Origin of the sequence: Pseudomonas sp. NPDC089422 (genome assembly GCF_044749405.1) — a bacterium.
In the GTDB taxonomy this organism is placed as follows: Bacteria; Pseudomonadota; Gammaproteobacteria; order Pseudomonadales; family Pseudomonadaceae; genus Aquipseudomonas.
Map to the genome: position 1 here is coordinate 1 of NZ_JBIVHW010000010.1, position 54,745 is coordinate 54,745.

A 54,745-nucleotide genomic window follows, 5' to 3' on the forward strand; every position below is an offset into this window, starting at 1 on the left:
GCCCAGGGCCGCTACTCGGCCGAGGTCGACGCCGAAGTGGTGCCGCAGCCGCGCAACCGCGTGGCCTTGAAGATCAAGATCAACGAGGGCACCGTCGCCGCCATCCAGCACATCAACATCGTTGGCAACACCGTGTTCAGCGATGAAGAGCTGCAGCAGCTGTTCGAGCTGAAGACCACCAACTGGCTGTCGTTCTTCAAGAACGACGACAAGTACGCCCGCGAAAAGCTCTCCGGTGACCTGGAGCGCCTGCGTTCCTACTACCTGGACCGCGGCTACATCAACATGGACATCGCCTCCACCCAGGTGTCGATCACCCCGGACAAGAAGCACGTCTACATCACCGTCAACGTCAACGAAGGCGAGAAGTACACTGTTCGCGACGTGAAGCTGTCGGGTGACCTGAAGGTGCCGGAAGACCAGGTCAAGTCGCTGCTGCTGGTGCAGCCGGGCCAGGTGTTCTCGCGCAAGGTGATGACCACCACCTCCGAGCTGATCACCCGTCGCCTGGGCAACGAAGGCTACACCTTCGCCAACGTCAACGGCGTGCCACAGCCGAACGACCAGGACCACACCGTCGACATCATGTTCGTGGTCGACCCGGGCAAGCGTGCCTACGTCAACCGCATCAACTACCGCGGCAACACCAAGACCGAAGACGAAGTGCTGCGCCGTGAAATGCGCCAGATGGAAGGCGGCTGGGCGTCGACCTACCTGATCGACCAGTCCAAGACCCGCCTCGAGCGCCTGGGCTTCTTCAAGGAGGTCAACGTCGAGACCCCGGCGGTGCCAGGCACCGACGACCAGGTCGACGTCAACTACAGCGTCGAAGAGCAGGCCTCCGGCTCGATCACCGCCAGCGTCGGTTTCGCCCAGAGCGCCGGCCTGATCCTCGGCGGCTCGATCAGCCAGACCAACTTCCTCGGTACCGGTAACAAGGTGTCCATCGGCCTGACCCGTTCGCAATACCAGACCCGCTACAACTTCGGCTTCGTTGACCCCTACTTCACTGCCGACGGCGTGAGTCTGGGCTACAACGCCTTCTACCGCAGCACCGACTACAGCGACCTTGACGTCGATGTGGCCAGCTATGCAGTGGACAGCGTGGGTGCCGGTGTCAGCCTCGGCTACCCGATCAGCGAAACCTCGCGCCTGACCTACGGCTTGAGCGTTCAGCAGGACAAGATCAAGACTGGTAAGTACACCGTTGACGAGATCTTCGACTTCCTCAAGCAGGAAGGTAGCAACTTCACCAACTTCAAGGCTTCGATCGGCTGGTCCGAGTCGACCCTGAACAAAGGTGTGCTGGCAACCCGTGGTCACTCCCAGAGCCTGACGCTCGAGAGCACCATTCCGGGCAGCGACCTGTCGTTCTACAAGCTCGACTACCGCGGCCAGCTGTTCAAGCCGATTACCAACGACTACACCCTGCGCCTGCACACCGAACTGGGCTATGGTGATGGCTACGGCAGCACCTCGGGCCTGCCGTTCTACGAGAACTACTACGCGGGTGGCTTCAACTCCGTACGTGGCTTCAAGGACAGCAGCCTGGGCCCACGCAGTACGCCTAGTACCGGCAAGAACCCAGGCACTATCGCCGACCCGGATCAGGATCCGCTGCCGTTCGGTGGTAACGTGCTGGTGCAAGGTGGTGCCGAATTGCTGTTCCCGCTGCCGTTCGTCAAGGACCAGCGCTCCCTGCGCACCTCCGTGTTCTGGGATGTGGGTAACGTGTTCGACACCAACTGCGGCAGCAAGCCGGATTGCGAAAAGGTTGGCTTCTCGGGCATGGCCAGTTCGGTCGGTCTGGGTGTGACCTGGATTACTGCTCTGGGCCCGTTGAGCTTCAGCCTGGCGATGCCGGTGAAGAAGCCGAGCGATGCCGATACCCAGGTGTTCCAATTCTCTCTGGGCCAGACCTTCTAAGGTCGGCCCTTGCTTAACGACAACGGTTTTTCCAGGAGTGCATCGTGCGTAAATTGGCTCAACTGGCCGTAGTGGCCGCGGCGCTGGTCGCCACCCCGGCTTTCGCCGAAATGAAGGTCGCCGTGCTGAACTATCAGATGGCCCTGCTCGAATCCGATGCCGCCAAGAAGTACGCGGTCGATGCCGAGAAGAAATTCGGCCCGCAACTGACCAAGCTGAAAAGCCTGGAAAGCAGCGCCAAGGGCATCCAGGACCGCCTGATCAAGGGCGGCGACAAGATGCAGCAGCAGGAGCGTGAGCGCCTGGAGCTCGAATTCAAGCAGAAAGCCCGTGACTTCCAGTTCCAGTCCAAGGAGCTGAACGAGGCCAAGGCCGTTGCTGACCGTGACATGCTCAAGCAGCTCAAGCCGAAACTGGACGGCGCTGTCGAGGAAGTGATCAAGAAGGGCGGCTACGACCTGGTTCTCGAGCGCGGCGCGGTCATCGATGTCAAACCACAGTACGACATCACCCGCCAAGTCATCGAGCGCATGAACCAAGCGCGTTGATATGACCGTGACCATGACGCTCGGCCAGCTGGCCGAGGCCCTCGGGGCCACACTCAAAGGCCCTGAGGCGCTGCAGATTACCGGGTTGGCTACCTTGCAGGAGGCCGGCCCCGGTCAATTGAGCTTCCTCGCCAACCCGCAGTACCGCAAATACCTGGACACCTGCCAGGCCGCTGCGGTGCTGCTCAAGGCTGCGGACGCCGAAGGCTTTTCCGGCAATGCCCTGATCGTGGCTGACCCGTACCTGGCTTATGCGCGCATTTCCCACCTGTTCGACCCCAAACCCAAGGCTGTGGCGGGTATTCATCCCAGCGCCGTGGTGGCGGAGGATGCTCAGGTGGATGCCAGCGCCAGTGTCGGGCCGTTCGCGGTCATCGAAAGCGGTGCGCGCATCGACGCCAACGTCAGCATCGGCGCACATTGCTTCATCGGCGCCCGTTGCGTGGTCGGCGAAGGTGGCTGGCTGGCACCGCGGGTCACGCTGTATCACGACGTGACCATCGGCAAGCGTGTTGTCATCCAGTCGGGCGCCGTGATCGGTGGCGAGGGCTTCGGCTTCGCCAACGAGAAGGGCATCTGGCGCAAGATCGCCCAGATTGGCGGCGTCACCATCGGTGATGACGTGGAAATCGGCGTCAATACTGCCGTCGACCGTGGCGCGCTGTCCGACACCCGGATCGGTGATGGGGTCAAGCTCGACAACCAGATCCAGATCGCCCACAACGTGCAGATCGGTGATCACACGGCCATGGCCGCCTGTGTCGGGATCTCCGGCAGTACGCGCATCGGCAAGCATTGCATGCTGGCAGGTGGCGTGGGCCTGGTGGGGCATATCGATATCTGCGATAACGTATTCGTCTCCGGGATGACCATGGTGACCCGTTCGATCACCGAACCGGGCTCCTATTCATCCGGCACGGCCATGCAGCCACTGGCCGACTGGCGCAAGAGCGCGGCGCGAATTCGCCAGCTCGATGACATGGCCAAGCGGCTCCAGCAGCTGGAAAAACGTGTCGATACCGTGACCTCAGGTGGCCAGCCGACATCAGAAGGCTGATACCATTTCCTGAGCAAGAGTGAACAGTCGCTAGCTGGCTCCTCTTTGGACTGCAAAAGGAGCGTGTGGTCAGCACCTGCGCTCCCTATTCTTATTACAGGCTTCCCCCCGAAATGATGGACATCAACGAGATTCGCGAATACCTGCCTCACCGCTACCCGTTCCTGCTGGTAGATCGCGTGACGGATCTGGACTTCGAGGCCCAGAGCATTCGTGCCTACAAGAATGTCAGCATCAACGAGCCGTTCTTCAATGGCCATTTCCCGGCGCACCCGATCATGCCGGGCGTCCTGATCATCGAAGCCATGGCCCAGGCGGCCGGCATCCTTGGTTTCAAGATGCTCGATGCCAAGCCGGCTGATGGCACCCTGTACTACTTCGTCGGTTCCGACAAGCTGCGTTTCCGCCAACCGGTACTGCCGGGCGACCAGCTGGTATTGGAAGCCAAGTTCCTCAGCCGCAAGAGCATGATCTGGAAGTTCGAGTGCCGTGCCCTGGTTGACGGCAAGCCGGTGTGCTCGGCCGAGATCACTTGTGCGGAACGCTCCCTATGAGTTCGATTGATCCGCGGGCGATCATCGATCCGTCGGCCAAGCTGGCCGACGGCGTCGAGGTCGGCCCGTGGTCGATCGTCGGCCCCGATGTCGAAATTGGCGAGGGCACCGTCATTGGCCCGCACGTGGTGCTCAAGGGGCCGACCCGGATTGGCAAGCACAACCGTATCTACCAGTTTTCCTCGATTGGCGAAGACACCCCTGATCTCAAGTACAAGGGTGAGCCCACGCGCCTGGTGATCGGTGATCACAACGTCATCCGCGAAGGTGTGACCATTCACCGTGGTACGGTCCAGGACCGTGCGGAAACCACGCTCGGTGATCACAACCTGATCATGGCCTATGCCCACATCGGCCACGACAGCGTCATCGGCAACCACTGCATCCTGGTCAACAACACCGCGCTGGCCGGGCATGTGCACGTGGGCGACTGGGCGATCCTGTCCGGTTTCACCCTGGTGCATCAGTACTGCCACATCGGTGCCCACGCGTTTTCCGGCATGGGTACGGCGATCGGCAAGGACGTGCCGGCCTTCGTCACGGTGTTCGGCAGCCCTGCCGAAGCGCGCAGCATGAACTTCGAAGGCATGCGCCGCCGTGGCTTCAGCGACGAGGTCATCCATGCCCTGCGCCGTTCCTACAAGATCGTCTACCGCCAGGGCCTGACCGTGGAAGAGGCGATCAAGGAGCTGGACGAGCTGGCAGCCAAGCACGAGCAGGTCGAGCTGTTCCGCCAGTCGATCGTGAACTCCGCCCGCGGCATTACCCGCTGACATGGCGCAGCTTTGCGTAGCCCTGGTCGCGGGTGAGGCCAGCGGCGATATTCTCGGCTCCGGCCTGATGCGCGCCCTCAAGGCGCGCCATCCCGACGTGCGGTTCATTGGTGTCGGCGGCCCGTTGATGGAAGCCGAAGGCCTGCAGTCCTACTTCCCCATGGAGCGTCTTGCGGTCATGGGGCTGGTCGAAGTTCTGGGGCGGCTGCGTGAGCTGCTCAAGCGGCGCAAGGCACTGATCCAGACCCTGATCGGCGAAAAGCCCGATGTGTTCATCGGCATCGACGCCCCCGATTTCACCCTCAATATCGAACTGAAACTGCGTCAGGCCGGGATCAAGACCGTGCATTACGTCAGCCCGTCGGTCTGGGCGTGGCGGCAGAAGCGTGTGCTGAAGATCCGCGAAGGTTGCGACCTGATGCTCACGCTGCTGCCTTTCGAAGCACGTTTCTACGAAGAACAGGGTGTGCCGGTGCGGTTTGTCGGCCATCCGTTGGCCGATACCATTCCGTTGACGGCAGACCGTCAGGCTGCGCGTAGCGAACTGGGCCTTACTGATGGGCCGGTGGTGGCGTTGATGCCAGGAAGCCGTGGTGGTGAGGTCGGGCGCCTGGGGGCATTGTTCCTCGACGCCGCCCAGCGCCTGCGCGAGTTGGTGCCTGGCGTGCGTTTCGTGTTGCCGTGTGCCAACGCGGCGCGTCGTGCCCAGGTCGAGCAGATGCTCGAAGGCCGCGATCTGCCGTTGACCTTGCTCGATGGCCAGTCGCACCGAGCCTTGGCTGCTTGCGACGCGGTGCTGATCGCTTCCGGCACCGCCACATTGGAGGCGCTGCTGTACAAGCGGCCGATGGTCGTGGCCTACCGCCTGGCACCGTTGACCTACTGGATTCTCAAGCGCCTGGTGAAAAGCCCCTACGTGTCGCTGCCCAACCTGCTGGCCCAGCGAGAGCTGGTGCCTGAGTTGTTGCAGGACGCCGCGACCAGCGAAGCCCTGGCACAGACCCTGGCGCCGCTGGTCACCGACGGTGCCCGGCAGACCGAACGCTTCGACGAGATTCACCGCACCCTGCGCCGCGACGCCTCCAACCAGGCGGCCGATGCGGTGCTGGCCTTGCTCAAGGACCGCTGACATGCAGATTGGACTGGACTTCAACCTGGTCGAGGACCTGGTCGCCGGCGTCGACGAAGTCGGCCGCGGCCCGCTGTGCGGTGCGGTGGTCACGGCGGCGGTGATCCTCGACCCGGCTCGGCCGATTCTGGGCCTGAACGATTCGAAGAAGCTCACCGAAGCCAAGCGCGAAGCGCTGTTCGACGAGATCTGCGAAAAAGCCCTGAGCTTTTGCATCGCCCGCGCCGAAGTCGAGGAGATCGACCGGCTGAACATCCTGCAAGCCACCATGCTGGCCATGCAGCGAGCGGTGGAAGGGCTGCACGTGACCCCGAAGCTGGCACTGATCGACGGTAACCGTTGCCCGAAACTGGCGGTGCCGGCTGCGCCGGTGGTCAAGGGTGATAGCCAGGTGCCAGCAATCGCTGCCGCATCGATCCTGGCCAAGGTGACCCGCGACCGGGAGATGAGTGCATTCGAGCTGATCTACCCGGGTTACGGGATTGGCGGGCATAAAGGCTATCCAACACCTGTGCACCTTGAAGCCCTCGCACGCCTCGGGCCCACGCCCATTCATCGGCGCTCGTTCGGCCCGGTGCGGGCCGCCTGGGAAGCCCGCGAAGGCATTACCGACTCGTTGATCTGATGAACTGGGGCCGCTATGCGGCCCCAAATGTTTTAAGCAATTACGCTACAATCCCGCCCTTGTCGTTCAGCACTGCTACAGGACTTTCCATGTCGGTTCCCTTCGTTCACCTGCGCGTCCACTCCGAATTCTCGCTGGTCGACGGCCTGGTGCGGATCAAGCCGCTGGCCAAGGCGCTGGCGGGGATGAGCATGCCGGCGGTGGCGATCACCGACCAGAGCAACATGTGCTCGCTGGTCAAGTTCTACAAGACTGCCATGGGCGCCGGCATCAAGCCGATCTGCGGTGCCGACCTGTGGCTGGCCGGCGCGGACCCGGAAGCACCGCTGTCGCGTATCTGCTTCCTGGCCATGGACCCCAAGGGCTATCGCAACCTCACCGAGTTGATCTCCCGTGGCTGGACCGATGGCCAGCGCAACGGCCTGGTGATCCTCCAGCGTGAGTGGATCGCCCCCGCCAGCGAAGGGCTGATCGCCCTCTCCGCAGGCAAGGAGGGCGATATCGGCATGGCCCTGATGAATGGTCGTCAAGATGAGGCCGAAGCACTGCTGCGCGACTGGATGGGCATGTTCCCCGAGCGTTTCTACGTCGAGGTGCAGCGCACCAACCGCGCCGGCGACGAGGAATACGTGCACGCTGCCGTGACCCTGGCCGACCAGCTCGGTGCGCCACTGGTGGCCACCAACGACGTGCGCTTCATCAAGCAGGCCGACTTCGACGCCCACGAAACCCGCGTCTGCATCGGTGAGGGCTGGACCCTCGACGATCCGCGGCGCCCGCGTGGCTACAGCGACCAGCAGTACCTGAAATCGGCCGAGGAAATGGCCGAGCTGTTCAGCGACCTGCCCGATGCCATTGCCAACACCGTCGAAATCGCCAAGCGCTGCAACATCCAGGTACAGCTCGGCAAGTACTTCCTGCCCGATTTCCCGACGCCCAATGGCATGGGCATCGATGACTACCTGCGCCACGTCTCCCACGAAGGCCTGGAGGAGCGCCTGGCGGTGCTCTGGCCGAAAGAGACCACGCCGAATTACGAAGAGAAGCGTCAGGTCTACCTGGACCGCCTGAAGTTCGAACTGGACATCATCATCCAGATGGGCTTCCCCGGGTACTTCCTGATCGTTATGGACTTCATCAAGTGGGCCAAGAACAACGACGTGCCGGTGGGCCCGGGGCGGGGCTCGGGTGCGGGCTCGCTGGTGGCCTACGTGCTGAAGATCACCGACCTCGACCCGCTGGCCTACGACCTGCTGTTCGAGCGCTTCCTCAACCCTGAACGTATTTCCATGCCCGACTTCGACGTCGACTTCTGCATGGACGGCCGTGACCGGGTGATCGATTACGTGGCCGAAGCCTATGGCCGTAACGCCGTGAGCCAGATCATCACCTTCGGCACCATGGCCGCCAAGGCGGTGGTGCGCGACGTGGCGCGGGTGCAGGGCAAGTCCTACGGCCTGGCCGACCGCCTGTCGAAGATGATCCCGTTCGAAGTGGGCATGACCCTGGAGAAAGCCTACGAGCAGGAAGAGATCCTGCGCGACTTCCTCAAGGGCGACGAGGATGCCCGCGAGATCTGGGACATGGCGCTCAAGCTCGAAGGTGTCACCCGTGGTACCGGCAAGCACGCCGGTGGCGTGGTGATCGCTCCGACCAAGCTCACCGACTTCTCGCCGATCGCCTGTGACGAAGAGGGCGGCGGCCTGGTGACCCAGTTCGACAAGGACGACGTCGAGGCTGCGGGCCTCGTGAAGTTCGACTTCCTCGGCTTGCGTACCCTGACCATCATCAAGTGGGCGATGGAGATCATCAACCGCGAGCAGGCCAAGCAGAACCTGCCCGACCTCAACATCGACTTCATCCCGCTGGACGACCGCAAGACCTACGAGCTGTTGCAGAAGGCCGAAACCACGGCGGTGTTCCAGCTCGAATCCCGCGGCATGAAAGAGCTGATCAAGAAGCTCAAGCCCGACTGCCTGGAAGACCTCATCGCACTGGTCGCACTGTTCCGCCCGGGCCCGCTGCAGTCGGGCATGGTGGACGACTTCATCAACCGCAAGCATGGCCGTGCCGAGCTGGCCTACCCGCACTCCGACTATCAGTACGAAGGCCTCAAGCCGGTACTGGCGCCGACCTACGGCATCATCCTGTACCAGGAACAGGTGATGCAGATCGCCCAGGTAATGGCGGGCTACACCCTTGGCGGCGCCGACATGCTGCGTCGAGCCATGGGTAAGAAAAAGCCCGAGGAGATGGCCAAGCAACGCGGTGGCTTCATCGAGGGTTGCGTCGCCAACAATATCGATGCGGATCTGGCCGGTAACATCTTCGACCTGGTAGAGAAGTTCGCCGGTTACGGCTTCAACAAGTCCCACTCCGCCGCCTATGGCCTGGTGTCGTACCAGACCGCCTGGCTGAAGACCCACCACCCGGCGCCATTCATGGCCGCAGTACTCTCGGCGGACATGCACAACACCGACAAGGTGGTGGTGCTGGTCGAGGAAGTGCGCAGCATGAAGCTGCGCCTCGATGCGCCGGACGTGAACTTCTCCGACTTCAAGTTCACCGTCAACAACGACGGCCGCATCGTCTACGGCCTGGGTGCGATCAAGGGTGTCGGCGAAGGCCCGGTGGAGGCCATCGTCGAGGCGCGTGCCCAGGGTGGCCCGTTCAAGGACCTGTTCGACTTCTGCGAGCGCATCGACCTCAAGCGGGTCAACAAGCGTACCCTCGATGCGTTGATCCGCAGCGGTGCGCTCGACCGCCTGGGCCCGCATTTCCATGACGAGATCAAGGCCTATCAGGCCAATATCGACCTCAACCGTGCGACCTTGCTGTCGGCCCTGGGCGAGGCCATCAAGGCTGCCGAGCAGGCGGCCCATACCGCTGACAGTGGTCACGTCGACCTGTTCGGCGGCATGTTCGACGCGGCGGATGTCGACGTCTACGTCAACCACCGCAAGGTGCGCGAGCTGACCCTCAAGGAACGTCTGAAAGGCGAGAAGGACACCCTGGGCCTGTATCTCACCGGCCACCCGATCGACGAGTACGAGACCGAGATTCGCCGTTTTGCCCGCCAGCGCATCATCGACCTCAAGCCGTCGCGCGAAACCCAGACCATCGCCGGGATGATCATTGCCCTGCGGGTGATGAAGAACAAGAAGGGCGACAAGATGGGCTTCGTCACCCTGGATGACCGTTCCGGGCGCATCGAGGCCTCGCTGTTTGCCGATGCCTACATGGCGGCACAGTCCTTGCTGCAGACCGATGCCATGGTGGTGGTCGAGGGCGAGGTCAGCAACGACGACTTCTCCGGTGGCCTGCGCCTGCGGGTGAAGCAGGTGATGACCATGGAGGACGCGCGCACAAAGCTGGCCGAGAGCCTGCGCCTGAAAGTGGCACACGAGGCGCTCAAGGGCGATCGCCTGAAGTGGCTGGGCGAGCTGATCACCCGCCACCGCGGTGCCTGCCCGATCACGCTGGAGTACACCGGCAGCGACGCCAAGGCCATGTTGCAGTTCGGCGAGCAGTGGAAGATCGACCCGGCCGATGGCCTGATTCAGGCACTGCGTGACCAGTTCGGGCGTGAGAACGTCTTCCTGCAATATCGTTGAATCGACGAAATTTAATCTCGACCTATATGCGCCTGATCCCTTAAGGTAGGGCGCCAAACGGATCAACCGGCCGGCCGCCTGGCCGTAGACCCAAGACGGATGACTATGAACCCGAATTTTCTCGATTTCGAACAGCCGATTGCCGACCTGCAAGCCAAGATCGAAGGCCTGCGCCTGGTAGGCAACGACAACTCGCTGAACATCAGCGATGAAATTGCCCGTCTGCAAGACAAGAGCAACACCCTGACCGAAAGCATCTTCGGCAACCTGACCAGCTGGCAGATCGCCCGCCTGGCCCGCCATCCACGTCGTCCGTACACCCTGGACTACCTGGATCACATCTTCACCGAGTTCGAAGAGTTGCACGGTGACCGCCACTTCTCCGACGACGCTGCAATCGTCGGTGGTACTGCGCGTCTGGACGGCAAGCCAGTGATGGTCATCGGCCACCAGAAGGGCCGCGAAGTGCGCGAAAAGGTTCGCCGCAACTTCGGCATGCCGCGCCCTGAAGGCTACCGCAAGGCCTGCCGCCTGATGGAAATGGCCGAGCGCTTCAAGATGCCGATCCTGACCTTCATCGACACCCCGGGCGCCTACCCGGGCATCGACGCCGAAGAGCGCAACCAGAGCGAGGCCATCGCCTGGAACCTGCGCGTCATGGCCCGCCTGAAGACCCCGATCATCGCCACCGTGATCGGTGAGGGTGGTTCCGGCGGTGCACTGGCCATCGGCGTGTGCGACCAGCTGAACATGTTGCAGTACTCCACCTATTCGGTGATCTCGCCGGAAGGCTGCGCCTCGATCCTGTGGAAGACTGCCGACAAGGCTGCCGACGCCGCTGAAGCCATGGGCATCACCGCTGAGCGCCTGAAGAGCCTGAACATCGTCGACAAGGTTATCCAGGAGCCGCTGGGCGGCGCCCACCGTGACCCGGCGAAGATGTCCGAAAGCATCCGCGCCGACCTGGTGCAGCAGCTGGACATGCTCGGCAAGCTCGACAACCACGCGCTGCTGGCCCGCCGTTACGACCGCCTGATGAGCTACGGCCTCTGATTCAGATTTGCCCCTGGGGCCGCTTTGCGGCCCTTTCGCGACACAAGGCCGCTCCTACAGGCCACCGCAGTCCCTTGTAGGAGCGGCCTTGTGTCGCGAAAGGGGTGCAAAGCACCCCCGGCAATCTCAAGCCAAGTGAGGCGCATATGATCAACCTCACCCCCTGGCTGAAAGCCCCCGCTTGGTACATCGCCTTCTCCGGCGGCCTCGATTCCACCGTCCTCCTGCACCTGCTGGCCAACCACGCCCGCAGCCACGCATCACCTCCGTTGCGCGCCTTGCACATCCATCACGGCCTGCAATCCGCTGCCGACGCGTGGCCTGCCCATTGCCAGTCCATCTGCGACCAGCTCGGTATCGAACTCCAGGTCATCCACGTCCAGGTCATCCCCGGCGCCAGTCTCGAACAGGCCGCCCGTGACGCCCGCTATGCCGCCCTGGCGAACGTCCTCGGCCGCGGTGACATCCTGTTCACTGCCCAGCACCGCGACGACCAGGCCGAAACCTTGCTCTTCCGTCTGCTACGCGGTGCCGGCCTGCGCGGTCTGGCGGCGATGCCCTCGCAGCGGTCACTAGGGCAGGGCAACCTGGTCAGACCATTGCTGGATGTTTCCCGGCAGCAGCTGCATGACTACGCCCAGGCCCATGGCCTGAGCTGGATCGAAGACCCCTCCAACAGCGACACGGCCTTTGCTCGCAATTACCTGCGCGGCGAGGTGTTCCCGGTGTTGCAGCAACGCTGGCCGCAAGCCAGCCAGAACCTTGCCCGCTGCGCAGAGCATCTGGGCGAGGCGCTCGGTTTGCTCGATGAGATGGCACAAGGTGACCTGGCTCAGGCCGGGGAGGGTGCTTCACCTGCCTGGGCGGGCCTGGACTCGCTCGATCTGGCCGTGCTCGGCGAATGGTCGCCCGCGCGTCAGCGCAATGCCCTGCAATACTGGCTCAGCCGCCGTACCCGTTTGCCCGATACCCGCCATTGGGCCGGCTGGGCGGATCTGCGCGATGCAGCAGGGGATGCACAACCGATCTGGCGCCTTGCCGACGGTCAGCTGGTTCGCAGTCACGGGCGTGTCTGGTGGTTGAGTGGCGACTGGCTGAAACAACCTGTCGGCCCGTTGGCCTGGGGCGATCCCGGGGTTGCATTGGCATTGCCGAATAACGGCAACGTACGTCTTGCTTGCACCCGGTCGATGGATGGCCTACATGTCAGCTACCGGCAGGGCGGCGAGGTGCTGGACATCCCCGGCCGCGGCCGACGCGACCTCAAGCGCCTGCTCAACGAGCTGCAGGTCCCGCACTTCGTGCGCCCGCGCCTGCCGTTGCTGTATTGCGGCGAGCGCCTGCTGGCGGTGGCCAATCTGCCTTCGCTGGCGCAGGCCGATTGCCAGCTTCACTGGCAGCTGCCGACGAACGCGCAAGGTTTGAGCTGAAGGGTACATTCCGGTAGACTACCCTCCCTTCTTGATACAACTTCTGTGGCTTCCCCGGAAACACAGCAGTTGCCGATTACCAAGCAGTTTTTTGCTGGGCTGATTCTGGAAATGACGAGCGAGCTCCATGCCGGGGATACCCCTGGTCTGTACAGACGCGGCAGTTTTTCGAGATGCACTGTGATTGACGCAGGTGATCGGGGGCTTCGGCCTTCCTTCGCTTTCTCCGGCGGCGCTGGCCGCCTTAACGCAGACTTCTAGGGTTTTTCATGACGCGCTACATATTCGTCACGGGCGGTGTTGTTTCTTCATTGGGGAAAGGCATTGCCTCGGCATCCCTGGCGGCCATCCTGGAAGCGCGGGGCCTGAAGGTCACCATGCTCAAGCTGGATCCGTACATCAACGTCGATCCGGGCACCATGAGCCCGTTCCAGCATGGTGAAGTGTTCGTCACCCACGATGGCGCCGAGACCGACCTCGACCTGGGCCACTACGAGCGGTTCATCCGCACCACCATGACCCAGAACAACAACTTCACCACCGGCCGCATCTACGAGCACGTGCTGCGTAAAGAACGCCGTGGTGACTACCTGGGCGCGACCATCCAGGTCATCCCGCACATCACCGACGAAATCAAGCGTCGCATCATCAAGGGCGCCGGCGATGCCGACGTGGCCCTGGTGGAAATCGGCGGTACCGTGGGTGACATCGAGTCGCAGCCGTTCCTCGAGGCGATCCGCCAGCTGCGTGTCGAAGTGGGCTCCAAGCGCGCCATGCTGATGCACCTGACCCTGGTCCCGTACATCGCCACCGCTGGCGAGACCAAGACCAAGCCGACCCAGCACTCGGTCAAGGAACTGCGCTCCATCGGCCTGCAGCCTGACGTGCTGATCTGCCGCTCCGACCACCCGGTCGACGCCTCGTCGCGCCGCAAGATCGCGCTGTTCACCAACGTCGAAGAGCGTGCGGTGATCTCGCTGGAAGACGTTGACACCATCTACAAGATCCCGGGTGTGCTGCACGCCCAGGGTCTGGACGACTTCGTCGTCGAGCGCTTCGGCCTGCAGTGCAACAGCGCTGACCTGTCCGAGTGGGACAAGGTGGTCGATGCCAAGCTCAACCCTGAGCAGGAAGTCACCATTGCCATGGTCGGCAAGTACATGGAGCTGCTGGATGCGTACAAGTCGCTGATCGAAGCGATGAGCCACGCCGGCATCACCAACCGTACCAAGGTCAACTTGCGCTACATCGACTCCGAAGACATCGAGAACCAGGGCACCAGCCTGCTCGAAGGCGCCGACGCCATCCTGGTACCGGGCGGTTTCGGCCTGCGTGGCGTGGAAGGCAAGATCACCGCGGTGCAGTACGCCCGTGAGAACAAGGTCCCGTACCTGGGCATCTGCCTCGGCATGCAGGTGGCCGTGATCGAGTTCGCCCGCAACGTGATGGGCTGGAAAGACGCCAACTCCACCGAGTTCGACCGCAACAGCGGCCACCCGGTGGTCGGCCTGATCACCGAGTGGGCCGATGCCACCGGTGCTGTCGAGACCCGTACCGAAGCGTCCGACCTGGGCGGCACCATGCGCCTGGGCGCGCAGGACTGCCAACTGGCTGCCGGTTCCAAGGTGCACGACTGCTACGGCAAGGACGTGATCACCGAGCGTCACCGTCACCGCTACGAGGTCAACAACAACCTGCTGCCACAGCTGGTTGACGCTGGCCTGGTGGTTTCCGGTCGTTCCGAAGACGGCGCGCTGGTCGAAGTGGTCGAGGCCAAGGACCACCCATGGTTCGTTGCCTGCCAGTTCCACCCGGAGTTCACCTCCACCCCGCGTGACGGTCACCCGCTGTTCAGCGGCTTCGTCAAGGCGGCCCTGGCCCAGAAGAACAAGGCCTGATTATTTCAGGTCTTTGATGAGTTTTCCGACGGTTAAAGCCGCGCAAGGCTCATTTCTCGGGTAAAGTACGCCCCGATCTACCCCTGACCGCTCGGTCAGGGGTTGCTTCTGCCAGGCCTGCCTGCTGCGTCCCCGCCTGGTGCAAGGCAAGAATTCCCTAAAGTTGCGTTGTTTTCGTCAATTCTGGAGTGCTTACAACAATGGCAAAAATCGTCGACATCAAAGGTCGTGAAGTTCTCGATTCGCGTGGCAACCCCACCGTGGAAGCCGATGTACTGCTCGACAACGGCATCATCGGCAGCGCTTGCGCGCCGTCCGGTGCTTCCACCGGCTCGCGCGAAGCGCTGGAGCTGCGTGATGGCGACAAGAGCCGTTACCTGGGCAAGGGCGTGCTGAAGGCCGTCGCCAACATCAACGGCCCGATCCGTGACCTGCTGCTGGGCAAGGATCCTTCCGACCAGAAGGCCCTGGACCGCGCCATGATCGAACTGGACGGTACCGAGAACAAGGCCAAGCTGGGCGCCAACGCCATCCTGGCCGTGTCCCTGGCTGCCGCCAAGGCCGCTGCACAGGACCAGGACCTGCCGCTGTACGCGCACATCGCCAACCTGAACGGCACCCCGGGCCAGTACTCGATGCCGGTGCCGATGATGAACATCATCAACGGCGGCGAGCACGCCGACAACAACGTCGACATCCAGGAGTTCATGGTTCAGCCGGTTGGCGCCAAGACCTTCTCCGACGGCCTGCGCATGGGTACCGAAATCTTCCATCACCTCAAAGCCGTGCTGAAGGCCCGTGGCCTGAACACTGCCGTCGGTGACGAAGGTGGTTTCGCCCCGAACCTGGCTTCCAACGAAGATGCTCTGGCTGCCATCGCCGAAGCGGTCGAGAAAGCGGGCTACAAGCTGGGCACCGACGTGACCCTGGCCCTGGACTGCGCGGCTTCCGAATTCTACGAAGACGGCAAGTACAACCTGTCTGGCGAAGGCAAATCGTTCGACGCCGAAGGTTTCGCCGAATACCTGAAAGGCCTGACCGAGCGCTTCCCGATCATCTCGATCGAAGACGGCCTGGACGAGTCCGACTGGGCTGGCTGGAAGATCCTGACCGACAAGATCGGTGCCAAGGTACAGCTGGTCGGTGACGACCTGTTCGTGACCAACACCAAGATCCTCAAGGAAGGCATTGAGAAGGGCATCGGTAACTCGATCCTGATCAAGTTCAACCAGATCGGCTCGCTGACCGAAACCCTGGAAGCCATCCAGATGGCCAAGGCTGCCGGCTACACCGCAGTGATCTCGCACCGCTCCGGTGAAACCGAAGACTCGACCATTGCCGACCTGGCCGTGGGTACCGCTGCTGGCCAGATCAAGACTGGCTCGCTGTGCCGTTCCGACCGCGTCTCGAAGTACAACCAACTGCTGCGCATCGAAGAGCAACTGGGTGCCAAAGCGGTTTACCGTGGTCGTGCCGAGTTTCGCGGCTAAGCAAGAGATGGTAAAAAGACAGCAGCCGAGGCTGCCGGAACTTTCGTAATGAATTTTCTGGCGCTTCATGCGGGTTTCTGTCAACGAAGCCTGGCCTCGGCCAGGCTTCGTGCTATATGACGCCCGTGTGCGGCGGTCTTTAACCTGGATACCTTGATGCGCAGTCCCTATTGGTTGTTCCTTGTCCTGCTCCTGCTGCTTGGTGGCCTGCAGTACCGCCTTTGGGTGGGTAACGGCAGCCTGGCGCAAGTGGCCGAGCTCAAGCAGCAGATCGACGAACAGCACGCCGAGAACGAACGGCTGCTGGAGCGTAACCGCGTGCTCGATGCCGAGGTGCTGGAGCTGAAGAAAGGTATGGAGACCGTCGAAGAGCGGGCTCGTCATGAACTGGGAATGGTCAAAGAGGGCGAAACCCTCTTCCAGCTGCCGCAAAAATGATTGAAACACTACCGGCCTTCTGGGCCGTGATTCCTGCTGCGGGCGTCGGTGCCCGCATGGCTGCCGACCGCCCCAAGCAATACCTGGAGCTGGCCGGGCAGACCATCCTCGAGCACAGCCTCGACTGTTTTCTTGGCCACCCCTCGCTCAAGGGCGTGGTGGTCAGCATTGCCGAAGACGACCCCTACTGGCCGGGCCTGCGTTGTGCCAGCGACCCGCGCATCCAGCGTGCCCCGGGCGGTGACGAGCGTGCCGACTCGGTGCTCAATGCCTTGTTGCTGTTGCATGCCCAGGGGGCGTCGGACAACGACTGGGTGCTGGTGCACGATGCGGCGCGGCCGAACCTGGCGCGCAGTGACCTGGACAAGTTGCTGTCGGAACTGGCCGATGACCCGGTAGGCGGGCTGCTGGCGGTGCCGGCGCGCGATACCCTCAAGCGCGCCGACGGCAAAGGGCGGGTGGCCGCGACGGTGGATCGCAGCACCATCTGGCAGGCCTATACGCCGCAGATGTTCCGCCTGGGGGCTTTGCATCGGGCCCTGGCCGAGAGCCTGGTTTCCGATGTGGTGGTGACCGATGAGGCGTCGGCCATCGAATGGTCGGGGCAGGCACCGCGACTGATCGAAGGGCGCAGTGACAACATCAAGGTCACCCGGCCGGAAGACCTGGAGTGGCTGCGCCAGCGCTGGGCTGGCAGGCGCTGAGATTGCCGGGACCGCTGCGCAGTCCTTTCGCGACACAAGGCCGCTCCTACAGGGAATTGCGATCTTCTGTAGGAGCGGCCTTGCGTCGCGAAAGGGGCGCAACGCGGCCCCGGCATCCGATCAGGTCACCCGATATTCCGGCAGCCCCGCCAACCCTTCCTTCAGGTAATCCACCAAGCGCCTGACCTTCGGTGACAAGTGCCGCTGCTGCGGATACAACGCCCACACCGCCGTATTCGGGGGCTGATGCCCTTCCAGCAACGATACCAGTGCGCCACTGTTCAAGTGCTCAAGCACGTAATAGTCCGGCAACTGGCACAACCCCATCCCCAACAGCGCCGCATCCAGCACCGCCTGGCCACTGTTGCAGCGCCAGTTGCCCTGCACCCGCTGGCTGATCTCGCGACCCTCCAGCTGCAAGGCCCACAGGTCGGAGCTGCCAATCAGGCAATTGTGCCGGGCCAGTTCCGACAGGCTGTGCGGCCGCCCGTAACGCTCCAGGTACGCCGGTGAAGCGCACAGGTACATGCGCCGCGGCGCAAGGCGTGTTGCCACCAGCCGGGAGTCGGCCAAGCGGCCCAGGCGGATCGCCAGGTCCATGCCTTCGTGCAGCAGGTCCAGGGTGCGGTTGCTCAGTTCGACTTCGACCCGCAATTGCGGATACAGGGCCATGAAACGCGTCACCAGCGGCACGATGAAGCGCTCACCATAGGCCACCGCGCAGGTCATGCGCAGCAGGCCCTTGGGTTCGCTGGCCAGGTCGCCCATGGCGCGCAGTGCTTCCTCGCGGCCGTCCTGCAGGCGTTGGCAATGCTGCAGAAAAGTCTGCCCGGCCTCGCTCAGGGCCACCCGGCGGGTACTGCGGTACAGCAAACGGGTCTGCAAGCGTTCTTCCAGGCGGGCGATCTGCCGGCTGATGTGCGACGACGACACGCCCAGGCGCTCGGCTGCCGCCGTGAACTGACCAGACTCGGCCACGGCGACGAATTCGTCGATGCCTTCCCAGCGGCTGCTCATGGATTATCCCTGTATGGCAATAATGTTTTGGCTTTGCCTGGATTATTCATCAAAAGCGCCTGGATTACACTGCAGGACTGTATCGATCCTTTGTCTGGAGACCCTGTGATGATCAAGTCCCGTGCTGCCGTTGCCTTCGAGGCCAAGAAACCCCTGGAAATCGTCGAAGTCGACGTGGCCATGCCCAAGGCCGGCGAAGTGCTGCTGCGCGTGGTCGCCAGCGGTGTCTGCCACACTGACGCCTACACCCTGTCCGGCGCCGACCCGGAAGGTATCTTCCCGTCGATCCTCGGCCATGAAGGCGGTGCGATCGTCGAAGCGATTGGCGAGGGCGTGACCTCGGTGGCGGTGGGCGATCACGTGATCCCGCTGTACACCCCGGAATGTGGCAAGTGCAAGTTCTGCCTCTCGGGCAAGACCAACCTGTGCCAGGCCATCCGTGCCACCCAGGGCAAGGGCCTGATGCCGGACGGCACCACTCGCTTCTCGTACAAGGGCCAGCAGCTGTTCCACTACATGGGCACCTCGACTTTCTCCGAGTACACCGTGCTGCCGGAAATTTCCGTGGCCAAGATCCAGAAGGAAGCACCGCTGGAGAAGGTCTGCCTGCTCGGCTGCGGCGTCACCACCGGTATCGGCGCGGTACTCAACACTGCCAAGGTCAAGGCGGGTGACACCGTGGCCATCTTCGGCCTCGGCGGCATCGGCCTGTCGGCCGTGATCGGTGCCGTCAAGGCCAAGGCCTCGCGCATCATCGCCATCGACATCAACCCGGCCAAGTTCGAGATCGCCCGCCAACTGGGTGCCACCGACTGCATCAACCCGAAAGACTACGACCGCCCGATCCAGGAAGTGATCGTCGACCTCACCGACGGCGGCGTCGACTTCTCGTTCGAGTGCATCGGCAACGTGCAACTGATGCGCGCGGCCCTGGAATGCTGCCACAAGGGCTGGGGCGAGTCGGTGATCATCGGTGTCGCCGGTGCCGGCCAGGAAATCGCCACCCGTCCGTTCCAGCTGGTGACCGGCCGCGTCTGGCGTGGTTCGGCATTCGGCGGCGTACGTGGCCGCAGCGAGCTGCCAAGCTATGTGGACATGGCCGAGAAGGGCGAGATCCCGCTGGATACCTTCATCACCCACACCATGGGCCTGGAAGACATCAACAAAGCCTTCGACCTGATGCACGAAGGCAAGAGCATCCGTAGCGTGATCCACTTCTGAGGTCAGCCATGAGCCTGGATAACATCTCTTGCCAGAAGAGCTTCGGCGGCTGGCACAAGCGTTACCGGCATCACTCCAAGGTGCTGGGCTGCGACATGGTGTTCGCTGTCTACCTGCCACCGCAGGCCGAGCAGGGTGAAAAGCTGCCGGTGCTGTACTGGCTCAGCGGCCTCACCTGCACCGACGAGAACTTCATGCAGAAGGCTGGTGCCCAGCGCCTGGCCGCCGAGCTCGGGCTGATCATCGTCGCCCCCGACACCAGCCCGCGTGGCGAGCAGGTGCCGGGCGACCCTGACGGCGCCTGGGACTTCGGCCTCGGCGCCGGGTTCTACCTCAACGCCACCCAGCAGCCCTGGGCGCAGCATTACCGCATGCACGACTATGTGGTGCAGGAGTTGCCGGCACTGATCGAGGCGCACTTCCCGGCCTCCGACCAGCGCAGCATCAGCGGCCACTCCATGGGCGGCCATGGCGCACTGGTGTGCGCCTTGCGCAACCCGGGGCGCTATCGCTCGGTGTCGGCGTTCTCGCCGATCAGCAACCCGATGGATTGCCCATGGGGCGAGAAGGCCTTCAGCCGCTACCTGGGTGAAGACCGTGCGCGCTGGCGTGAGTGGGATGCCAGTGTACTGCTGGCGGAAACGCCTGCAGGCGAGTGCCCGCCGTTGCTGGTGGACCAGGGCGACCGTGATGACTTCCTCGAGAAGCAGCTCAAGCCTGAAGCGCTGGAGCAGGCTGCACGCAAAGGGGGGCATGCACTGACCCTGCGCCTGCAGCCTGGCTATGACCACAGCTACTACTTCATCGCCAGCTTCATCGATGAGCACCTGCGCCATCATGCGATGGCATTGGGGCGGGTGTAACAGCCCGGTCCAAAAGCCGCCCAACCTCCTGCAAAGCAGGTAGAATCACGCCCTGACTCAATCAGGGCGTTTTTCTATGCGTATTGGCCACGGCTACGATGTGCACCGTTTCTGCGACGGTGATTTCATTACCCTGGGTGGGGTGCGTATCCCCCACAAATACGGCCTCCTGGCCCATTCCGACGGTGACGTGCTGCTGCACGCCCTGAGCGATGCCTTGCTCGGCGCTGCGGCACTGGGCGATATCGGCAAGCATTTCCCCGACACCGACCCGCAGTTCAAGGGCGCCGACAGCCGCGTGCTGCTGCGTCATGTGGTCGCTATCGTCAAGGCCAAGGGCTGGCAGGTTGGCAACGTCGACGCCACCATCGTTGCCCAGGCACCGAAAATGGCCCCGCATATCGAAACCATGCGCCAGCTGATTGCCGAAGACCTGCAGGTCGAACTCGACCAGGTCAACGTCAAGGCCACCACCACCGAGAAGCTCGGCTTCACCGGCCGAGAGGAGGGCATTGCCGTGCATTCGGTTGCCCTGTTGCTGCCAGCATGACCGAACTGGAGTTGCTGGGCCCGCGCGCTTCGGGCGAATCCCTCGGCACCGCCGTCCTTAAGGCCGTGGCCGAAGACTTCCAGGTCGACGAGGTGTTGGACATTCCGCTGTCCGGCCAGGGCGAGCACCTGTGGCTGTGGGTCGAGAAGCGTGACCTCAACACTGAGGAAGCCGCCCGCCGCCTGGCCCGTGCCGCCGGCGTACCGGTGCGCGCCATCAGCTATGCCGGCCTCAAGGACCGCCAGGCCCTGACCCGCCAGTGGTTCAGCCTGCACCTGCCCGGCAAGGCCGACCCTGACCTGTCGCGTGCCGAAGACGACACCCTGCGCGTGCTCAAGCAGGTGCGCCACCAGCGCAAGCTGCAGCGTGGCGCCCATTCGGCCAACGGCTTCACCTTGCGCCTGACCGCCCTGGCAGCTGACCACCAGGCCCTCGATGCACGCCTGGAGCAGCTCAAGCAGCAGGGCGTGCCGAACTACTTCGGCAGCCAGCGTTTCGGCCACGGCGGCGGCAACGTCCACGATGCCCAGGGCTGGGCAGCGCGCCAGGCCCTGCCAGAACAGCGCAACGTTCGTTCGCGCCTGCTTTCGGCGGCGCGCAGCTACGTGTTCAACCAGGTGCTGGCGGCGCGTGTCGCCGATGGCAGCTGGCAGCGCGCCCAGGTCGGGGATCTGTTGGCGTTCACTGACAGCCGTAGTTTCTTTCCAGCGGGCGAGCAGGAATGTTCCGATCCTCGCCTGGGAATTCTGGACCTGCATCCCACCGGCCCGATGTGGGGGGAAGGCCCTTCGCCCGCAGCCGGCGTGACCTCCGAGGTGGAGACCGCGATCGGCGAACAGCACCTGGCACTTTGCCAATGGCTCGCGTATGCGGGCATGAGTCACGAACGGCGCATCCTGCGGCTCCCTATTGGCGGCCTGACGTGGCATTATCCCGAGCCTGATATCCTGCAACTGGAATTCGTCCTTCCGGCCGGATGCTTCGCCACCGTGGTGGTGCGCGAACTCGTCGATCTGGTGCCGGCAGGGCAGACGGACAGCCCATGCGTATTCTGATTTCGAATGACGACGGTGTTACGGCACCTGGCCTCGCCGCGCTTCACGGTGCGCTGGCGGATTATGCCGAGTGCGTGGTGATCGCCCCGGATCAAGACAAGAGCGGCGCCGGCAGTTCGCTGACGCTGGACCGGCCGCTGCACCCGCAGACCCTGGCCAACGGCTTCATCAGCCTCAACGGCACGCCGACCGATTGCGTGCACCTGGGGCTCAATGGGCTGCTGCCGGAGCCGGTGGACCTGGTGGTTTCAGGTATCAACCTGGGGGCCAACCTGGGCGATGACGTGATCTACTCGGGCACGGTGGCCGCCGCGCTGGAGGGCCGCTTCCTGGGCGGTACCTCGCTGGCGTTCTCGCTGCTGTCGCGGCTGCCCGACAACCTGCCGACGGCGGCCCATATCGCCCGCCGCCTGGTAGAGGCACTGCCGCGCCTGCAACTGCCGCCGCGGACTGTGCTCAACGTCAACATCCCCAATCTGCCGCTGGAGCACATCCGTGGCATCCAGCTCACCCGCCTCGGTCATCGGGCGCGGGCGGCGGCGCCGACCAAGGTGGTCAACCCGCGCGGCAAGGAAGGCTACTGGATCGCCGTGGCCGGAGATGCCGAGGATGGCGGGCCGGGCACCGATTTCCATGCCGTCATGCAAGGCTACGTATCGATTACCCCGTTGCAGCTGGACCGCACGTTCAACGATGCCTTCGAACAGCTCGATGGCTGGCTGGAGGGCCTGCTCTGATGCGTGAACAGGACGATCTGCAGCGCCGAGGCGGTATCGGCATGACCTCGCAGCGCACCCGCGAGCGGCTGATCCAGCGCCTCTACGAGGAAGGCGTGTCGAATGCCAAGGTGCTCGACGTGATTCGCCGGACCCCGCGCCACCTGTTCGTCGACGAGGCGCTGGCGCACCGGGCATACGAAGATACTGCGCTGCCGATCGGGCACAACCAGACCATCTCCCAGCCGTTCATGGTGGCGCACATGAGCGAGCTGCTGCTGGAAGCAGGGCCGTTGGACAAGGTACTGGAGATCGGCACCGGTTCCGGCTACCAGACCGCAATCCTGGCCCAGCTGGTCGAGCGGGTGTTCTCGGTGGAACGGATCAAGGTGCTGCAGGACCGTGCCAAGGAGCGCCTGGTAGAGCTCAACCTGCGCAATGTGGTATTCCGCTGGGGCGACGGCTGCGATGGCTGGCAGGCGCTGGCGCCTTACAATGGCATCATTGTCACCGCGGTGGCAGCGGAGGTGCCGCAGGCGCTGCTCGACCAGCTTGCGCCAGGGGGGCGTATGGTAATTCCGGTAGGCCAGGCCGGTGAGGTGCAGCAACTGATGCTGATCGTGCGCGAAGAGCACGGCTTCTCCCGCCGCGTACTGGGCGCGGTGCGTTTCGTGCCGTTGCTCAACGGTCCACTGGCCTGAGTCGCCAGGAATATTTGCAGCAGCAACGAATTCTTGCGGCGCGGCCCTGTCTATCTGGCGGGGCCTGGGCCCTGCCAATGCCGTCTGGCTTGGTTATAATTGCAACAATATTGCATTTCTTATCGTCTTATCGATTTTCGGCACCATGAGGGGAGCGCGGGTGGGGCACACAGTCATTCGGCAGCGCAAGGATCGGTCGGCTTTCAAGCTTCTGCTGATTGCACTGGCCATGGGCACCTTGCTGACAGGTTGCTCCAGCACGAGCTCCAGCAGTGCGCGCGTGGTCGATCGAAACACGGCTGCGCCCAAGCGACCGGCAGTGACTTCGGGGCAGTACGTCGTCAAGCCTGGCGACACGCTGTTCTCCATCGCGTTCCGCTATGGCTGGGACTACAAGGAGCTGGCGGCGCGCAACGGCATTGCTGCCCCGTACACCATCCGCCCGGGCCAGGCCATCCGTTTCAACAGCGGCTCCACCAGCAGCAGTACCGTGGTCTCCAGCCCATCCTCGTCGAGCAGGACAACGGTCATTCGTCGCCCTGCCGGAACGCCTATCACCCCGTCTGAAAACGGCGGAAAAACGACGCCAACAACGCCCGCCACGCCTGCTCCGGTGGTTACCACGGTGCCCGCCGCAGAGCGTGCGGTGGGGAACTGGACGTGGCCGGCCAATGGCGTGCTGATTGGTAAATTTGCTTCAAACGGTAGTTTGAATAAAGGCGTTGATATCGCCGGTGATTTGGGACAGCCTGTTTTTGCTGCGTCTGATGGTGCGGTGGTCTACGCCGGGAGTGGCTTGAGGGGCTACGGCGAGCTGATCATCATCAAGCACAGCGACACCTACGTCAGTGCCTACGGTCACAACCGCAGGCTGTTGGTTCGGGAGGGGCAGCAGGTCAAGGCAGGGCAGTCGATTGCTGAAATGGGGTCCACGGGCACAGATCGGGTGAAGCTGCATTTCGAGATTCGCCGCCAAGGTAAACCCGTCGATCCGCTCCAGTTCCTGCCACGCCGTTGATCGTTGTACCCCGGCCTGTTCCTTGGATGTAGAGGGGACAGGCTCCTGCGTTGCCAGGGAGACAGGCGCCGCAAGAGTCTGAGTTCGAACTCAGCAAAGGACTATAACAATGGCTCTCAGTAAAGAAGCGCCGGAGTTTGACATCGACGATGACGTCCTCCTCATGGAGACGGGCATCGTTTTGGAAACGGATGTGGTGTCAGACGAACCTGCTGTACCTTCGGTTCGGACCAGAGCGAAGTCGGGCTGTTCGCTCAAGCAACACAAGTACATCGATTACAGCCGGGCGCTCGATGCCACCCAGTTGTATCTCAACGAGATCGGATTCTCGCCTCTGCTTTCGCCGGAAGAGGAAGTCCACTTTGCGCGCCTGTCGCAAAAGGGTGACCCTGCTGGCCGCAAACGCATGATCGAAAGCAACCTGCGCCTGGTTGTGAAAATTGCCCGTCGTTACGTCAACCGTGGCCTGTCACTGCTCGACCTGATCGAGGAGGGCAACCTGGGGTTGATCCGCGCGGTGGAGAAGTTCGACCCGGAGCGCGGTTTCCGCTTCTCGACCTATGCGACCTGGTGGATCCGCCAGACCATCGAGCGGGCGATCATGAACCAGACCCGCACCATTCGCTTGCCGATCCACGTGGTCAAGGAGCTCAACGTCTACCTGCGTGCCGCGCGGGAACTGACCCAGAAGCTCGACCACGAACCGTCGCCTGAAGAAATCGCCACCCTGCTGGAGAAACCGGTCGCCGAGGTCAAGCGCATGCTGGGCCTGAACGAACGGGTGTCTTCCGTTGACGTGTCGCTCGGCCCGGATTCGGACAAGACCCTGCTCGACACCCTGACCGATGATCGCCCGACCGATCCGTGCGAACTGCTGCAGGACGATGACCTGTCGCAGAGCATTGATCAGTGGCTGGGTGAGCTGACCGACAAGCAGCGTGAGGTCGTGGTGCGCCGCTTCGGCCTGCGTGGGCACGAGAGCAGTACCCTGGAAGATGTTGGCCTGGAGATCGGCCTGACCCGCGAACGTGTGCGGCAGATCCAGGTGGAGGGGCTCAAGCGCCTGCGCGAGATCCTCGAGAAGAACGGGCTATCCAGCGAGTCGCTGTTTCAGTAAGCCGGGCTTCACTGTATCTGAAGCGCCCCGATGACCTCGGGGCGTTTTTGTTTCTGGGGTTTTGGTAATCCTGTGCCGGCCTCTTCGCGGGGCAATGACTGGCGTAAATCTGAAGCCGAGCAATGTGTACGGCGCTACCCCTGATGTATGGCGTGTAAGCCTTTTCTTACTCTTTCTGTAAGCCATCAGTGTAACTACCAGTAAATCAATGTCGGTTTCAGATTCTGCTTATTCTTAACTAGTTGAAACCAATACGTTTTTTGGCTGTGTGGAAATGTGTCCTCCGCAATATCTTGAAAGATCTCGCAGTTGCCTGCCTCAGGGAACTCGCTAGTATTCGAACTGTGCACACGGACATGCACAGGCTTTCAGGGAGAAGGCCAGGGACATCGCAAGAAGCGATTTCATCAGGATGATGTTTGGGACAAGCAGGGACTACGGAAAAAAATGTGGGCGGGTCAAACCGCCCCTTTTTTTTGCCCGCAGAAAATGAAAAAAGGCCCGTTGCGGGCCTTTTTCGTATTCGGGCGCTTAGCGCTCCAGATCGTCGATCTTGCCGGTCTTGCCGTCCCACTCTTCAGCGTCGGGCAGGGCGTCCTTTCGCTCAGTGATGTTCGGCCAGATTTCCGCCAGCTCGGCGTTGAGCTCGATGAAGTTTTCCATGCCAGCAGGGATCTCGTCTTCCGAGAAGATCGCCTGGGCCGGGCACTCAGGCTCGCACAGTGCACAGTCGATGCACTCGTCCGGGTGAATCACCAGGAAGTTCGGGCCTTCGTAGAAGCAGTCCACCGGACAGACTTCCACGCAGTCGGTGTATTTGCATTTGATGCAGTTGTCGGTGACGACGAAGGTCATTTCTAGTTCTCTCCTCAGGCGACGGCGGCGGCCCTTCCTCTCAGGGCCGCGCGGTTTACGGGCATGTGGCTGCAGGCCAGGCTAATAACCTGCAGCACCAGCAAACCGCGGCGGATTCTACCAGCTTGTAGTGGGCGCCGTTATAACAGGTTCTTTAGTTGATATAGCATTTCGATAGCTTGACGCGGGGTCATGTCATCCAGGTCCAGCTTGCCCAGCTTCTCGATGGCCGGGTGTGGCAGGCTGGCGAACAGGTCGCTCTGGTGTGGGACTTGCGGCTCGTCCTTGGCCTTTTTGCTCACCGGTGCTTCATGGGGCAGGCTGGTGGTTTCCAGCCTACCCAGGTGCTCGCGTGCGCGCAGGATCACTGGCGCCGGCACGCCCGCCAGCTGCGCCACGGCCAGGCCGTAGCTCTGGCTGGCAGGGCCAGGCAGCACGTGGTGCAGGAAGACGATACGCTCGTTGTGCTCGGTGGCGTTCAGGTGCACGTTGGCCACCAGCGGTTCACTCTCCGGCAGCACGGTCAGCTCGAAGTAGTGGGTGGCAAACAGGGTGTAGGCGCGCAGCTGGGCCAGGCGCTCGGCGGCGGCCCAGGCCAGCGACAGGCCGTCGAAGGTGCTGGTGCCGCGGCCGACTTCGTCCATCAGCACCAGGCTGCGGTCGGTCGCGTTGTGCAGGATATTGGCGGTTTCGCTCATCTCCACCATGAAGGTCGAACGCCCGCCGGCCAGGTCGTCGCTGGAGCCGATACGGGTGAAGATGCGGTCGACCAGCGACAGCTCGCAGCTGGCTGCGGGTACGAAGCTGCCGATGTGCGCCATCAGGACGATCAGGGCGGTCTGGCGCATGTAGGTGGATTTACCGCCCATGTTCGGGCCGGTGATGATCAGCATGCGCGTGCTGTTGTCCAGGCCCAGGTCGTTGGCCACGAACGGCGTGGTCAGCACCTGCTCGACTACCGGGTGACGGCCCTGCTCGATGCGCAGGCACGGCTCGTCGGTGAAGCGCGGGCAGTTCAGGTCGAGGTTCAGCGCACGCTCGGCAAGGTTGCTCAGCACGTCGATCTCGGCCAGCGCGGCGGCGCTGTCCTGCAGGGGGGCCAGGTGGCTGATGAGGGTTTCCAGCAGCGCGTCGTAGAGCATCTTTTCGCGCGCCAGGGCGCGACTCTTGGCTGACAGCGCCTTGTCCTCGAAGGCCTTGAGCTCGGGCGTGATGAAGCGCTCGGCGCCCTTCAGGGTCTGGCGGCGGATATAGTCGCCCGGGGCCTGCTCGGCCTGCTTGGTCGGCAGCTCGATGAAGTAGCCGTGCACACGGTTGTAGCCGACCTTGAGGTTGGCCAGGCCGGTGCGGGCCTTCTCGCGGGTTTCCAGGTCGATGAGGAACTGGCCGGCGTTCTCGCTGATCGCCAGCAGTTCGTCCAGCTCGCTGTCGTAGCCGGCCTTGAGTACGCCGCCGTCGCGGATGACCGCTGGCGGGTTGTCGATGATCGCGCGTTCCAGCAGGCTGGCCAGCTCCGGGTAGGTGCCGGTAATGGCGGCCAGGCGCGCCAGGTGCGGCGCTTCCAGCTCGCTCATGGCGTTCTGCAGTTCGGGCAGGGCGCCGAGGGCATCGCGCAGGCGCGCCAGGTCACGCGGGCGGGCATTGCGCAGGCCGATACGGGCGAGGATCCGCTCGATATCGCCGATTTCCTTGAGCTGCGGCTGCAGCTTTTCGAAGCGGTAGCCGTCGAGCAGGCAGCGGATCGAGTCCTGACGTGCCTGCAGCACCTTGAGGTCGCGCAGCGGGCGGTTCAACCAGCGGGTCAGTAGGCGGCTGGCCATGGCGGTCTGGCAGCGGTCGATCACCGATTGCAGGGTGTTGTCGCGGCCACCGGCCAGGTTGACGTCCAGTTCCAGGTTGCGGCGGCTGGCGCCGTCGAGGATCACCGTGTCGTCCAGGCGCTCGTGGCGCAGGCTGCGCAGGTGCGGCAGGGCCGTACGCTGGGTTTCCTTGGCGTAGGTCAGCAGGCAGCCAGCGGCGCCGATGGCCAGGGTCAGCTTGTCACAGCCAAAGCCCTTGAGGTCCTTGGTCGCGAACTGCTGGCACAAGGCCTTGCGCGCCGAGTCGCGGTCGAAGTCCCACGGCGCGCGGCGACGGGCACCCGGGCGCTTCTCGGCTGGCAGGTCGCGCGGCCAGTCGTCGGGGATCAGCAGCTCTACCGGGTTCAGGCGTTCGAGCTCGGCCAGCAGGTTTTCCCAGCCTTTGATTTCCTGCACGCTGAAGTTGCCGCTAGTGATGTCCAGTACCGCCAGGCCGAACAGGCGTTCGTCACCGAGCAGGGCGGCGATCAGGTTGTCGCGGCGCTCGTCGAGCAGGGCCTCGTCACTGACCGTGCCGGGGGTGATGATGCGCACCACCTGGCGTTCCACCGGGCCCTTGCTGGTGGCCGGATCGCCGATCTGCTCGCAGATCACCACCGACTCGCCGAGCTTGACCAGCTTGGCCAGGTAGCCCTCCAGCGAATGGAACGGAATCCCGCACATGGGGATCGACTGGCCGGCCGACTGACCGCGCGCGGTCAGGGTGATGTCCAGCAGTTTCGCGGCTTTCTTCGCATCTTCGTAGAAGATTTCGTAGAAGTCGCCCATGCGGTAGAACATCAGCTGGTCCGGGTGCTGGTTTTTCAGCTTCCAGTACTGCTGCATCATTGGGGTGTGTGCGGAAAGATCAGACATTCAGGGCCTTACAGCGGGTGATCTGGTTGGCGATTGTGAAACCGGCAATGGTACAGGCTTTTTCAACCAGATGCAGGCGCGGGCCATGGGGCATGCGCGCGCAGCCAGGCGCATTGCATTTGCTGGCGCACGCCTGCATTATGCACGCTATGCAAAAACGCAACGTAGCCACCGTACTCAGAGAACTGCTCGACCGCCACGGCCTGTCCCCGACGGAGCTGCACCGGCGCACGGGTGTCCCTCAATCCACCTTGTCGCGGATTCTCGGCGGCAAGATCGTCGACCCTTCCGACAAGCACGTGTCGAAGATCGCCGACTACTTCGGTGTGAGCACCGAGCAGTTGCGCGGCCGCGCCGAGCTTGGCGAGTCGCGCGAAACCGCGTTGCCGGCCCACGGCCATGCGGACCTCAGCGACATCAGCCTGTGGGACGATGAAACCCCCGTCGAGGATGACGAGGTGTCGGTACCTTTCCTTCGCGAGGTCGAATTGGCAGCAGGATCAGGAAGATTCGTCATCGAAGAGAGCGAGCGTGCGCGGCTGCGTTTCGGCAAGCGCAGCCTGCGCCACAATGGCGTGCAGTTCGACCAGGCCAAGTGCGTGACCGTGCGTGGCAACAGCATGCTGCCGGTGCTGCGCGATGGTGCGACGGTCGGCGTGAACACCGGCAAATGCACGATCGGCGACATCATCGATGGCGACCTCTACGCCATCAACCATAACGGCCAGTTGCGGGTGAAGCAGGTCTATCGCCTGCCTACCGGCATCCGCCTGCGCAGTTTCAACCGCGATGAACACCCCGACGAGGACTACAGCTTCCAGCAGATGCAGGACGAGCAGATCAGCCTGCTTGGGCATGTATTCTGGTGGGGCATGTACGCTCGCTGACGACCCCGCTCCCAGAAAACCCGCTTCGGCGGGTTTTTTTTCGCCTGCAGAAAATCCCTACACATCAGGCCATGCATGGCCTGCATGCATAAAAGCAAAATCTAGCGCATAGAAATTTGAAGAAATGCATTGACTGCATATGCATGAATGCATAGCCTGTGTCTCAAGCCGGACGGAAACCGGTTGTTACACAGGCAGCGATGGACAGGCCTCAACTGTCCAGAGGGTTGGCAACTGGCCCGGGTGTGCAGCGTAAAGCACCACGAACAGTTATCCGGCGGGCAGGTGGCCGCGGTCGGAGTCACCAATTTGTAGCGGAACCGCGCGGCGTCACCAGACGTGGCCGGCGGTTCGACAACGCATTACTGAAAAGCCTGGCGAGCCGGGCTTTTTGGAATGCCGAGGCTTTTGAAATTTGCAGATAACCCACAACCCGCCTGTTGGCCTTGCCAACAGGCCCTACACAGGAGACAGGACAGTGACGAACGAGCAACAAGCGTTGCTGGAGATGCCGCTCTGGCTGGTAATCGTCCTGGCATTGCTGGGCGGCCTGAGCGGCGAAATGTGGCGGGCCGACAAGGCCGGTGCCACGGGCTGGTCACTGCTGCGACGGCTGGCGCTGCGCTCCGGGGCCTGCATGGTCTGCGGCGTGTCGACGGTGATGCTGCTGTATGCCGGCGGCCTTTCGATCTGGGCGGCCAGTGCATTTGGCTGCATGACTGCGGTTGGCGGCGCCGATGTCGCCATGCGCCTGTACGAACGCTGGGCGATTCGACGCCTGGGTTTGCGCGACAACACCCAGGCCGACGAGCCATAAGGAGAATATGCATGAGCGAACTGGCCACTTTGCATGCGGCCGTGACCGCAACGATTCGTGAGGCAATGCCGGAACTGGCCTCGGTCGATGCCTATACCGCTGTAGGAAATGCCCCGGAGCGACCGGCGCTGCGCCACGGCATCGTGCAAATGACGGCAGATGCAGCGCCGCGCGATGGCCGTTCGGTGTTGATCGCCACCTTCGAGGCGGACATCACCGCCGACAGCGCCAACCCCGAAGCGCGGTTGCAGGGCAGCCTGCTAGCCGCACAACTGATGGACCTGCTGCGCCAGCAACATTGGGCTCTGGACTTCGTCGAGGCCAGCCGCAACGTGCAGGCGCAGTTCGAGGGCAGCGCCTGGACCGTGCGCTGGGACCAGCCGGTGCTGCTTGGCGAGGCGCGCTGGAACTGGCCGAACCAGCCACTCGGTAGCCTGAGGCTGGGTTTCGCGCCCGATATCGGCTTGGGCAATGAAGTGCAGTACATCGCCCCGGAGGACCTGTCATGAGCTACGTCAGTGCCATGCATGATCGCATGCTGGCGTGCCTGGTGATTCCCTGCCGGGTGGTGGCGGTGGACCTTGCCGCCGCCCGGGTGCGGGTGTCTGACGGTAGCGGCTGGACCAGCGCCTGGCTGCGCTGGCACGCCCAGGCTGCCGGGCAGGCGCGGCACTGGCGAGCACCCAGCCTGGGCGAGCAGGGCGTGCTGCTCAGCCCCAGCGGCGAGCCTGCCCAGGGCACGTTCCTGCCCGGGCTGTATGGCAATGCCGGCAATGCGCCGGACACCCGCGAGCATACCGAGGTCTGGCGTTTCGCCGATGGCGGTTCGCTCAGCTACGACTGGCAGGCCAGCCACTACGACATCGAACTGCCTGGCGGCAGCGCGACGATCAAGGTCGGCGCCAGCACCGTGCAGGTCAGCGAGGCTGCAATCAGCCTGCAGTCGGCAGCGATCAACCTCACAGGCAAGGTCACGGTCGATGGCCCCTTGCAGGTCAGCGGCGATATCAACGGCGGTGGGCGGATCATCGATACCGCCGGCAACACGGCCAATCACAAACATTGAATCAAGCCCGCCCATGCGGGCTTTTTCATATCAGGAGAATGCCATGCATACCCATGAACAGGGCGGTGCACCATGATCGGCATGGACCGCCGCACCGGCCAGCCGCTGGCCGGCATCGATCATTTGCGCCAGTCCATCGAAGACATCCTCACCACGCCGCTGGGTAGCCGGCGCATGCGCCCGGAGTACGGCAGCCAGTTGCGGCGTTTCGTCGACCTGCCGGTCAATGAGGGCTGGAAGAGTGCCGTGCAGGCCGAAGTGGCCCGCGCACTGGGCCGTTGGGAGCCGCGCTTGCAACTGGAGCGGGTCAAGGTCGTCGCCGTGCTCGACGGCCAGGTCAGCCTGGCCTTGAGTGGCCGCTACCTGGGCGACGAAGCCATGGTGGAGGTGAGCGTATGAGCCAGGTCGACCTGTCGAATCTGCCAGCACCACAGCTGCTCGAAGACCTCGACTACGAAACCCTCTACCAGGCCGATCTGGAGACCTTCCGCGAATACCTGGGCGACGCCTGGACCGCCAATCTGGAGAGCGACCCCGTCACCAAGCTGCTCGAGGTCGGTGCCTACCGCAAGCTGCTCAACCGGGCCCGCATCAACGACGCCGCCAAGGCGCTGCTGCTGGCCTACGCCCAGGGCACTGACCTGGACCAGCTGGCGGCCAATGTCAGCCTGCAGCGCCTGGTGATCCAGGCCGATGACCTGGCCAGCGTCCCGCCCGTCGAGGCCTTGCTGGAGTCGGACGATGCCCTGCGCGAGCGGGTGCAACTGGTCTACGAAGGCCTGACCACCGCCGGCCCGCGCAACAGTTACATCCTGCATGCCCGCAACGCTTCGGGGCAGGTGGCTGACGCCACCGCCGAAAGCCCGTCGCCGGCCGTGGTGGATGTCACCGTGCTGGGCCTGGAGGGCAATGGCGTGGCCAGCGCAGAGCTGCTGGCGCAGGTGGCGGCCTACCTCAATGATGATGATGTCCGGCCCGTCGCCGACCGGGTCAATGTGCGCAGTGCCGAGGTGTTGCCGTATCACATCGATGCCGTGTTGTACCTGGCTGACAGTGGCCCTGAGTACGAGGCGATCCTTGCCGAGTGCCAGCGCCGGCTCGAAGCCTGGATCAATCCGCGGCGGCGCCTGGGCGTGGAAGTGGCCCGCTCGGGCATCGATGCTCAGCTGCATATCGACGGGGTCAGCAGGGTCGAGCTGAACGGCTGGGCCGATATCCGCCCGAGCAAATCCCAGGCAGCCTGGTGCACGGGCTTCACGCTCAAGCGGGGTGGCTGACATGCAGAGCCTGTTGCCGCTCAACCATACAGCGCTGGAGCGGGCCATCGAAGTGGCGGCCGATGAGGACCTCATGGTCAGCCTGCGCCAGCTCTACAGCCCGGACAGCTGCCCCGCGCACCTGCTTTATCACCTGGCCTGGGCCTGGTCAGTGGACCGTTGGGAGGATAGCTGGAGCGAAGAGATCAAGCGTTCGGTCATCCGTTCGGCGTTCTTCGTCCATGCCCACAAAGGCACCCTCGGTGCGCTCAGGCGGGTGGTGGAACCGTTCGGTTACCTGATCGAGGTGCAGGAGTGGTGGCAAGCCACGCCGCCCGCACAGGCGGGCACCTTCGCCCTGAAGATCGGCGTTTCCGATGCGGGCATCAGCGAAAGCACCTACCAGGAACTGTCATCGCTGATCGATGACGCCCGGCCAGTCAGCCGCCACCTGACTGGCCTGGTGATCAGCCTCGAAAGCCGAGGCGACATTCATGTCGGCTGCGCGATCCAGGATGGCGACGAACTGGACATCTACCCGCTGACGCCACGTGACATCGAGGTCATTGGCGTCGTAGGCCGGGGCGGCCGCGAACATACAATCGATACCTTGGACATTGCACATGGTTGACCAGACTTCTCAGTTCTACGCCATCCTCACCAACGTGGGCGCGGCGAAACAGGCCAATGCCGATGCCTTGGGCATTGCCTGGAAAATCACCCAGATGGGTGTCGGCGATGCCAACGGCTCCGACCCCACACCCAACGCCACCCAGACCAGCCTGATCAACGAATGGCGCCGCGCGCCGCTGAACCAGCTGAAGGTGGATGACAATAACAGCGCGATCATCATTGCCGAACAGGTCATTCCGGCTGATGTCGGCGGCAAGTGGATCCGCGAGATTGCGCTTTACGATGCTGATGGCGACATGGTGGCCGTGGCCAACTGTGCGCCGACCTACAAACCGTTGTTGAGCCAGGGCTCGGGGCGCACCCAGGTGGTGCGGATGAACCTGGTAGTCAGCAGTGCCAGTAACGTGCAGCTGAAGATTGATCCGGCAGTGGTGCTGGCTACTCGGGAGTGGGTGAGCGAAGAGTTGGCCAGGCAGGATTTCAAGCATTCTGTACTGGTTGCAACTACAGCAAACATCAACTTGAGTGGTTTACAGACGATAGATGGCGTAGCGCTAGTTGCGGGAGCGCGGGTCTTGGTGAAGAACCAGGCTGCCGCCAAGGACAATGGCATCTATCAGGCTGCAGCGGGAGAGTGGAGCCGTAGCAGCGACGCCGATACCGATGCCAAAGTGACCCCGGGATTACTGATATTGGTAGAGAGGGGGACAGCCAATAGCGACAGTGCCTGGCAATTGGTCAGCGACGGGCCGATTACGGTGGGTGTTAGTGCACAAGCGTACGAAATGGCTTTCGGGCGCAGCGGAATTACGGCGGGAACGTATCGCAGCGTCACGGTAGACAAGTATGGCCGTGTGACCGCTGCAACTAACCCAAGCACGGTAGCAGGCTACGGCCTGACAGATGTTCTTACCACCTCTCAAGTTAATAACGCACTCAGTCTCAAGGCAAACCTGGCCAGTCCGGCGTTCACGGGGCTTCCCAGCGCCCCGACCGCTGCTCGCGATGACAACAGTACCCAATTGGCTACAACGGAGTTCGTCAAGCAGCTGGGTCTTAACTTGCCAAGTGCTGGAGTCGGGTTATCCAATGGACAAACCTTGAGTCAGGCGCATGCTGGCAAGTATTCCACCATGTCCGGAGTGGGTAGTTGGACCGGCACTCTATATCTTCCCGACTCGGGGATATCAAATGGATCGGTTTTCATCGTGTCGGTTGGCTCGGGAACCGGAACCCTTACAGTGAACGCGCCTCGTTCTGGCAAAGGATACATTGCCGTTGGTTCAACGGCATATGCGGCAGTGACCGTTACGGATCTAGACCCGCCGCTGATATTGACGTGTGTTTCTGACGGCATTTATGGGCTTGTTGCAGGCGGCGCGACAAGCACCACCAGCGCTCACTTTCCTTTCCGCGGTCGGGCGCTCTATTCCAAGGCAGGTACTTACCAATGGCAAGTACCTGCCAATGTGACTCGAGTGTTTGTGGATGTTCGCGGAGGGGGGGGCAGCGGTGCGTTAGGACCACCTGAGACAGGCGCGGGTGGTGGTGGTGGCGGCGGAATCTGTAGTCGTATCTGCCTTGTTACTCCTGGAGCGAGCATCACTGTAACGGTTGCTGCAGGCGGCAAGTCCGTGAGTGTCGTAAATACGACAGGCTCACCGGGTGGTACATCGTCGTTCGGTTCGTTCTGTTCCGCGACTGGGGGAGAGGGGGGCTCGCTATCTAACGGAGCGGGCGGCGGTATGGGTGTTGGTGGCGACTTCAACGCCTCCTTGGGAGCTGGCTCACCGCCTGTTCGCAACACGAATAACTCTGGTGCTTGGGGCGGGCCTGGCGGTGGCGGGGAGTCAATTTATGCCGCCAGTGATTTTTCCACGCTGACGCAGCCAGGCATGGGCGGTGCCGGTCGAACGATTACCAGGTCGCAGGCGGGCGCCGATGGCTGTGTATTCATTACTTACTGAAGAGATTTGATATGTGGGCACGAATTGCAAACGGTCTGGTGATGGAAGTTACCGATATCGATCCATTCGACCGCTATCATTCCGAGCTTGTCTGGAAAGAGTGTTCTCTTGAGACCATGCCCGGTTGGAAAGTTGTCGAGGGCGGTTATGCTCCCCCTTCTGAGATGAGTGAAGGTGAGTTGATTCAAGCGCTACGCATGTGGCGTGACTATCAGTTGCAATCTAGCGAATGGCTGGTGATGCGTCATCGTGACGAGCTTGCAATGAACATCACGAGTTCGCTGTCGTCTGGGCAATACAGTGAGCTACTGACCTACCGACAGAGTCTTCGCGATTGGCCAACTTCTTCACTGTTTCCTGATTCCTCATCGAAGCCAGAGCCGCCGGCTTGGCTCGCTCTTCAAACTCAGTAAAGCCCCGTCTCTTCGGGGCTTTTTTCTATCTGGCGGATTCTTACCCGGCCCTGCACCCGCAGGGCCTTTTCGTACCTGAACCTGGAGTAAACCTACATGAGTGGATTCTTCCACGGCGTCACCGTGACCAACGTCGACACCGGCGCCCGCAGCATCGCGCTGCCTTCTTCCTCGATCATCGGCCTGGTCGACACCTTCACCGAAGGTGCTGGCGCCACCGCCAAGGCCAACGACCTGGTGCTGATCACCAGCGAACGTGAAGCCGTCGCCGCCTTCGGTGAGAAGGCGGCCATTACCAAGGCCTGCCGCGCTATCTTCACCCGTGCCAAGGCAGTCATCGTCGCCTGTGGCGTGGCCAAGGTGGATGATGCAGCCGAGCAGACCGCAGCGATCATCGGCAGCGTGCAGGCCGACGGCAAGCGCACCGGCCTGCAGGCGCTGCTCGATGGCAAGAGCCGTTTCAACGCCCAGCCACGGCTGCTGGCCGCGCCGCGCCACAGCGCCACCCAGGCGGTCGGGACTGCGCTGGTAGCCCTGGCCGACAAGTTGCGCGGCATCGCCATCATCGACGGCCCCAACACCACCGACGAAGCGGCTGTCGACTACGCCAAGAACTTCGGCGCCAAACGCGCCTTCATGGTCGACCCGGGCGTGCAGTACTTCGACAACGGCGAGGAAGCCACCGTCGATGCGCCGGGCTCGGCCTGGGTCGCCGGCCTGTTCGCCTGGACCGACAGTGAATACGGCTTCTGGGCCTCGCCGTCGAACAAGGAGTTCGTCGGCATCACCGGCACCACTCGCCCGGTGGAGTTCCTCGATGGTGACGACAGCTGCCGTGCCAACCTGCTGAACAACGCCAACATCGCCACCATCATCCGCGACGACGGCTTCCGCCTGTGGGGTAACCGCACCCTGTCCAGCGACCCGAAATGGGCCTTCGTCACCCGTGTGCGGACCATGGACATCGTCATGGACGCGATCCTCTACGGCCACAAATGGGCCGTCGACCGCGCCATCACCGCCACCTACGTCAAGGACGTCACCGAGGGCCTGCAGGCCTTCATGCGCGACCTGAAGAACCAGGGCGCGATCATCAACTTCGAGGTCTTCGCCGACCCGGAGCTGAACACCGCCAGCCAGCTCGAGCAGGGCAAGGTGTACTGGAACATCCGCTTTACCGACGTGCCGCCTGCCGAAAACCCCAATTTCCGCGTTGAAGTCACTAACCAGTGGCTGACCGAAGTCCTCGATTCCGCTGCTTAAGGAGCGCACTTACATGGCAATGATTCCCGAAACCCTGGCCAACCTGAACCTGTTCGTCGATGGCGTCAGCTTCCAGGGCGATGTACCCAGCCTCACCCTGCCCAAACTCACCCTGAAGATGGAAGAACACCGCCCTGGCGGGATGGACATGCCGGTCGAGATGGACCTGGGCATGGAGAAGCAGGAAGCGGCCTTTACCACCACCGGTGTACGCCGCGAAGCGCTGAAATTCTTCGGCCTGGCCGATGGCAGCGGCTTCAACGGCACCTTCCGCGGCGCCTTCAAAGGCCTCAAGGGCAACATCACCCCGGTGGTGGTGACCTTGCGCGGCACCCTCAAGGAAATCGACATGGGCGACTGGAAGTCCGGCGACAAGGCCGAGATCAAGCACAGCGTCGGCCTGAGCTACTACAAGCTGGAAGTCGATGGCCGCCTGCTCTACGAGATCGACGCGCTGGGCATGAAGCGCGTGATCGATGGCGTTGATCAGCTGGCCGCCCAGCGCGCCGCGCTCGGCTTGTAAGGGGGCGACCATGGCTCAAGCGAAAAAGCAGCCACAGTGGCTGACCCTGAGTGCCGACCGCATCACCGTACGCCTGTCGCGCCCAAGCGAAGCCAATGGTGTGCAGGTCGACAGCCTGTCGTTGCGCGCGCCGACCGTGCGCGATATCCGCAATGCCCAGGCCGGTGGCGGCGTCGACGATGAGCAGCGTGAGCTGAACTTGTTCGCGTCGCTGGCCGAGGTCGGCATCAAGGACCTCGAAGGCCTTGCCCTGAAGGACTATAGCCGCTTGCAAAGCGGCTATTTTCGCCTGGTGCAGGACGACGAACTTTGACCCGGCCCGGCAGAAGGCCGCCGCCAGGCGGCTGGCCAAGGAGCTGAACTTTTCCGCGAGCGAAATCATGACCATGTCGTATGGCGACATGGTCTGGTGGCTCGCGCCGTGACAAGGAGGAACCTATGGCGAACACACAGGTGTTCACCCTCGGGCTCGGCGTCACCGTCATCAACCCCTTGGGGCAGGCCATCGACCTGCTGCGTCGGGATGTCGAACGCCTGCGCAGGCAGGCCGACGGCACCCGGCTCGGCCGGCTCATCGGCGAGGTGATCCGCCTGGGGTTGGAGCTCGGCAAGGTACGCCAGGTCGAACGCCAGCTGGCGCTGGACCAGGAACAGCAACATGAAAACCAGATCGCCCGATTGGGCGATGAGGTCGAGGCTGTCGAGCGTTTGCGTCAGCACTATCTGATGCTGGACCGGGTGATTGCCGGGTTGGCGCGGCTTGAGCCGTTGCCCGGCCAGATGACGGTCAATGTCTTTCAGCAATGGCACGTTTTCGTGCAAGGTCAGGTAGCCCCCGCAGCGGGCAAGGTGCAAGCACCCGTACAGGTGCCCAGAGCGGATGTCGGTGGTACCTCGCTTACCCTTGGCAAAGGACTTGCCATAACCGCTGGAGGCCTTGGAGGACTCGGACTTGGAACTGCGTACGTTCGCGCCTACCGTAAACAGCCGCCGGAAAAACAGCGAGCGATACGCGAACGTGGTTTGACGGAGTGGCGGGAGAATCGTGCCCAGACTTTGGCCAAGGTCGCCAAGGCAGTGATAACCGGCGAGGACGGAGAAGAAATGGCACGCGGTACCGGCGCTGCACTTGGCGACCTCGGTGGCCGTGTGCTGGGCGCCATGGGAGCGATGCTTTTCAGAGGCAAAGGTAAAGCGCTCGGCAAGGCCATCGGCAGTGGTAAAAGTGCAGCTGCGGATAAACCCAGGCGCACAAGAAAAAGCCAGCGTAAAGCCCATGCCAAGGAACAGCGAGAAGCCGCCAAGCAGCACGCAGCGCGAGAGGCTGAAGAGAAAAAGCAGGACGAGGCCGCCCAAAAGCGCTGGGCCGAAGCTGGCGGCCTGATTGGCGAGGCTGTGGGAGACAGGGCCGGCGGTGGGTTGTTCAATGTGCTCACGGGAGATGAAGAACCCCCTTCACAGGGCAGCGGGGCGCCTTCAGTAGCCGAGACCCAACCTGAATCTCAGGTTGCGCCTGGCTTGTCCTTGAGCTTCACAGGCAAACAGCTGCCATCGGTTGGAAGTGTCCTCAAACGTTTCCAAATGGCTGCGGTGCTGGACACTTCGTTGCAGGTACTCGACACCTACCAGAGTGATGGCACGCCCGCAGAAAAACTGGAGGGTTATGGCGAGGCTGTCGGCGGGTTGGGCGGCACCTTGGCGGGATCTTCGGCGGGATGGCTGGGTGGCGCGGCAGCCGGTGCCATGATCGGCTCGGTGGTGCCAGGCATAGGGACCGTGATCGGTGCCGCCGTCGGCGGCGCGCTTGGAAGTCTGGGCGGTGGGGCATTCGGCGGTATGGCGGGTGAATTCGCAGGTGGCTGGCTTGGCAAAACCGTGGCCTCTGTTACTGGTAACGACGCGCCCGGGGCAAGACCGGACGCGGTGGACGCTCCCGCCCAGGCAAACCGAATTCAGGAGAGCGCTGGGCCACCTGCGACCTCGACACAGCAGTCAGCGGCTGCGGTGTCACCCACCATCAATCAGCAATTCACCTTCACTGCCAACATGCCGGTGACCTTCAACAACAGCCTCGACGACCCGACCACCTTGCAACAACTCGAAGCCATCGCCCGGCGCATGCTCGAAGACCTGATGCGTCAGTCGCGTTCGGTGCAGATGGCCGATCAACCCCAACCCTGAGGAGGACCCATGACCTACCTGGAACAGTTGCAAGGCGGCTTGCATGCACTGGTCAAGGCGGGCGAGGAGGGGCGTCGGCGTGCCGACGCCATGCTCGACCCGATGCAGCAGGCGGTCGGCCACGCCAAGGAGGCCGCTGCCGAACTAGAAGCCCTGCCATGGATCGGCAAGCAAATCGGCAAGCGCCTGCAACGCACGATGCGCGCCATCGACTCGGCCAAGCAGCGCGTCGACAAGGTGATCGCCAGGTACGACCAGACCCTGGAAGTGGTGCGCAAGGTGCGGGACCAGGTCGATGCCTTTGCCGAGCACCTGGGCAAGGCCGACGCGGCCATCCGCCGGGTGATCGGCGATGTGAAGGCCGTGGCCAAGGGCGTGCTGTCGACCTTTGGCTTCGCACCCGAGGCCACGCCGGCGGCCGAGGCGATCAAGCCGTTTCCGCACCTGCTGGTGCTGCAACCCTTGAAGGCCAATGCCGCGCCTTACTACTTCAACCTCGACACCGCCGCCTTCGACCAGCTGCGCCGGCAAACGCGTTTTCGCTGGGCGGGGCAGGAGCGCCTGAGCCGGGAAAACGCCCAGCAGGCCGTCAGCCTGGGTGAAGAAACCATCAGCATCCACGGGGCGATCTTCCCCGGCTTCAAAGGTGGCCTCGGCCAGTTGCAGGCCCTGCGCGGCATTGGCCGCCAGCTACTGCCGCTGTCGCTGACCACCGGCTACGGCGAAGTGCTCGGAACCTGGTGCCTGACCAGCATCGAGGAAGACCAGGGCGCCTTGCTGGCCGGCGGCATTCCACGCAAACAAGGCTTCTCACTGGAGTTCGTCAGCTATGGACAAGACTTGCAAAACGTCTGAGGGCGATGTGCTCGATACCCTCTGCCACCATTATTACGGGCACCTCGACGGCACTGTCGAAGCGGTGCTGCAAGCCAACCAGGGGCTGGCCGACGAGGCCCAGCCGTTTCGCAGCGGGGTGATGATTCGTTTGCCGATGTTGGCGCTGGCGCAGGCCAACGTCGTGCAGCTGTGGGACTGATGCCATGCAACCGCAATTTCGTATCCAGGCCGACGGCAAGGACATCACTGCGCTGATCAACGACCGCCTGTTGTTGCTGCGCACCACCGACAAGCCGGGCATGGAGTCGGACGACTTCGAACTGCGCATCGACGCACGGGATGGCGCCCTGGCGCTGCCCGCGCGCGGCGCGCTGATCGAGGTGCACCTGGGGTACACCGGCCAGCCGCTGACCCGGCTGGGGCGTTACACCGTTGATGAGGTCGAGTTGTCCGGCCCGCCCGACACCCTGGTGATCCGTGGCAAGGCCAGTGACCTGCGTGGTACTGGCCGGACCATCCGCAGCGGCAGCTGGGAGGCCGTGCCGCTGCAGCACATCGTCGCCGAAATCGGCGCACGCAATGGCTGGCAGGCGATCTGCCCGGTACTCACCCAGGTGCAGCGGGTCGATCAGTACAATGAGTCCGACTTCAACTTCATCACCCGCCTGGCCCTGCAGTACGACAGCACCGCCAAGCTCGCCAACGGCCAGTTGCTGGTGCTGCCGCGCCAGGGCGGGCAGAGCGCCAGCGGCAAACCCCTGGATGTGGTCGGTATAGCCCGCAGCGATGTCAGCCAGTGGTATTTCCGCCTGGACGACAAATCCGCGCGCAAGGCCGTGCGTACCCGTCACCAGGACAGCGCCAGCGGTGAGCTGAAAACGGTCGAGGTGGCCAATGAGGAGGCTGCGGACGGCCAGCGGCCGGTGCACACCGACCGTCACCTGTACCCCAACCGCGCCGCCGCCGAGCAGGCGGCCAAGGCGCGGTTGGCCAGCTTCAACCGCAGCACCGCCCATGTGCGCCTCGACCTGCCAGGGCGCACCGACCTGTTCGCCGAGCGCAGCATCGACCTGCAGGGCTTTGTCGATGGCCTGGACGGGCTATACCAGATCGATTCGGTGGAGCAGGTGTTCACCGCCTCGGGCTGGCGCACCACGGTGCAGGGCAATGGCGGCAAGGCGGGCAAGGTGCAGGCCAAGGGGGCAGCGCCCCGCCGTCAGGTCGTGATCAAGGCTTGAGGACGATACAGGGAAGGAGAGTCAGACATGCTCACTGAAACGCAATTGCTACAGATTCTGCCGAACGCCCGCCCCGTTGCGGGCGTTTTTCTTTCGGCACTGAACGTCACCCTGCCACGCTGGGAGATCGACAACCCCAAGCGTGTGGCGGCGTTCATCGCCCAGGTCGGCCATGAGTCCGGCCAGTTTCGCTACGTGAAGGAGCTGGGCAACGACCGCTATCTGGCGCGCTATGACACCGGCAGCCTGGCCTTGCGCCTGGGTAACACGCCGCAGGCCGATGGCGATGGCCAGTTGTATTGCGGGCGCGGCCTGATCCAGGTCACCGGGCGCAACAACTATCAGGCCTGCAGCCGTGCGCTGTTCGGCGACGAGCGCCTGCTGGCGCAACCGCAGTTGCTGGAGCAACCGCGCTGGGCCTGCGAGTCGGCGGCGTGGTTCTGGCATTCGCGCGGGCTCAATGCCCTGGCTGACCGCGGTGAGTTCAACCGCATCACGCGTCATATCAATGGTGGGCTCAATGGGCTGGAGGATCGTCTCAAGCTCTGGGCGCGGGCGCGCGAGGTGCTGTGTTGAGCCGCTTGCAACTGGGCCTCGGTGCATTGCTGATGGTGCTGTGTGTAGCGCTGGCCTGGCAGGTGCAGGGCTGGCGTTATGGGCGGCAACTGGCGCAGCTGGCGCAAGCCCAGGCCGATGCCGAGGCTGCCCGGCTGATTGCCGAGCGCGGTCAGCGCCAGTCCCTCGAACAGCGCCTGGAACAAAGTGAAAGCCGTCATTTCAAGGAGCTTACCGATGTGCAATACGCTCAGGCTCGCCTGCGTGATCGCCTTGCTACTGCCGATCTGCGCCTGTCGGTCCTGGTCGAGCGCGACGCCATCTGCAGCGCAGTGCCTGCCGCCTCCAGCGCCGGCGGCGTGGATCATGCAACCGTACGCGCCGGACTTGAGCCGGCGCATGCTCGACGAATTATCGCCATTACCGATGAGGGGGACCGGGGGTTGATGGCGTTGCGGGCCTGTCAGGATTATGTACGCGCCTTGCGGCCTTGATCCCTTGTGTGGCGTTGTCAGGGTGGTAGGGTAATGCGCAACATTGAAGGAGCTCGTCATGGACCCGATCACCGTTCTCGCCACTCGTCTCGGCGAACACCTGCGCCGCTTCAAAGCCCAGGTGACCACCGCCGAATCCTGCACTGGCGGTGGCATCGCTGAGGCCATCACCCGCGTGCCTGGCAGCTCGGCCTGGTTCGAGGCCGGTTACGTGACCTATTCCAATGCCCAGAAAACCCGCCTGCTGAACGTGCCCGAGACGCTGTTCGCCGAGGTTGGCGCGGTCAGCCAGGAGGTGGTCGAAGCCATGGTCCGTGGCGCCCAGGCCGCCAGCGGTGCACGCTTTGCCGTGGCCGTCAGTGGCGTGGCCGGGCCCGACGGTGGTTCGCCGGCCAAGCCGGTGGGGACCGTTTGGCTGGCCTGGGCCGATGGCGAGCAGGTAACCAGCGAACGCCGGCACTTCGACGGTGACCGCGAAGCCGTACGCCGACAAACGGTGATCGCCGCGTTAGACGGCTTGTTACAGCTTGGCGCCGAGTAAATCGACGACAGGGGTTTGCGCGCGCGCTAGCCTGTGGAATAATACTGGCTACTTATACAGGTATTCCGGCCGTCAGGGCCAAGTCGAACACGTGAGGATTTCAATGGACGACAACAAGAAGCGCGCCTTGGCTGCGGCCCTGGGTCAAATCGAACGCCAATTCGGCAAAGGCGCGGTCATGCGCATGGGCGACCACGAGCGCCAGGGCATCCCAGCCATTTCCACCGGTTCCCTGGGCCTGGACATCGCGCTCGGCATCGGTGGTCTGCCCAAAGGCCGTATCGTCGAAATCTACGGCCCGGAGTCCTCGGGTAAAACCACGCTGACCCTGTCGGTCATTGCCGAAGCCCAGAAGAACGGCGCTACCTGCGCCTTCGTCGACGCCGAACACGCCCTCGACCCTGAATACGCCGGCAAGCTGGGCGTCAACGTCGACGACCTGCTGGTCTCGCAGCCGGACACCGGCGAACAGGCCCTGGAAATCACCGACATGCTGGTGCGCTCCAACGCCGTTGACGTGATCATCGTCGACTCCGTCGCCGCACTGGTGCCGAAGGCCGAGATCGAAGGCGAAATGGGCGACATGCACGTCGGCCTGCAGGCCCGCCTGATGTCCCAGGCACTGCGCAAGATCACCGGTAACATCAAGAACGCCAACTGCCTGGTCATCTTCATCAACCAGATCCGCATGAAGATCGGCGTGATGTTCGGTAGCCCGGAAACCACCACCGGTGGTAACGCCCTGAAGTTCTACGCCTCGGTACGCCTGGACATCCGCCGTACCGGCGCGGTCAAGGAAGGGGACGAAGTGGTCGGCAGCGAAACCCGCGTCAAGATCGTCAAGAACAAGGTCTCGCCTCCGTTCCGTCAGGCCGAGTTCCAGATCCTTTACGGCAAGGGTATCTACCGCAACGGCGAAATCATCGACCTGGGTGTTTCCCAAGGCCTGGTAGAGAAGTCCGGTGCCTGGTACGCCTACCAAGGCAACAAGATCGGTCAGGGCAAGGCCAACGCGGCCAAGTACCTGGCAGAGAACCCGGCCATTGGTGCCGAGATCGAGAAGCAGATTCGCGAGAAGCTGCTCAAGGCCGGTGCTGTTGCAGAAGCTGGCAAGGCTGCTGCCGCTGAAGCCGATGCCGACGACATGGCTGACGCCGACGCCGGTTATTGATAGCCGCTGGTATGTCCGCCGTGCTCGACACCCCCGTCGCCGTCAGGCGGACAGCCATGGACCTGCTCGCGCGCCGCGAGCATGGACGCGTCGAGCTGACGCGCAAGTTGCGTCAGCGCGGTGCACCGGATGAACTGATCGAGCCAGCGCTCGATCGGCTCGCCGAAGAAGGGCTGCTTAGCGAAGCCCGTTATCTGGAGAGTTTCATCCGATACCGCTCCAGTGCCGGCTATGGTCCTGCGCGTATTCGCGAGGAGCTTGGCCAGCGCGGGCTGAATCGAAGTGATATCGAGCAGGCCCTGCGTGAAAGCGAAGTGGATTGGGCGGCGCTGCTGCGGGATACCTGGCAGCGCAAGTTCGCTGGGCTTCGCCCCCAGGACCCACGAAGTCGCGCCCAGCAGACCCGGTTTCTTGCCTACCGCGGTTTCCCCATGGACATGATCGGCCGGCTGCTCAATGGCCGGGATCTGGATGATTACTGATCTGGCTTGCAACGCCCTGTAGGAGCGGCCTTGTGTCTCGAAAGGGGCGCAAGGCCGCTCTTACAAAGACCGTGCATGTTCTGCTTCAACTGACCTTCAATGCCTCCCGAGCCCGCTGAGTGGTATGCATCGGCTCCGGTTTGGCCCAGTTTTCCGGCAAGTTGATGAAATCGACCAGTTCCCGCAGTCGCCCTTGGTCACGGCCATTGAAGGCAAACGTCAGCCGCGTCAGATGGCTGAAGTTGCCCACCTCGTGTTCGGCACCACTGTCGGCGTGTTGGTAATACCGGCCACTCAGGCGCAAGTCGGCAAATCCCTCCTGAATGTCATGCAGTGCGGCCTCACTGAGCCGATGATGCATGCGGATCACGAACTGGTTCTTCAGCCAGCGGCTGGAGTGGTAATTGCTGTAGAACTGGTTGATTTCCTCGACGGCCTCATCGGCGCTGTACACCAGCCGCAGCAGCTTCAGGTCACTGGGCAGAATGTAGCGGTTCTCTTCAAGCTGGCGGCTGATGAACGCCAGGCAGTCGCGCCAGAACGTGCCACCCGGTGAGTCCAGCAGTACCACCGGCACCAGTGGGCTCTTGCCGGTCTGGATCAGCGTCAACACTTCAAGTGCTTCATCCAGCGTGCCGAAGCCGCCTGGGCAGAGTACCAGTGCATCGGCTTCCTTGACGAAGAACAGCTTGCGAATGAAGAAGAAGTGGAAGGGCAGCAGCTTGTCGGTGCCATCCACCGTGGCATTGGCATGCTGCTCGAAGGGCAGGGTGATGTTGAAACCCAGGCTATGGTCACTGCCGGCGCCTTCGTGGGCCGCAGCCATGATGCCGCCGCCGGCCCCGGTAATGACCATCAGATCGGAGCGGGCGAGGGTCGCCCCCAGCTCGCGAGCCAGGGCGTACATCGGGTGTTCCACGGGAGTGCGTGCCGAGCCGAACACGGTGACCTTGCGTCGCCCCCGGTAGCGCTGGAGCATGCGGAACGAGTGGTCCAGTTCGCGCAAGGCCTGCAAGGTGATCTTGGCGCTCCAGCGGTCGCTGTCGTCATGGGCCATGCGCAAGACCGTGAGCATCATGTCGCGGTACAGCGGCAGGTTGGGGCTGCCCGGCGCGACCAGCTGCAGTTGCTGGTCGATCTTGCTCAGGTCGATGCCGTGGTCCCTGAAGTGATTGAACAGGTGTTCATTCGATTGGTAAGGCATTCAACGTCTCCTTCTGCAGCAAAACCTCTGACCGGGCCGATGGTGTGGCTCGGCCGCGACACTACGTGTGTCGCTGGCTGCCGTGACTCGAGTGTGCATCCCGAGCATTGCAGTAGGCCTTCAAGACCGTGGCGCAGGGCTGTCAGCCCTGCGTGTCGTTTTTCGGGCCTTCGCTATCAATCTAGACCGTTGCGCCTGATCGTGCAGGCGCGAACACAGTGGCCACTCGTCGGCCTGCGACCTGCCTCGGCGAGGGTTTGGTTAACTGGAGAAGTGAAACGTGTCGATGCAGGAGGTGGCGGTATGCATCGCTTGGTCATCGAGGTAGACCGGCAGCTTTACCAGCAGCTGGAACATGCAGCCCAGGATCACCATGTGAGCCTGGAAGCAGAGTGCCGTCGCAGGCTTGCTGCACTTGAGTGTCAGTCACGCTACCTGCAGGCATTGCTGGCAGAGATGCGCGCCGACGAAGAGCCGCGGCGCGCCGAAGGAGAGCGGGTTACCTAGTCACTTCTTCTTGTTGCCAGCGGTGCAGCTGGCAGCATCGAAGGCCTGATCCATGACCGGCTGGTTGGTTTTGTACACGCTGAAGCGATAGACCATCACCGCCCCTTTGGACATCAGGTTACGGAAACCACTGTTGCGGCACACGCTGTCGCCCAACTGGCTGCGGACTTGCGCCGGGTTCTGCTGCATGCGCGCGGCATGCTCGGCACGTACGCTGAGGTGGTTGACCAGTGCCTTGCCTTCAACGGTATAACCCTGATCGAGAATGTCTTCGTTGATGGCGCGAGGGGTGCCGACACTGCTTTCCGTGGCGACCTTCTGCAGCAGCTTGTTGAGCTCGAACTCCTGCTTGGAGGCAGCCTGGGCTGCCAGTGGCAGGGTGAGCAACAGGCTCAGGGTCGGGACGATAAGACGCAGCATGAATCTCTCCTGGTTCGATGACTGGCGCTTTGACATGCGCCGGCGGCGGGCGTTCCATGAAACCCGCTGCATCGCAGGCAGATTCACGGTGGCCAATGACGCCGATTATAAGGGACCGGTTGGCTCCGCTGCACGGCCAAATGGCGCCTGCTCTGGTAGACTGGCGTTTTGCATCTTCCGAGTCCCTGCAGTGTCCAGTCACAACCCGTCCACAGGCTTGCCAGCATGAGCCACGCGGTAGCACGCCTGCGTGCCGAGCGCCTGGCACGCAGCAACAAACCTTTCATTGCCCGTGGTTCACGCGCCGAGCGTTGCCCCGATTGCCGGGTGATCGCCACCCACTGCCTGTGTGCGTGGAAGCCCAGGGTGCAGGCCGACTCCGGTGTGTGCCTGATCATGCACGACACAGAGCCATTGAAACCGACCAACACCGGCTGGCTTATCGCCGACCTGATCGAAGACACTTGTGCCTACGGCTGGTTGCGTACCTCGGTGGACGAGCGCTTGCTGGCATTGCTCGACGACCCGCAGTGGCAGCCTTACATCGTCTTCCCTGGCGAATTCGTCGCCCAGGAGCGGGTGGTCAGCGAGGTCGTCCGCGAACCCGGCAAGCGCCCGTTGTTCATCCTGCTCGATGCCACCTGGACCGAAGCCCGCAAGATGTTCCGCAAGAGCCCGTATCTTGACCGCTTCCCGGTGCTGAGCCTGCAAGCCGAGCAGATGTCGCGCTATCGCCTGCGTCGGTCCAAGCGTGACGACCATTTCTGCACCGCCGAAGTCGCTGCCATGTGCCTGGACCTGGCGGGTGACAGCCTGGCTTCCCAGGCGCTGGATGCTTACCTCGACGTGTTCAGCCTGCATTACCTCAGTGGCAAGCGTCGCCTGCCGCTGGATGATCAGGACGACACCCACCAGCGTTTGCATACCTTCCTATAGTCCAAGGGGCATAAGTCTTACTTTGGTTCATAATGACGGGGCTGGCAGCCAGGGTGGGCGAGACGGCAGGGTAGTTGGCTTGACCACCTCCGGCCGTGCTCGGCATTCTTGGCGCCGATTCCCCGCCAGGCGCTTCACTACCCCGCATGCGCCTGGCACAGAACAGGATCCATAGATCGATGGCCACATACGAAATCCTGATAGCCGATGACCACCCGCTGTTTCGTAGCGCTCTGCGCCAGGCCGTTACCCTCGGCCTGGGCGCCGATGTGCGCCTGGTTGAAGTGGCGAGCATCGCCGAACTGGAAACCCGCCTGAGTGAAAAAGCCGACTGGGACCTGGTCCTGCTGGACTTGAACATGCCGGGTGCCTATGGCTTCTCCGGGCTGGTCCTGCTGCGCGGCCAGTACCCGCAGATTCCGGTAGTAATGGTCTCGGCGCAGGAAGAGGCCGCCGTGGTGGTGAAGTCCCGCGAGTTCGGTGCCAGCGGCTTCATTCCGAAGTCCAGCGGCCTTGAAGTCATTCAGGATGCCGTGAGAAAGGTGCTCGATGGCGATGTCTGGTGGCCACCGCAAGCCTTCGAGAAGGTCGATGTCTCGGCTGAAGCCAAGGCCGCCAGTGAAGGCCTGGCCAGCCTCACCCCACAGCAGTTCCGCGTGCTGACCATGGTCTGCGAAGGTTTGCTGAACAAGCAGATCGCCTATGAACTGAGTGTGTCGGAAGCGACCATCAAGGCCCATGTAACCGCTATCTTCCGCAAGCTGGGCGTGCGCACCCGCACCCAGGCGGCGCTGTTGCTGCAACAACTTGAATCGGTTGCCAGTAGCTGACGGCGCCTGGATTCACGCTTTTTTGACCCGTGCCGCACTAGTCTGCTGGCCTTTCTGTTGTGAAGTGACTCACATGACATCGCCATTCAAAGGCCAGACCGGCCTGAAACGCATCTTCAACGCCGCTGGCTACTCGCTGGACGGCCTGCGCGCCGCCTTCAAGGGCGAGGCCGCCTTCCGCCAGCTGGTACTGCTCAACGTGCTGCTGATCCCGATTGCCTTCTGGCTGCCGGTCAGCCGTGCCGAGCGGGCAATCATGATCGCCGTGTGCCTGCTCGGCCTGATTGTCGAGCTGTTCAACTCGGCAGTGGAAGCAGCCATCGATCGTATCTCGCTGGAGCGCCACCCGTTGTCGAAGAACGCCAAGGACATGGGCAGCGCCGCGCAGCTGGTGGCGCTGACCATGGTCGCGCTTGTGTGGGGTGTGATTCTGCTTTAAGCGATCGGCGGCAAGACGATCTCGTCACTGCGGGTAAAGCCCGCAGTGAAGTTGCGGCACAATTCCAGGAATTCACGCATCGCCGAAGTCTGGTATTTCTGCTTGTGCCAAATGAAGTAGAACTGGCGCATCAGGTCCAGCTCCGGCGTCTCCACCGGTACCAGGCTACCGCGGCGGAAAGCATCGCGCAGAGCCAGGCGGGAGATGCAGCCGATACCCAGGCCCGATTCCACGGCACGCTTGATCGCCTCGGTGTGTTCAAGCTCCAGGCGGATGTTGAGGCTGGTGCGGTGATGACGCATGGCTTGGTCGAAGGTCAGGCGGGTGCCGGAACCCTGCTCGCGCAAGATCCAGGCCTCCTGCGACAGGGCTTCGACATCGGCGCGGCCGGCCTTGGCCAGTGGATGTTGCGGTGCACAGAACACCACCAGCTCATCCTCGACCCACGGCTGCACCTCCAGATCCGGGTGGTTGCAGTCACCTTCGATCAGACCCAGATCAATTTCGTATTGCGCAACCTGGTGCACGATATGCGCAGTGTTCTGCACATGCAGCTTGACTTGGCTCTCCGGGTGTATCTGCATGAAGCTGCCGATCAGCAGGGTGGCCAGGTAATTGCCGATGGTCAGCGTGGCACCGACCGCCAGCGAGCCGAAGCCGGACTTGCCGTTGAGCAGGTCTTCGATTTCCTTGGCCTGGTCGAGCAGGGCGACGGCCTGGGGCAGCAACTGATGGCCCAGGGCATTGAGTGCCAGGCGCTTGCCGGCGCGGTCGAACAGCTGGCAGCTCGATTGCCGCTCAAGTTCGGTAATGGACGTGCTTGCCGCCGACTGTGAAAGCGCGAGCACGCTGGCAGCCCGCGACACACTCTGGTGCTGGGCCACGGCGACGAATACCTGAAGCTGACGAAGTGTAAATCGCATATCTATATAACCGATAACACATATCTTGATAATTCAGTTAACAGATATTCTCGCTGCCCCTAAACTATCGCGCAACTGTGCGCCTTGCCCGCGCCGCGTTTTTCTTCAGGAGTTTCCTAGATGAGCAACATGAACCACGAACGTGTCCTCAGTGTGCACCACTGGAACGACACCCTGTTCAGCTTCAAGTGCACCCGCGACCCGGGCCTGCGCTTCGAGAACGGTCAGTTCGTGATGATCGGCCTGCAGCAGGAAAGCGGCCGTCCGCTCATGCGCGCCTATTCCATCGCTTCGCCGAACTGGGAAGAGCACCTGGAGTTCTTCAGCATCAAGGTCCCGGACGGCCCGCTGACCTCGCAGCTGCAGCACCTGAAGGAAGGCGACGAGATCATCATCAGCAAGAAGCCAACCGGTACCCTGGTCCTCGACGACCTGAAGCCGGGCAAGCACCTGTACCTGCTGAGCACCGGCACCGGCCTGGCGCCGTTCATGAGCGTCATCCAGGACCCGGAAACCTACGAGCGCTTTGAAAAGGTGATCCTGGTTCACGGTGTGCGTTACGTCAACGAAGTGGCCTACAAAGAATTCATCACCGAGCACCTGCCGCAGAACGAGTTCTTCGGTGAATCGGTCCGTGACAAGCTGATCTACTACCCGACCGTGACCCGCGAGCCGTTCGAAAACCAGGGCCGCCTGACCGACCTGATGCGCAGCGGCAAGCTGTTCAGCGATATCGGCCTGCCACCGATCAACCCAGAGGACGACCGCGCGATGATCTGCGGTAGCCCGAGCATGCTCGACGAGACCAGCGAAGTGCTCGACAGCTTCGGCCTGAAAGTCTCCCCGCGCATGCGCGAGCCGGGTGACTACCTGATCGAGCGTGCCTTCGTCGAGAAATAAGACGAACGCAGCAACGAAAAAACGCAGACCTGGATCTGCGTTTTTTTATGCCTGCACGGCGGTGATTTTCAGCCTTCCCGAACGACTTCCAGCACCTGGATCTGATCCGGTTGCGGGTAATGCCAGCGGACCTGCACATCCCAGAACTTCACCCCGTACACCCGTTCCGGCGGTGGCACCTGATAGGCCGGGCGCGGGTCCTGCGCCAGGCACTGCTCGATCAGTTCCACCAGCGGCTCGCCAAGGCGCAGCCCATGCGCGTGGGCCTGGGGCAGGGCACTGTCGCTCCAGCCAACGGCAATCGCGACTGGCGCATCACTGGCCATCAGGTTGCTTGCCCCGGCAACGCTGTCGGCGTAAGGGACATAAGGTTTGATGTCCAGTACCGGCGTGCCGTCCAGCAGGTCGATCCCGGACAGCAGCAGGCGCCTTGGCTCCACGCCCTCCAGGCGCACCACCGACTGGCCGATGCCGTTGGGGCGGTGGGTGGCGCGGGTGGCGAACACGCCCATGCTCTTGTTGCCGCCCAGGCGTGGCGGGCGCACTTTCAGGCGCGGTTTGTCTTCCAATGCCTGGTGGAACAGGAACAGCAACCAGACATGGCTGACCTGCTCCAGCCCGGCCACCGCATCGCCCTGATCGAACGGCGGCAGCAGTTCCAGCACCCCGCGGGCAGCTGGCGCCAGCTGCGGCTGGCGCGGGATGGCAAACTTCTCCTTGAAGCAGGAACGGACGATGCCGACCGGTGCAACCGTATGCTGCATGGCCACTCAGCCGCGCACGCGCAGGGTCAGGCCCTTGAGGAAGTTGCGCAGCAGCTGGTCGCCACACGGGCGATAGTTGTCATGCCCGACCTTGCGGAACAACGCGCTGAGTTCAGGCTTGGACACCGGAAAATTGACCGTCTTGAGGATGGCGTGCAGGTCTTCTTCCTTGAGTTCGAAGGCCACCCGCAGTTTTTTCAGGATGGTGTTGTTGGTCACCGGCAGCTCGACGGGCTGTGGTGGGCGGCTGTCGTCCTTGCCACGGCGGTGGATCACCAGGCCGTCGAGAAAGTGCGCCATGACCCGCTCCGGGCAACGCACGAAACCGGCTTCGTCTTCCTTCTTCAAGTAGGTGGCGAGCACGATCGGGTTAACTTCGAGGCCGGACAGCGCGATGATTTCGGCCATCTTGGCGTCGTTCACCTTGAGCATGTAGCGCAGGCTGCGCAGGACATCGTTGTGGTTCATTGTTGCAAAATCCTGTTCAGTAGCCACGCCGGGGGCGTGGCGCATTGCTTAGAAACGTTCGGTGGCTGCCAGGTAACGCCACTGCCCCACAGGCAGCTTGCCCATCGACACCCCCCCCAGGCGAATGCGGCGCATGCCCAGCACTTCCAGGCGCAGGTAGGCGCACAGTTCGCTGATCTGCCCGGGTTGCGGGTTTTTCACGACCAGGCGCAAGTGGGTCTCGTTCTGCCAGCTGGCCTTGGCCTTGGGTAGCTCCCGGTCATTACGCGTCGCACCGCGCGCCAGGCGCTCCAAGGCCTGAGGCGTAGTCTCACCGCGCACTTCGATGATGTATTCCTGCTCCATGCGGCGCAGGTCGGCGTCGATCTTGCGGGTGACCCGCCAGTCCTGAGTGAACACCTGCAGGCCGGTGGCGCCACGTTCCAGCGGCGCCAGGCAGGTCAGCCGGGCAAAGTGTCCGTGCAGAGGCCGTACGCCTTCGCGGTGGGCCTCGCTGAGGTTGCCCATATTCATGCTGGCGCGAGCGGTTTCGCTATCGACACCGGCCGCTTGGTGCATCAGCAGGGTGACCGGTTCCAATGCCTCGGCCCGTGCTCCCGGCAGCAGTTCGACGCGTTGCTCGTCGACTTTGAACTGGGGCTGCTCGACCACCACGCCATCGACCGTGACCCAGCCTCCTTCGATATACAGCTCGGCCTCGCGGCGGGAGCAACCAAGCTGCTCGATGAGGCGTTTGGACAGGCGGACGGGTTCGGACATGGGGCAATTCGCAAGGCAGGGAAAGACCTACATTGTACCTGCCTGTGCGCGGTTGATGATGGGAATCTGTGTCAAATGCGCCGTTTTGGACGCAGACCACGGCATATTCAGACGCCGCCTAAGACGCTGTAGGAATCAGCCTCATGTGCAGAAGGGGATAAGGCTGCCCCAAGCCATCTGTTTCCGAGCGGCCGACCACTTCGAAGCCTTCATGCAAGTAGAAGCCCAGGGCTTGTGGGTTCTGTTCGTTGACGTCCAGGCGTTCGGCATTCAATTCATCGATCGCATAACGCAGCAGGCGCTGGCCAACGCCCTTGCCGCGGTAGTCGGGTGCGACGAACAACATGTGAACGCAGCCGTTGGCGACACCGGCAAAGCCACAGATGCGCTGGCGATCCTTGCAGCAGATCAGCATCACGGCGTCGAGATAGCGGCGCAATACCTGCTCGCGCAGGAGCAGGATGTAGGCCTCGGGAAGGAAGTCATGGGTCGCGCGCACCGAGTCTTCCCAGATCTGCACCAGCTCGCTGTAGTCGCTGTAGCGAGGGGTTTGCAGTGTCAGAACTGAATGCATGCCGGTGTTCCTCCTGGGCGATAGAGCAAACATAGCAGGCCGACCACTGGTCGGCTTCTCTGCGTGCGGCTTGAAGCCTGGGGCGTGGAGGTCTATTAATTAGGCGTGGGAAAAATTCCCACATAAATAAATGAAAGAACTCACAACAGATTCCCGGCTTGATTTGGCGTTCTCATGGCGAAGACCTGGAGACGGAAAATGCAAATCCACATGCTGTTCAAAAGGGCTCTACTGGCGGTCGCCGTTGCCGGCGTGCTGTCGAGTGCCATCGTTTTGATTCCAGATTCGATTTCACATGGCTCCAGCGCCTATGCCAAGGATGGCGGCGGTGGCGGTGGAGGCGGCGGTCACGGTGGCGGTGGCGGCGGTGGTGGTCACGGCGGTGGAGGCGGAAGCGGTGGCGGCGGCGGTGGTCACGGCGGTGGAGGTGGAAGCGGTGGCGGCGGCGGTGGTCACGGCGGCGGCGGTGGAAGTGGTGGCGGCAGCGGTGGTGGTGGTGGCGGCCACGGCGGCAGCGGCAGCGGCGGCCATGCTGGCAACAGTGGCAGCGGCCATGGTGAAGCAGGCCAGGGCCACGATGGCAACTCGAACTCCGGACGCAGCAGCCATGCTGAAAGGGGTGATGACCATG

59 protein-coding genes (1 of these 59 cut by a window edge) are annotated in these 54,745 nt (G+C 62.8%); 49 read left to right on the forward strand and 10 right to left on the reverse strand.

Annotated features, from left to right (window positions below; all coding sequences use genetic code 11):
- The 14 genes from bamA to ispD form a co-directional block, all read left to right on the forward strand.
- A partial coding sequence (bamA, locus tag ACIPZ8_RS18925; protein WP_400726175.1) for an outer membrane protein assembly factor BamA occupies positions 1-1,926 on the forward strand: 1,926 nt, incomplete at its 5' end.
- A gap of 44 nt (positions 1,927-1,970) precedes the next feature.
- Entirely contained in the window at positions 1,971-2,474 is a 504-nt protein-coding gene (locus ACIPZ8_RS18930; RefSeq protein ID WP_003252311.1) for an OmpH family outer membrane protein, read from the forward strand.
- Position 2,475: 1 nt separating this feature from the next.
- A complete protein-coding gene (lpxD, locus tag ACIPZ8_RS18935; protein ID WP_400726180.1) occupies positions 2,476-3,531 on the forward strand; it encodes a UDP-3-O-(3-hydroxymyristoyl)glucosamine N-acyltransferase in 1,056 nt (351 codons plus the stop codon).
- Between the two features lie 113 nt (positions 3,532-3,644).
- Complete coding sequence (gene fabZ, locus ACIPZ8_RS18940; RefSeq protein WP_003252314.1) at positions 3,645-4,085, forward strand: 3-hydroxyacyl-ACP dehydratase FabZ; 441 nt, start codon at positions 3,645-3,647, stop codon at positions 4,083-4,085.
- Entirely contained in the window at positions 4,082-4,858 is a 777-nt protein-coding gene (gene lpxA / locus ACIPZ8_RS18945) for an acyl-ACP--UDP-N-acetylglucosamine O-acyltransferase (RefSeq protein ID WP_085675614.1), read from the forward strand. The genes fabZ and lpxA overlap by 4 nt, the downstream gene beginning before the upstream one ends.
- A gap of 1 nt (position 4,859) precedes the next feature.
- On the forward strand, positions 4,860-5,987 hold the full coding sequence (gene lpxB / locus ACIPZ8_RS18950) for a lipid-A-disaccharide synthase (RefSeq protein ID WP_400726182.1): 1,128 nt from the start codon (positions 4,860-4,862) through the stop codon (positions 5,985-5,987).
- A gap of 1 nt (position 5,988) precedes the next feature.
- The gene (gene rnhB / locus ACIPZ8_RS18955; RefSeq protein ID WP_294340765.1) at positions 5,989-6,612 is read left to right on the forward strand and encodes a ribonuclease HII; all 624 of its coding nucleotides are present in this window, start codon (positions 5,989-5,991) and stop codon (positions 6,610-6,612) included.
- A gap of 89 nt (positions 6,613-6,701) precedes the next feature.
- Positions 6,702-10,226 carry a DNA polymerase III subunit alpha gene (gene dnaE, locus ACIPZ8_RS18960; protein ID WP_400726185.1) on the forward strand — a complete coding sequence of 1,175 codons (3,525 nt, stop codon included), beginning with the start codon at positions 6,702-6,704 and terminating at the stop codon, positions 10,224-10,226.
- 105 nt (positions 10,227-10,331) lie between these two features.
- Entirely contained in the window at positions 10,332-11,279 is a 948-nt protein-coding gene (accA, locus tag ACIPZ8_RS18965; RefSeq protein ID WP_400726188.1) for an acetyl-CoA carboxylase carboxyl transferase subunit alpha, read from the forward strand.
- A 146-nt stretch (positions 11,280-11,425) separates the two neighbouring features.
- Positions 11,426-12,709, forward strand: coding sequence for a tRNA lysidine(34) synthetase TilS (tilS, locus tag ACIPZ8_RS18970; RefSeq protein ID WP_400726191.1), 1,284 nt, complete (start codon positions 11,426-11,428; stop codon positions 12,707-12,709).
- Between the two features lie 269 nt (positions 12,710-12,978).
- The gene (locus tag ACIPZ8_RS18975) at positions 12,979-14,607 is read left to right on the forward strand and encodes a CTP synthase (RefSeq protein ID WP_400726193.1); all 1,629 of its coding nucleotides are present in this window, start codon (positions 12,979-12,981) and stop codon (positions 14,605-14,607) included.
- Positions 14,608-14,807: 200 nt separating this feature from the next.
- Positions 14,808-16,097, forward strand: a complete 1,290-nt coding sequence (eno, locus tag ACIPZ8_RS18980) for a phosphopyruvate hydratase (RefSeq protein ID WP_054885360.1) — start codon at positions 14,808-14,810, stop codon at positions 16,095-16,097.
- Between the two features lie 156 nt (positions 16,098-16,253).
- A complete protein-coding gene (gene ftsB, locus ACIPZ8_RS18985) occupies positions 16,254-16,535 on the forward strand; it encodes a cell division protein FtsB (RefSeq protein WP_023534037.1) in 282 nt (93 codons plus the stop codon).
- The gene (ispD, locus tag ACIPZ8_RS18990; protein ID WP_400726196.1) at positions 16,532-17,239 is read left to right on the forward strand and encodes a 2-C-methyl-D-erythritol 4-phosphate cytidylyltransferase; all 708 of its coding nucleotides are present in this window, start codon (positions 16,532-16,534) and stop codon (positions 17,237-17,239) included. Before ftsB ends, ispD begins: the two co-directional genes overlap by 4 nt.
- 120 nt (positions 17,240-17,359) lie before the next feature.
- Here the strand turns inward: ispD and ACIPZ8_RS18995 are convergent, their stop codons facing one another.
- On the reverse strand, positions 17,360-18,256 hold the full coding sequence (locus ACIPZ8_RS18995) for a LysR substrate-binding domain-containing protein (protein ID WP_400726199.1): 897 nt from the start codon (positions 18,254-18,256) through the stop codon (positions 17,360-17,362).
- A gap of 108 nt (positions 18,257-18,364) precedes the next feature.
- Between ACIPZ8_RS18995 and ACIPZ8_RS19000 the strand changes: the two genes are divergently transcribed.
- The 8 genes from ACIPZ8_RS19000 (at position 18,365) to rpoS (ending at position 25,497) form a co-directional block, all read left to right on the forward strand.
- On the forward strand, positions 18,365-19,477 hold the full coding sequence (locus ACIPZ8_RS19000) for an S-(hydroxymethyl)glutathione dehydrogenase/class III alcohol dehydrogenase (RefSeq protein WP_400726202.1): 1,113 nt from the start codon (positions 18,365-18,367) through the stop codon (positions 19,475-19,477).
- Positions 19,478-19,485: 8 nt separating this feature from the next.
- Entirely contained in the window at positions 19,486-20,340 is an 855-nt protein-coding gene (gene fghA / locus ACIPZ8_RS19005; protein ID WP_110639789.1) for an S-formylglutathione hydrolase, read from the forward strand.
- Positions 20,341-20,416: 76 nt separating this feature from the next.
- A complete protein-coding gene (gene ispF / locus ACIPZ8_RS19010) occupies positions 20,417-20,890 on the forward strand; it encodes a 2-C-methyl-D-erythritol 2,4-cyclodiphosphate synthase (protein ID WP_400726205.1) in 474 nt (157 codons plus the stop codon).
- Complete coding sequence (gene truD, locus ACIPZ8_RS19015; protein ID WP_400726208.1) at positions 20,887-21,945, forward strand: tRNA pseudouridine(13) synthase TruD; 1,059 nt, start codon at positions 20,887-20,889, stop codon at positions 21,943-21,945. Before ispF ends, truD begins: the two co-directional genes overlap by 4 nt.
- Positions 21,933-22,682 (forward strand): 5'/3'-nucleotidase SurE, encoded by a 750-nt coding sequence (gene surE / locus ACIPZ8_RS19020; protein ID WP_060510080.1) that lies wholly within the window; start codon positions 21,933-21,935, stop codon positions 22,680-22,682. Before truD ends, surE begins: the two co-directional genes overlap by 13 nt.
- Before the next feature lie 41 nt (positions 22,683-22,723).
- The gene (locus tag ACIPZ8_RS19025) at positions 22,724-23,362 is read left to right on the forward strand and encodes a protein-L-isoaspartate(D-aspartate) O-methyltransferase (RefSeq protein WP_400726654.1); all 639 of its coding nucleotides are present in this window, start codon (positions 22,724-22,726) and stop codon (positions 23,360-23,362) included.
- A gap of 160 nt (positions 23,363-23,522) precedes the next feature.
- Positions 23,523-24,380, forward strand: coding sequence for a peptidoglycan DD-metalloendopeptidase family protein (locus tag ACIPZ8_RS19030; RefSeq protein ID WP_400726211.1), 858 nt, complete (start codon positions 23,523-23,525; stop codon positions 24,378-24,380).
- Positions 24,381-24,489: 109 nt separating this feature from the next.
- Entirely contained in the window at positions 24,490-25,497 is a 1,008-nt protein-coding gene (gene rpoS / locus ACIPZ8_RS19035) for an RNA polymerase sigma factor RpoS (protein WP_400726213.1), read from the forward strand.
- 531 nt (positions 25,498-26,028) lie between these two features.
- Here rpoS and fdxA read toward each other — a convergent pair.
- Positions 26,029-26,352 (reverse strand): ferredoxin FdxA, encoded by a 324-nt coding sequence (fdxA, locus tag ACIPZ8_RS19040; protein ID WP_400726216.1) that lies wholly within the window; start codon positions 26,350-26,352, stop codon positions 26,029-26,031.
- A 140-nt stretch (positions 26,353-26,492) separates the two neighbouring features.
- The gene (gene mutS / locus ACIPZ8_RS19045) at positions 26,493-29,066 is read right to left on the reverse strand and encodes a DNA mismatch repair protein MutS (protein WP_400726219.1); all 2,574 of its coding nucleotides are present in this window, start codon (positions 29,064-29,066) and stop codon (positions 26,493-26,495) included.
- 149 nt (positions 29,067-29,215) lie between these two features.
- Between mutS and ACIPZ8_RS19050 the strand changes: the two genes are divergently transcribed.
- The 21 genes from ACIPZ8_RS19050 to recX all read left to right on the forward strand — a co-directional run bounded on the left by ACIPZ8_RS19050 (position 29,216) and on the right by recX (position 45,390).
- On the forward strand, positions 29,216-29,953 hold the full coding sequence (locus tag ACIPZ8_RS19050; RefSeq protein WP_400726222.1) for a helix-turn-helix transcriptional regulator: 738 nt from the start codon (positions 29,216-29,218) through the stop codon (positions 29,951-29,953).
- A 478-nt stretch (positions 29,954-30,431) separates the two neighbouring features.
- Positions 30,432-30,770, forward strand: coding sequence for a phage holin family protein (locus ACIPZ8_RS19055; RefSeq protein WP_400726225.1), 339 nt, complete (start codon positions 30,432-30,434; stop codon positions 30,768-30,770).
- Positions 30,771-30,781: 11 nt separating this feature from the next.
- Positions 30,782-31,279: a hypothetical protein gene (locus tag ACIPZ8_RS19060; protein ID WP_400726228.1), complete on the forward strand. Its 498-nt coding sequence runs from the start codon at positions 30,782-30,784 to the stop codon at positions 31,277-31,279.
- Complete coding sequence (locus tag ACIPZ8_RS19065) at positions 31,276-31,836, forward strand: phage baseplate assembly protein V (protein ID WP_400726230.1); 561 nt, start codon at positions 31,276-31,278, stop codon at positions 31,834-31,836. The genes ACIPZ8_RS19060 and ACIPZ8_RS19065 overlap by 4 nt, the downstream gene beginning before the upstream one ends.
- 72 nt (positions 31,837-31,908) lie before the next feature.
- Positions 31,909-32,235 carry a GPW/gp25 family protein gene (locus tag ACIPZ8_RS19070; RefSeq protein ID WP_400726233.1) on the forward strand — a complete coding sequence of 109 codons (327 nt, stop codon included), beginning with the start codon at positions 31,909-31,911 and terminating at the stop codon, positions 32,233-32,235.
- Positions 32,232-33,113 carry a baseplate J/gp47 family protein gene (locus ACIPZ8_RS19075; protein ID WP_400726236.1) on the forward strand — a complete coding sequence of 294 codons (882 nt, stop codon included), beginning with the start codon at positions 32,232-32,234 and terminating at the stop codon, positions 33,111-33,113. Before ACIPZ8_RS19070 ends, ACIPZ8_RS19075 begins: the two co-directional genes overlap by 4 nt.
- 1 nt (position 33,114) lies before the next feature.
- A complete protein-coding gene (locus ACIPZ8_RS19080; protein WP_400726239.1) occupies positions 33,115-33,723 on the forward strand; it encodes a phage tail protein I in 609 nt (202 codons plus the stop codon).
- Entirely contained in the window at positions 33,716-35,692 is a 1,977-nt protein-coding gene (locus tag ACIPZ8_RS19085) for a phage tail protein (protein ID WP_400726242.1), read from the forward strand. Before ACIPZ8_RS19080 ends, ACIPZ8_RS19085 begins: the two co-directional genes overlap by 8 nt.
- Positions 35,693-35,703: 11 nt before the next feature.
- Complete coding sequence (locus ACIPZ8_RS19090; protein WP_400726245.1) at positions 35,704-36,105, forward strand: phage tail assembly chaperone; 402 nt, start codon at positions 35,704-35,706, stop codon at positions 36,103-36,105.
- Positions 36,106-36,201: 96 nt separating this feature from the next.
- Positions 36,202-37,368 carry a phage tail sheath subtilisin-like domain-containing protein gene (locus ACIPZ8_RS19095; RefSeq protein WP_400726247.1) on the forward strand — a complete coding sequence of 389 codons (1,167 nt, stop codon included), beginning with the start codon at positions 36,202-36,204 and terminating at the stop codon, positions 37,366-37,368.
- 13 nt (positions 37,369-37,381) lie between these two features.
- Positions 37,382-37,891, forward strand: a complete 510-nt coding sequence (locus ACIPZ8_RS19100) for a phage major tail tube protein (RefSeq protein ID WP_054885338.1) — start codon at positions 37,382-37,384, stop codon at positions 37,889-37,891.
- 10 nt (positions 37,892-37,901) lie between these two features.
- Positions 37,902-38,204, forward strand: coding sequence for a phage tail assembly protein (locus ACIPZ8_RS19105; RefSeq protein ID WP_400726251.1), 303 nt, complete (start codon positions 37,902-37,904; stop codon positions 38,202-38,204).
- A 125-nt stretch (positions 38,205-38,329) separates the two neighbouring features.
- Positions 38,330-40,072, forward strand: coding sequence for a hypothetical protein (locus tag ACIPZ8_RS19110; protein WP_400726254.1), 1,743 nt, complete (start codon positions 38,330-38,332; stop codon positions 40,070-40,072).
- Positions 40,073-40,081: 9 nt separating this feature from the next.
- Complete coding sequence (locus ACIPZ8_RS19115; RefSeq protein ID WP_400726257.1) at positions 40,082-40,927, forward strand: phage tail protein; 846 nt, start codon at positions 40,082-40,084, stop codon at positions 40,925-40,927.
- Positions 40,902-41,108 (forward strand): tail protein X, encoded by a 207-nt coding sequence (locus tag ACIPZ8_RS19120; RefSeq protein WP_400726260.1) that lies wholly within the window; start codon positions 40,902-40,904, stop codon positions 41,106-41,108. The genes ACIPZ8_RS19115 and ACIPZ8_RS19120 overlap by 26 nt, the downstream gene beginning before the upstream one ends.
- 4 nt (positions 41,109-41,112) lie before the next feature.
- Entirely contained in the window at positions 41,113-42,147 is a 1,035-nt protein-coding gene (locus ACIPZ8_RS19125; RefSeq protein WP_400726263.1) for a phage late control D family protein, read from the forward strand.
- 27 nt (positions 42,148-42,174) lie between these two features.
- Positions 42,175-42,723 (forward strand): glycoside hydrolase family 19 protein, encoded by a 549-nt coding sequence (locus ACIPZ8_RS19130; RefSeq protein ID WP_274084608.1) that lies wholly within the window; start codon positions 42,175-42,177, stop codon positions 42,721-42,723.
- Positions 42,724-42,755: 32 nt separating this feature from the next.
- Positions 42,756-43,196, forward strand: coding sequence for a lysis system i-spanin subunit Rz (locus ACIPZ8_RS19135; protein WP_400726656.1), 441 nt, complete (start codon positions 42,756-42,758; stop codon positions 43,194-43,196).
- A 58-nt stretch (positions 43,197-43,254) separates the two neighbouring features.
- Positions 43,255-43,737 (forward strand): CinA family protein, encoded by a 483-nt coding sequence (locus tag ACIPZ8_RS19140; protein WP_400726266.1) that lies wholly within the window; start codon positions 43,255-43,257, stop codon positions 43,735-43,737.
- A gap of 103 nt (positions 43,738-43,840) precedes the next feature.
- Positions 43,841-44,908 carry a recombinase RecA gene (gene recA, locus ACIPZ8_RS19145; RefSeq protein ID WP_054883434.1) on the forward strand — a complete coding sequence of 356 codons (1,068 nt, stop codon included), beginning with the start codon at positions 43,841-43,843 and terminating at the stop codon, positions 44,906-44,908.
- 11 nt (positions 44,909-44,919) lie between these two features.
- Entirely contained in the window at positions 44,920-45,390 is a 471-nt protein-coding gene (recX, locus tag ACIPZ8_RS19150; protein ID WP_400726268.1) for a recombination regulator RecX, read from the forward strand.
- Between the two features lie 85 nt (positions 45,391-45,475).
- Here the strand turns inward: recX and ACIPZ8_RS19155 are convergent, their stop codons facing one another.
- Positions 45,476-46,594, reverse strand: a complete 1,119-nt coding sequence (locus tag ACIPZ8_RS19155; protein WP_400726271.1) for an LOG family protein — start codon at positions 46,592-46,594, stop codon at positions 45,476-45,478.
- 303 nt (positions 46,595-46,897) lie between these two features.
- Here ACIPZ8_RS19155 and ACIPZ8_RS19160 point away from each other — a divergent pair, with 303 nt between their 5' ends.
- Positions 46,898-47,101 carry a hypothetical protein gene (locus ACIPZ8_RS19160; RefSeq protein WP_103445302.1) on the forward strand — a complete coding sequence of 68 codons (204 nt, stop codon included), beginning with the start codon at positions 46,898-46,900 and terminating at the stop codon, positions 47,099-47,101.
- Here the strand turns inward: ACIPZ8_RS19160 and ACIPZ8_RS19165 are convergent, their stop codons facing one another.
- On the reverse strand, positions 47,102-47,521 hold the full coding sequence (locus ACIPZ8_RS19165; protein ID WP_085675646.1) for a quorum-sensing-regulated virulence factor family protein: 420 nt from the start codon (positions 47,519-47,521) through the stop codon (positions 47,102-47,104). It abuts the gene before it with no gap.
- 225 nt (positions 47,522-47,746) lie between these two features.
- Here ACIPZ8_RS19165 and ACIPZ8_RS19170 point away from each other — a divergent pair, with 225 nt between their 5' ends.
- The 3 genes from ACIPZ8_RS19170 (at position 47,747) to ACIPZ8_RS19180 (ending at position 49,726) form a co-directional block, all read left to right on the forward strand.
- Entirely contained in the window at positions 47,747-48,457 is a 711-nt protein-coding gene (locus tag ACIPZ8_RS19170) for a tRNA-uridine aminocarboxypropyltransferase (protein WP_400726275.1), read from the forward strand.
- A 179-nt stretch (positions 48,458-48,636) separates the two neighbouring features.
- A complete protein-coding gene (erdR, locus tag ACIPZ8_RS19175) occupies positions 48,637-49,287 on the forward strand; it encodes a response regulator transcription factor ErdR (protein WP_159411748.1) in 651 nt (216 codons plus the stop codon).
- A 73-nt stretch (positions 49,288-49,360) separates the two neighbouring features.
- Positions 49,361-49,726, forward strand: coding sequence for a diacylglycerol kinase (locus ACIPZ8_RS19180; RefSeq protein WP_010952700.1), 366 nt, complete (start codon positions 49,361-49,363; stop codon positions 49,724-49,726).
- Here the strand turns inward: ACIPZ8_RS19180 and finR are convergent.
- On the reverse strand, positions 49,723-50,649 hold the full coding sequence (gene finR, locus ACIPZ8_RS19185) for a LysR family transcriptional regulator FinR (RefSeq protein WP_110637251.1): 927 nt from the start codon (positions 50,647-50,649) through the stop codon (positions 49,723-49,725). The two genes, ACIPZ8_RS19180 and finR, sit on opposite strands and share 4 nt — an antisense overlap.
- A 120-nt stretch (positions 50,650-50,769) precedes the next feature.
- Between finR and fpr the strand changes: the two genes are divergently transcribed.
- Positions 50,770-51,549, forward strand: coding sequence for a ferredoxin-NADP reductase (gene fpr / locus ACIPZ8_RS19190; RefSeq protein ID WP_400655651.1), 780 nt, complete (start codon positions 50,770-50,772; stop codon positions 51,547-51,549).
- Positions 51,550-51,617: 68 nt separating this feature from the next.
- On the opposite strand, the gene tsaA is transcribed toward fpr, so the two are convergent.
- From tsaA to ACIPZ8_RS19210, 4 genes are all read right to left on the reverse strand, one after another.
- Positions 51,618-52,313 (reverse strand): tRNA (N6-threonylcarbamoyladenosine(37)-N6)-methyltransferase TrmO, encoded by a 696-nt coding sequence (gene tsaA / locus ACIPZ8_RS19195; RefSeq protein ID WP_400726278.1) that lies wholly within the window; start codon positions 52,311-52,313, stop codon positions 51,618-51,620.
- Positions 52,314-52,319: 6 nt separating this feature from the next.
- Positions 52,320-52,781 (reverse strand): DUF1456 family protein, encoded by a 462-nt coding sequence (locus ACIPZ8_RS19200; protein WP_103445297.1) that lies wholly within the window; start codon positions 52,779-52,781, stop codon positions 52,320-52,322.
- 48 nt (positions 52,782-52,829) lie between these two features.
- Positions 52,830-53,540 (reverse strand): rRNA pseudouridine synthase, encoded by a 711-nt coding sequence (locus ACIPZ8_RS19205; protein ID WP_400726281.1) that lies wholly within the window; start codon positions 53,538-53,540, stop codon positions 52,830-52,832.
- A 118-nt stretch (positions 53,541-53,658) separates the two neighbouring features.
- Positions 53,659-54,114, reverse strand: coding sequence for a GNAT family N-acetyltransferase (locus ACIPZ8_RS19210; RefSeq protein ID WP_400726283.1), 456 nt, complete (start codon positions 54,112-54,114; stop codon positions 53,659-53,661).
- 210 nt (positions 54,115-54,324) lie between these two features.
- Between ACIPZ8_RS19210 and ACIPZ8_RS19215 the strand changes: the two genes are divergently transcribed.
- Positions 54,325-54,745, forward strand: the 5' portion of a protein-coding gene (locus ACIPZ8_RS19215; protein WP_400726658.1) for a hypothetical protein. The gene runs 263 nt beyond the window's last position; the window shows 421 of its 684 coding nt (coding positions 1-421); its start codon is at positions 54,325-54,327; the stop codon falls past the right edge of the window.

Excerpts from the sequence above, each read along its gene's own strand:
- lpxD (WP_400726180.1), top strand. The coding sequence starts at position 2,476 with ATGACCGTGACCATGACGCTCGGCCAGCTGGCCGAGGCCCTCGGGGCC.
- fabZ (WP_003252314.1), top strand. The coding sequence starts at position 3,645 with ATGATGGACATCAACGAGATTCGCGAATACCTGCCTCACCGCTACCCG.
- lpxA (WP_085675614.1), top strand. The coding sequence starts at position 4,082 with ATGAGTTCGATTGATCCGCGGGCGATCATCGATCCGTCGGCCAAGCTG.
- lpxB (WP_400726182.1), top strand. The coding sequence starts at position 4,860 with ATGGCGCAGCTTTGCGTAGCCCTGGTCGCGGGTGAGGCCAGCGGCGAT.
- rnhB (WP_294340765.1), top strand. The coding sequence starts at position 5,989 with ATGCAGATTGGACTGGACTTCAACCTGGTCGAGGACCTGGTCGCCGGC.
- dnaE (WP_400726185.1), top strand. The coding sequence starts at position 6,702 with ATGTCGGTTCCCTTCGTTCACCTGCGCGTCCACTCCGAATTCTCGCTG.
- accA (WP_400726188.1), top strand. The coding sequence starts at position 10,332 with ATGAACCCGAATTTTCTCGATTTCGAACAGCCGATTGCCGACCTGCAA.
- tilS (WP_400726191.1), top strand. The coding sequence starts at position 11,426 with ATGATCAACCTCACCCCCTGGCTGAAAGCCCCCGCTTGGTACATCGCC.
- ACIPZ8_RS18975 (WP_400726193.1), top strand. The coding sequence starts at position 12,979 with ATGACGCGCTACATATTCGTCACGGGCGGTGTTGTTTCTTCATTGGGG.
- eno (WP_054885360.1), top strand. The coding sequence starts at position 14,808 with ATGGCAAAAATCGTCGACATCAAAGGTCGTGAAGTTCTCGATTCGCGT.
- ftsB (WP_023534037.1), top strand. The coding sequence starts at position 16,254 with ATGCGCAGTCCCTATTGGTTGTTCCTTGTCCTGCTCCTGCTGCTTGGT.
- ispD (WP_400726196.1), top strand. The coding sequence starts at position 16,532 with ATGATTGAAACACTACCGGCCTTCTGGGCCGTGATTCCTGCTGCGGGC.
- ACIPZ8_RS18995 (WP_400726199.1), bottom strand. The coding sequence starts at position 18,256 with ATGAGCAGCCGCTGGGAAGGCATCGACGAATTCGTCGCCGTGGCCGAG.
- ACIPZ8_RS19000 (WP_400726202.1), top strand. The coding sequence starts at position 18,365 with ATGATCAAGTCCCGTGCTGCCGTTGCCTTCGAGGCCAAGAAACCCCTG.
- fghA (WP_110639789.1), top strand. The coding sequence starts at position 19,486 with ATGAGCCTGGATAACATCTCTTGCCAGAAGAGCTTCGGCGGCTGGCAC.
- ispF (WP_400726205.1), top strand. The coding sequence starts at position 20,417 with ATGCGTATTGGCCACGGCTACGATGTGCACCGTTTCTGCGACGGTGAT.
- truD (WP_400726208.1), top strand. The coding sequence starts at position 20,887 with ATGACCGAACTGGAGTTGCTGGGCCCGCGCGCTTCGGGCGAATCCCTC.
- surE (WP_060510080.1), top strand. The coding sequence starts at position 21,933 with ATGCGTATTCTGATTTCGAATGACGACGGTGTTACGGCACCTGGCCTC.
- ACIPZ8_RS19025 (WP_400726654.1), top strand. The coding sequence starts at position 22,724 with ATGACCTCGCAGCGCACCCGCGAGCGGCTGATCCAGCGCCTCTACGAG.
- rpoS (WP_400726213.1), top strand. The coding sequence starts at position 24,490 with ATGGCTCTCAGTAAAGAAGCGCCGGAGTTTGACATCGACGATGACGTC.
- fdxA (WP_400726216.1), bottom strand. The coding sequence starts at position 26,352 with ATGACCTTCGTCGTCACCGACAACTGCATCAAATGCAAATACACCGAC.
- mutS (WP_400726219.1), bottom strand. The coding sequence starts at position 29,066 with ATGTCTGATCTTTCCGCACACACCCCAATGATGCAGCAGTACTGGAAG.
- ACIPZ8_RS19050 (WP_400726222.1), top strand. The coding sequence starts at position 29,216 with ATGCAAAAACGCAACGTAGCCACCGTACTCAGAGAACTGCTCGACCGC.
- ACIPZ8_RS19060 (WP_400726228.1), top strand. The coding sequence starts at position 30,782 with ATGAGCGAACTGGCCACTTTGCATGCGGCCGTGACCGCAACGATTCGT.
- ACIPZ8_RS19065 (WP_400726230.1), top strand. The coding sequence starts at position 31,276 with ATGAGCTACGTCAGTGCCATGCATGATCGCATGCTGGCGTGCCTGGTG.
- ACIPZ8_RS19070 (WP_400726233.1), top strand. The coding sequence starts at position 31,909 with ATGATCGGCATGGACCGCCGCACCGGCCAGCCGCTGGCCGGCATCGAT.
- ACIPZ8_RS19075 (WP_400726236.1), top strand. The coding sequence starts at position 32,232 with ATGAGCCAGGTCGACCTGTCGAATCTGCCAGCACCACAGCTGCTCGAA.
- ACIPZ8_RS19080 (WP_400726239.1), top strand. The coding sequence starts at position 33,115 with ATGCAGAGCCTGTTGCCGCTCAACCATACAGCGCTGGAGCGGGCCATC.
- ACIPZ8_RS19085 (WP_400726242.1), top strand. The coding sequence starts at position 33,716 with ATGGTTGACCAGACTTCTCAGTTCTACGCCATCCTCACCAACGTGGGC.
- ACIPZ8_RS19090 (WP_400726245.1), top strand. The coding sequence starts at position 35,704 with ATGTGGGCACGAATTGCAAACGGTCTGGTGATGGAAGTTACCGATATC.
- ACIPZ8_RS19095 (WP_400726247.1), top strand. The coding sequence starts at position 36,202 with ATGAGTGGATTCTTCCACGGCGTCACCGTGACCAACGTCGACACCGGC.
- ACIPZ8_RS19100 (WP_054885338.1), top strand. The coding sequence starts at position 37,382 with ATGGCAATGATTCCCGAAACCCTGGCCAACCTGAACCTGTTCGTCGAT.
- ACIPZ8_RS19105 (WP_400726251.1), top strand. The coding sequence starts at position 37,902 with ATGGCTCAAGCGAAAAAGCAGCCACAGTGGCTGACCCTGAGTGCCGAC.
- ACIPZ8_RS19110 (WP_400726254.1), top strand. The coding sequence starts at position 38,330 with ATGGCGAACACACAGGTGTTCACCCTCGGGCTCGGCGTCACCGTCATC.
- ACIPZ8_RS19115 (WP_400726257.1), top strand. The coding sequence starts at position 40,082 with ATGACCTACCTGGAACAGTTGCAAGGCGGCTTGCATGCACTGGTCAAG.
- ACIPZ8_RS19120 (WP_400726260.1), top strand. The coding sequence starts at position 40,902 with ATGGACAAGACTTGCAAAACGTCTGAGGGCGATGTGCTCGATACCCTC.
- ACIPZ8_RS19125 (WP_400726263.1), top strand. The coding sequence starts at position 41,113 with ATGCAACCGCAATTTCGTATCCAGGCCGACGGCAAGGACATCACTGCG.
- ACIPZ8_RS19130 (WP_274084608.1), top strand. The coding sequence starts at position 42,175 with ATGCTCACTGAAACGCAATTGCTACAGATTCTGCCGAACGCCCGCCCC.
- ACIPZ8_RS19135 (WP_400726656.1), top strand. The coding sequence starts at position 42,756 with ATGGTGCTGTGTGTAGCGCTGGCCTGGCAGGTGCAGGGCTGGCGTTAT.
- ACIPZ8_RS19140 (WP_400726266.1), top strand. The coding sequence starts at position 43,255 with ATGGACCCGATCACCGTTCTCGCCACTCGTCTCGGCGAACACCTGCGC.
- recA (WP_054883434.1), top strand. The coding sequence starts at position 43,841 with ATGGACGACAACAAGAAGCGCGCCTTGGCTGCGGCCCTGGGTCAAATC.
- recX (WP_400726268.1), top strand. The coding sequence starts at position 44,920 with ATGTCCGCCGTGCTCGACACCCCCGTCGCCGTCAGGCGGACAGCCATG.
- ACIPZ8_RS19155 (WP_400726271.1), bottom strand. The coding sequence starts at position 46,594 with ATGCCTTACCAATCGAATGAACACCTGTTCAATCACTTCAGGGACCAC.
- ACIPZ8_RS19160 (WP_103445302.1), top strand. The coding sequence starts at position 46,898 with ATGCATCGCTTGGTCATCGAGGTAGACCGGCAGCTTTACCAGCAGCTG.
- ACIPZ8_RS19165 (WP_085675646.1), bottom strand. The coding sequence starts at position 47,521 with ATGCTGCGTCTTATCGTCCCGACCCTGAGCCTGTTGCTCACCCTGCCA.
- ACIPZ8_RS19170 (WP_400726275.1), top strand. The coding sequence starts at position 47,747 with ATGAGCCACGCGGTAGCACGCCTGCGTGCCGAGCGCCTGGCACGCAGC.
- erdR (WP_159411748.1), top strand. The coding sequence starts at position 48,637 with ATGGCCACATACGAAATCCTGATAGCCGATGACCACCCGCTGTTTCGT.
- ACIPZ8_RS19180 (WP_010952700.1), top strand. The coding sequence starts at position 49,361 with ATGACATCGCCATTCAAAGGCCAGACCGGCCTGAAACGCATCTTCAAC.
- finR (WP_110637251.1), bottom strand. The coding sequence starts at position 50,649 with ATGCGATTTACACTTCGTCAGCTTCAGGTATTCGTCGCCGTGGCCCAG.
- fpr (WP_400655651.1), top strand. The coding sequence starts at position 50,770 with ATGAGCAACATGAACCACGAACGTGTCCTCAGTGTGCACCACTGGAAC.
- tsaA (WP_400726278.1), bottom strand. The coding sequence starts at position 52,313 with ATGCAGCATACGGTTGCACCGGTCGGCATCGTCCGTTCCTGCTTCAAG.
- ACIPZ8_RS19200 (WP_103445297.1), bottom strand. The coding sequence starts at position 52,781 with ATGAACCACAACGATGTCCTGCGCAGCCTGCGCTACATGCTCAAGGTG.
- ACIPZ8_RS19205 (WP_400726281.1), bottom strand. The coding sequence starts at position 53,540 with ATGTCCGAACCCGTCCGCCTGTCCAAACGCCTCATCGAGCAGCTTGGT.
- ACIPZ8_RS19210 (WP_400726283.1), bottom strand. The coding sequence starts at position 54,114 with ATGCATTCAGTTCTGACACTGCAAACCCCTCGCTACAGCGACTACAGC.